At 59.7% G+C, this 54,774-nt stretch carries 59 protein-coding genes (1 of these 59 only partly in view); 46 read left to right on the top strand and 13 right to left on the bottom strand.

The window, feature by feature from the left end:
- The 4 genes in view from proC to ACNPAA_RS02165 are tightly spaced (at most 23 nt apart) and all read left to right on the top strand, a layout consistent with a single transcriptional unit that may run on beyond the window.
- On the top strand, positions 1–471 hold the 3' portion of the coding sequence (gene proC / locus ACNPAA_RS02180; protein ID WP_039039961.1) for a pyrroline-5-carboxylate reductase. The gene continues 354 nt to the left of window position 1, outside the view; the window shows 471 of its 825 coding nt (coding positions 355–825); the start codon falls outside the window, past its left edge; the stop codon is at positions 469–471.
- Positions 472–494: 23 nt separating this feature from the next.
- Entirely contained in the window at positions 495–1,046 is a 552-nt protein-coding gene (locus ACNPAA_RS02175) for a YggT family protein (RefSeq protein ID WP_042014922.1), read from the top strand.
- The gene (yggU, locus tag ACNPAA_RS02170) at positions 1,046–1,345 is read left to right on the top strand and encodes a DUF167 family protein YggU (protein WP_201871604.1); all 300 of its coding nucleotides are present in this window, start codon (positions 1,046–1,048) and stop codon (positions 1,343–1,345) included. The genes ACNPAA_RS02175 and yggU overlap by 1 nt, the downstream gene beginning before the upstream one ends.
- A gap of 18 nt (positions 1,346–1,363) precedes the next feature.
- Entirely contained in the window at positions 1,364–1,783 is a 420-nt protein-coding gene (locus ACNPAA_RS02165; RefSeq protein ID WP_049636470.1) for a DUF4426 domain-containing protein, read from the top strand.
- Positions 1,784–1,858: 75 nt separating this feature from the next.
- Here the strand turns inward: ACNPAA_RS02165 and ACNPAA_RS02160 are convergent, their stop codons facing one another.
- From ACNPAA_RS02160 to ACNPAA_RS02150, 3 genes are all read right to left on the bottom strand, one after another.
- A complete protein-coding gene (locus tag ACNPAA_RS02160; protein ID WP_201871606.1) occupies positions 1,859–2,689 on the bottom strand; it encodes a CPBP family intramembrane glutamic endopeptidase in 831 nt (276 codons plus the stop codon).
- A gap of 171 nt (positions 2,690–2,860) precedes the next feature.
- Positions 2,861–3,151, bottom strand: coding sequence for a hypothetical protein (locus ACNPAA_RS02155; RefSeq protein WP_039039963.1), 291 nt, complete (start codon positions 3,149–3,151; stop codon positions 2,861–2,863).
- A 49-nt stretch (positions 3,152–3,200) separates the two neighbouring features.
- Positions 3,201–3,575 carry a YacL family protein gene (locus tag ACNPAA_RS02150; protein ID WP_039039964.1) on the bottom strand — a complete coding sequence of 125 codons (375 nt, stop codon included), beginning with the start codon at positions 3,573–3,575 and terminating at the stop codon, positions 3,201–3,203.
- A 206-nt stretch (positions 3,576–3,781) separates the two neighbouring features.
- Between ACNPAA_RS02150 and ACNPAA_RS02145 the strand changes: the two genes are divergently transcribed.
- From ACNPAA_RS02145 to ACNPAA_RS02115, 7 genes are all read left to right on the top strand, one after another.
- A complete protein-coding gene (locus tag ACNPAA_RS02145; RefSeq protein WP_201871608.1) occupies positions 3,782–4,897 on the top strand; it encodes a sugar diacid recognition domain-containing protein in 1,116 nt (371 codons plus the stop codon).
- Positions 4,898–5,016: 119 nt separating this feature from the next.
- Positions 5,017–6,279: a GntP family permease gene (locus ACNPAA_RS02140; protein ID WP_042014914.1), complete on the top strand. Its 1,263-nt coding sequence runs from the start codon at positions 5,017–5,019 to the stop codon at positions 6,277–6,279.
- Positions 6,280–6,288: 9 nt separating this feature from the next.
- Positions 6,289–7,422, top strand: coding sequence for a glycerate kinase (locus ACNPAA_RS02135; RefSeq protein WP_201871610.1), 1,134 nt, complete (start codon positions 6,289–6,291; stop codon positions 7,420–7,422).
- A gap of 260 nt (positions 7,423–7,682) precedes the next feature.
- The gene (locus ACNPAA_RS02130; RefSeq protein ID WP_042864457.1) at positions 7,683–8,246 is read left to right on the top strand and encodes an NnrU family protein; all 564 of its coding nucleotides are present in this window, start codon (positions 7,683–7,685) and stop codon (positions 8,244–8,246) included.
- A gap of 59 nt (positions 8,247–8,305) precedes the next feature.
- Complete coding sequence (locus ACNPAA_RS02125; RefSeq protein WP_010673063.1) at positions 8,306–8,842, top strand: glutathione peroxidase; 537 nt, start codon at positions 8,306–8,308, stop codon at positions 8,840–8,842.
- Positions 8,843–8,924: 82 nt separating this feature from the next.
- Positions 8,925–9,860 carry a LysR family transcriptional regulator gene (locus tag ACNPAA_RS02120; RefSeq protein ID WP_010673064.1) on the top strand — a complete coding sequence of 312 codons (936 nt, stop codon included), beginning with the start codon at positions 8,925–8,927 and terminating at the stop codon, positions 9,858–9,860.
- A gap of 182 nt (positions 9,861–10,042) precedes the next feature.
- Complete coding sequence (locus ACNPAA_RS02115) at positions 10,043–11,239, top strand: NupC/NupG family nucleoside CNT transporter (protein ID WP_041214468.1); 1,197 nt, start codon at positions 10,043–10,045, stop codon at positions 11,237–11,239.
- Between the two features lie 607 nt (positions 11,240–11,846).
- Here the strand turns inward: ACNPAA_RS02115 and ACNPAA_RS02110 are convergent.
- Both ACNPAA_RS02110 and arfB read right to left on the bottom strand, forming a co-directional pair.
- Complete coding sequence (locus ACNPAA_RS02110; RefSeq protein WP_103857996.1) at positions 11,847–12,341, bottom strand: methylated-DNA--[protein]-cysteine S-methyltransferase; 495 nt, start codon at positions 12,339–12,341, stop codon at positions 11,847–11,849.
- 26 nt (positions 12,342–12,367) lie between these two features.
- Positions 12,368–12,784: an alternative ribosome rescue aminoacyl-tRNA hydrolase ArfB gene (arfB, locus tag ACNPAA_RS02105; RefSeq protein ID WP_010673067.1), complete on the bottom strand. Its 417-nt coding sequence runs from the start codon at positions 12,782–12,784 to the stop codon at positions 12,368–12,370.
- A gap of 201 nt (positions 12,785–12,985) precedes the next feature.
- On the opposite strand from arfB, the gene glnK reads away from it, so the two are divergent.
- From glnK to ACNPAA_RS02080, 5 genes are all read left to right on the top strand, one after another.
- On the top strand, positions 12,986–13,324 hold the full coding sequence (gene glnK / locus ACNPAA_RS02100; protein ID WP_005332325.1) for a P-II family nitrogen regulator: 339 nt from the start codon (positions 12,986–12,988) through the stop codon (positions 13,322–13,324).
- A gap of 228 nt (positions 13,325–13,552) precedes the next feature.
- On the top strand, positions 13,553–14,560 hold the full coding sequence (locus ACNPAA_RS02095; protein WP_010673068.1) for a Fe(3+) ABC transporter substrate-binding protein: 1,008 nt from the start codon (positions 13,553–13,555) through the stop codon (positions 14,558–14,560).
- Positions 14,561–14,599: 39 nt separating this feature from the next.
- Entirely contained in the window at positions 14,600–16,225 is a 1,626-nt protein-coding gene (locus ACNPAA_RS02090; RefSeq protein WP_417891544.1) for an ABC transporter permease, read from the top strand.
- 40 nt (positions 16,226–16,265) lie between these two features.
- Entirely contained in the window at positions 16,266–17,300 is a 1,035-nt protein-coding gene (locus ACNPAA_RS02085; RefSeq protein WP_104451894.1) for an ABC transporter ATP-binding protein, read from the top strand.
- 89 nt (positions 17,301–17,389) lie between these two features.
- Positions 17,390–18,295: a Dyp-type peroxidase gene (locus tag ACNPAA_RS02080; protein WP_042864452.1), complete on the top strand. Its 906-nt coding sequence runs from the start codon at positions 17,390–17,392 to the stop codon at positions 18,293–18,295.
- Positions 18,296–18,374: 79 nt separating this feature from the next.
- Here ACNPAA_RS02080 and argR read toward each other — a convergent pair whose 3' ends face one another.
- Positions 18,375–18,845: a transcriptional regulator ArgR gene (argR, locus tag ACNPAA_RS02075; RefSeq protein ID WP_005308670.1), complete on the bottom strand. Its 471-nt coding sequence runs from the start codon at positions 18,843–18,845 to the stop codon at positions 18,375–18,377.
- A gap of 200 nt (positions 18,846–19,045) precedes the next feature.
- On the opposite strand from argR, the gene ACNPAA_RS02070 reads away from it, so the two are divergent.
- The 6 genes from ACNPAA_RS02070 to ACNPAA_RS02045 all read left to right on the top strand — a co-directional run bounded on the left by ACNPAA_RS02070 (position 19,046) and on the right by ACNPAA_RS02045 (position 24,026).
- Positions 19,046–19,786 carry an ATP-binding cassette domain-containing protein gene (locus ACNPAA_RS02070; RefSeq protein ID WP_010673072.1) on the top strand — a complete coding sequence of 247 codons (741 nt, stop codon included), beginning with the start codon at positions 19,046–19,048 and terminating at the stop codon, positions 19,784–19,786.
- 24 nt (positions 19,787–19,810) lie between these two features.
- On the top strand, positions 19,811–20,548 hold the full coding sequence (locus ACNPAA_RS02065) for an arginine ABC transporter substrate-binding protein (protein WP_010673073.1): 738 nt from the start codon (positions 19,811–19,813) through the stop codon (positions 20,546–20,548).
- Between the two features lie 3 nt (positions 20,549–20,551).
- Positions 20,552–21,202, top strand: a complete 651-nt coding sequence (gene artQ, locus ACNPAA_RS02060) for an arginine ABC transporter permease ArtQ (RefSeq protein ID WP_042014905.1) — start codon at positions 20,552–20,554, stop codon at positions 21,200–21,202.
- 2 nt (positions 21,203–21,204) lie between these two features.
- A complete protein-coding gene (gene artM / locus ACNPAA_RS02055; protein ID WP_010673075.1) occupies positions 21,205–21,867 on the top strand; it encodes an arginine ABC transporter permease ArtM in 663 nt (220 codons plus the stop codon).
- Between the two features lie 242 nt (positions 21,868–22,109).
- Positions 22,110–23,045: a malate dehydrogenase gene (mdh, locus tag ACNPAA_RS02050; RefSeq protein WP_010673076.1), complete on the top strand. Its 936-nt coding sequence runs from the start codon at positions 22,110–22,112 to the stop codon at positions 23,043–23,045.
- A gap of 390 nt (positions 23,046–23,435) precedes the next feature.
- Entirely contained in the window at positions 23,436–24,026 is a 591-nt protein-coding gene (locus ACNPAA_RS02045) for a tetratricopeptide repeat protein (protein WP_029313773.1), read from the top strand.
- A gap of 82 nt (positions 24,027–24,108) precedes the next feature.
- On the opposite strand, the gene hmpA is transcribed toward ACNPAA_RS02045, so the two are convergent.
- Positions 24,109–25,302, bottom strand: a complete 1,194-nt coding sequence (gene hmpA / locus ACNPAA_RS02040; protein ID WP_128296391.1) for an NO-inducible flavohemoprotein — start codon at positions 25,300–25,302, stop codon at positions 24,109–24,111.
- Between the two features lie 111 nt (positions 25,303–25,413).
- Between hmpA and ACNPAA_RS02035 the strand changes: the two genes are divergently transcribed.
- Entirely contained in the window at positions 25,414–25,881 is a 468-nt protein-coding gene (locus tag ACNPAA_RS02035; protein WP_039039978.1) for an Rrf2 family transcriptional regulator, read from the top strand.
- 30 nt (positions 25,882–25,911) lie between these two features.
- Here ACNPAA_RS02035 and ACNPAA_RS02030 read toward each other — a convergent pair whose 3' ends face one another.
- Positions 25,912–27,192: an HlyC/CorC family transporter gene (locus ACNPAA_RS02030; protein ID WP_010673081.1), complete on the bottom strand. Its 1,281-nt coding sequence runs from the start codon at positions 27,190–27,192 to the stop codon at positions 25,912–25,914.
- Positions 27,193–27,231: 39 nt separating this feature from the next.
- The gene (locus ACNPAA_RS02025) at positions 27,232–28,023 is read right to left on the bottom strand and encodes a cytochrome C assembly family protein (protein ID WP_201873124.1); all 792 of its coding nucleotides are present in this window, start codon (positions 28,021–28,023) and stop codon (positions 27,232–27,234) included.
- A 285-nt stretch (positions 28,024–28,308) separates the two neighbouring features.
- Here ACNPAA_RS02025 and ffh point away from each other — a divergent pair, with 285 nt between their 5' ends.
- The 5 genes from ffh to rplS all read left to right on the top strand — a co-directional run bounded on the left by ffh (position 28,309) and on the right by rplS (position 31,826).
- The gene (ffh, locus tag ACNPAA_RS02020) at positions 28,309–29,688 is read left to right on the top strand and encodes a signal recognition particle protein (RefSeq protein WP_010673083.1); all 1,380 of its coding nucleotides are present in this window, start codon (positions 28,309–28,311) and stop codon (positions 29,686–29,688) included.
- A 179-nt stretch (positions 29,689–29,867) separates the two neighbouring features.
- On the top strand, positions 29,868–30,116 hold the full coding sequence (gene rpsP, locus ACNPAA_RS02015; protein WP_010673084.1) for a 30S ribosomal protein S16: 249 nt from the start codon (positions 29,868–29,870) through the stop codon (positions 30,114–30,116).
- A gap of 24 nt (positions 30,117–30,140) precedes the next feature.
- Positions 30,141–30,662, top strand: coding sequence for a ribosome maturation factor RimM (gene rimM / locus ACNPAA_RS02010; RefSeq protein ID WP_039039979.1), 522 nt, complete (start codon positions 30,141–30,143; stop codon positions 30,660–30,662).
- A 34-nt stretch (positions 30,663–30,696) separates the two neighbouring features.
- Positions 30,697–31,446: a tRNA (guanosine(37)-N1)-methyltransferase TrmD gene (gene trmD / locus ACNPAA_RS02005; RefSeq protein WP_010673086.1), complete on the top strand. Its 750-nt coding sequence runs from the start codon at positions 30,697–30,699 to the stop codon at positions 31,444–31,446.
- Positions 31,447–31,478: 32 nt separating this feature from the next.
- A complete protein-coding gene (rplS, locus tag ACNPAA_RS02000; RefSeq protein WP_005313505.1) occupies positions 31,479–31,826 on the top strand; it encodes a 50S ribosomal protein L19 in 348 nt (115 codons plus the stop codon).
- A 103-nt stretch (positions 31,827–31,929) separates the two neighbouring features.
- Here rplS and ACNPAA_RS01995 read toward each other — a convergent pair whose 3' ends face one another.
- Positions 31,930–32,259, bottom strand: coding sequence for an isoamylase early set domain-containing protein (locus tag ACNPAA_RS01995; RefSeq protein WP_109421862.1), 330 nt, complete (start codon positions 32,257–32,259; stop codon positions 31,930–31,932).
- 83 nt (positions 32,260–32,342) lie between these two features.
- A complete protein-coding gene (mutH, locus tag ACNPAA_RS01990; protein WP_042014896.1) occupies positions 32,343–33,017 on the bottom strand; it encodes a DNA mismatch repair endonuclease MutH in 675 nt (224 codons plus the stop codon).
- A 731-nt stretch (positions 33,018–33,748) separates the two neighbouring features.
- Here mutH and rppH point away from each other — a divergent pair.
- The 8 genes from rppH to ACNPAA_RS01950 all read left to right on the top strand — a co-directional run bounded on the left by rppH (position 33,749) and on the right by ACNPAA_RS01950 (position 41,394).
- Entirely contained in the window at positions 33,749–34,276 is a 528-nt protein-coding gene (gene rppH, locus ACNPAA_RS01985) for an RNA pyrophosphohydrolase (protein ID WP_010673089.1), read from the top strand.
- Between the two features lie 13 nt (positions 34,277–34,289).
- Positions 34,290–36,569 (top strand): phosphoenolpyruvate--protein phosphotransferase, encoded by a 2,280-nt coding sequence (gene ptsP / locus ACNPAA_RS01980; RefSeq protein WP_323937326.1) that lies wholly within the window; start codon positions 34,290–34,292, stop codon positions 36,567–36,569.
- 66 nt (positions 36,570–36,635) lie between these two features.
- Entirely contained in the window at positions 36,636–37,460 is an 825-nt protein-coding gene (lgt, locus tag ACNPAA_RS01975; RefSeq protein ID WP_043153049.1) for a prolipoprotein diacylglyceryl transferase, read from the top strand.
- Positions 37,460–38,254, top strand: a complete 795-nt coding sequence (gene thyA / locus ACNPAA_RS01970) for a thymidylate synthase (protein WP_039039983.1) — start codon at positions 37,460–37,462, stop codon at positions 38,252–38,254. The genes lgt and thyA overlap by 1 nt, the downstream gene beginning before the upstream one ends.
- Before the next feature lie 278 nt (positions 38,255–38,532).
- Entirely contained in the window at positions 38,533–39,723 is a 1,191-nt protein-coding gene (nhaA, locus tag ACNPAA_RS01965) for a Na+/H+ antiporter NhaA (protein WP_049636461.1), read from the top strand.
- A gap of 20 nt (positions 39,724–39,743) precedes the next feature.
- Positions 39,744–40,124, top strand: a complete 381-nt coding sequence (locus ACNPAA_RS01960; RefSeq protein ID WP_175429470.1) for a hypothetical protein — start codon at positions 39,744–39,746, stop codon at positions 40,122–40,124.
- Positions 40,111–41,043, top strand: a complete 933-nt coding sequence (nhaR, locus tag ACNPAA_RS01955) for a transcriptional activator NhaR (protein ID WP_010673095.1) — start codon at positions 40,111–40,113, stop codon at positions 41,041–41,043. The genes ACNPAA_RS01960 and nhaR overlap by 14 nt, the downstream gene beginning before the upstream one ends.
- 48 nt (positions 41,044–41,091) lie before the next feature.
- Positions 41,092–41,394 (top strand): ArsR/SmtB family transcription factor, encoded by a 303-nt coding sequence (locus ACNPAA_RS01950; RefSeq protein ID WP_029313781.1) that lies wholly within the window; start codon positions 41,092–41,094, stop codon positions 41,392–41,394.
- A gap of 48 nt (positions 41,395–41,442) precedes the next feature.
- On the opposite strand, the gene rpsT is transcribed toward ACNPAA_RS01950, so the two are convergent.
- Entirely contained in the window at positions 41,443–41,706 is a 264-nt protein-coding gene (gene rpsT / locus ACNPAA_RS01945) for a 30S ribosomal protein S20 (RefSeq protein WP_005308808.1), read from the bottom strand.
- A 191-nt stretch (positions 41,707–41,897) separates the two neighbouring features.
- Between rpsT and murJ the strand changes: the two genes are divergently transcribed.
- The 6 genes from murJ (at position 41,898) to ispH (ending at position 49,402) form a co-directional block, all read left to right on the top strand.
- Positions 41,898–43,463 carry a murein biosynthesis integral membrane protein MurJ gene (gene murJ / locus ACNPAA_RS01940; protein WP_143238104.1) on the top strand — a complete coding sequence of 522 codons (1,566 nt, stop codon included), beginning with the start codon at positions 41,898–41,900 and terminating at the stop codon, positions 43,461–43,463.
- A 204-nt stretch (positions 43,464–43,667) separates the two neighbouring features.
- Positions 43,668–44,642, top strand: coding sequence for a bifunctional riboflavin kinase/FAD synthetase (ribF, locus tag ACNPAA_RS01935; protein WP_368176087.1), 975 nt, complete (start codon positions 43,668–43,670; stop codon positions 44,640–44,642).
- The gene (gene ileS, locus ACNPAA_RS01930; RefSeq protein ID WP_043153062.1) at positions 44,642–47,503 is read left to right on the top strand and encodes an isoleucine--tRNA ligase; all 2,862 of its coding nucleotides are present in this window, start codon (positions 44,642–44,644) and stop codon (positions 47,501–47,503) included. The genes ribF and ileS overlap by 1 nt, the downstream gene beginning before the upstream one ends.
- Entirely contained in the window at positions 47,503–48,018 is a 516-nt protein-coding gene (gene lspA, locus ACNPAA_RS01925) for a signal peptidase II (protein WP_042079282.1), read from the top strand. The genes ileS and lspA overlap by 1 nt, the downstream gene beginning before the upstream one ends.
- Positions 48,015–48,467, top strand: a complete 453-nt coding sequence (gene fkpB, locus ACNPAA_RS01920; RefSeq protein WP_042079281.1) for an FKBP-type peptidyl-prolyl cis-trans isomerase — start codon at positions 48,015–48,017, stop codon at positions 48,465–48,467. Before lspA ends, fkpB begins: the two co-directional genes overlap by 4 nt.
- Positions 48,467–49,402 (top strand): 4-hydroxy-3-methylbut-2-enyl diphosphate reductase, encoded by a 936-nt coding sequence (gene ispH / locus ACNPAA_RS01915; protein ID WP_417891543.1) that lies wholly within the window; start codon positions 48,467–48,469, stop codon positions 49,400–49,402. The genes fkpB and ispH overlap by 1 nt, the downstream gene beginning before the upstream one ends.
- Before the next feature lie 361 nt (positions 49,403–49,763).
- Here ispH and ACNPAA_RS01910 read toward each other — a convergent pair whose 3' ends face one another.
- Positions 49,764–50,141, bottom strand: coding sequence for a type IV pilin protein (locus ACNPAA_RS01910; protein ID WP_171864922.1), 378 nt, complete (start codon positions 50,139–50,141; stop codon positions 49,764–49,766).
- Between the two features lie 93 nt (positions 50,142–50,234).
- Between ACNPAA_RS01910 and ACNPAA_RS01905 the strand changes: the two genes are divergently transcribed.
- The 4 genes from ACNPAA_RS01905 to ACNPAA_RS01890 are packed head-to-tail and all read left to right on the top strand — an operon-like array spanning position 50,235 to position 54,685.
- A complete protein-coding gene (locus ACNPAA_RS01905; RefSeq protein ID WP_235673795.1) occupies positions 50,235–50,768 on the top strand; it encodes a GspH/FimT family pseudopilin in 534 nt (177 codons plus the stop codon).
- A complete protein-coding gene (locus ACNPAA_RS01900; protein ID WP_109421807.1) occupies positions 50,762–51,406 on the top strand; it encodes a PilW family protein in 645 nt (214 codons plus the stop codon). The genes ACNPAA_RS01905 and ACNPAA_RS01900 overlap by 7 nt, the downstream gene beginning before the upstream one ends.
- 2 nt (positions 51,407–51,408) lie before the next feature.
- Positions 51,409–52,518 (top strand): PilX N-terminal domain-containing pilus assembly protein, encoded by a 1,110-nt coding sequence (locus ACNPAA_RS01895; RefSeq protein WP_319899494.1) that lies wholly within the window; start codon positions 51,409–51,411, stop codon positions 52,516–52,518.
- A 10-nt stretch (positions 52,519–52,528) separates the two neighbouring features.
- Entirely contained in the window at positions 52,529–54,685 is a 2,157-nt protein-coding gene (locus ACNPAA_RS01890) for a type IV pilus modification PilV family protein (protein ID WP_417891542.1), read from the top strand.
- The last annotated feature ends 89 nt before the right edge of the window (positions 54,686–54,774 follow it).

Here is a 54,774-nt window from a genome sequence, read left to right as displayed (position 1 = left end):
CGCACCATGCCCAACACCCCCTCCTTGCTGGGGCTGGGGATGACCGGGCTCTATGCACCGCCCGCCATCGGGCAGGCCGATAGGGCGGTGGCCGAACAGATGATGCAATCCGTGGGCAAGACCCTCTGGGTGGATGAGGAGGCCGGCATCAACGGCGTCATTGCGGCGGCGGGCAGTGCCCCGGCCTACTTCTTCCTGTTCATGCAGGCGATTGCCGAGGAGGCCGAGGCCATGGGCTTTACGCCGGAGCAGGCTCGCCTGCTGGTGCAGCAAACCGCCCTGGGGGCGGCCGCCATGGTGGAGCAGAATCCCGATCTGTCGCTGCAGACCCTGCGCGAGCAGGTGACCAGCAAGGGCGGGACCACGGCCGAGGCCGTCAAGACATTCCAGGAGCAGGGGCTGATGCCGCTGACCGCAAGAGCCATGCAGGCGGCCGTTACCCGGGCCGGCGAAATGGAAACCCTTTTCTGAATCCCTTTTAGCAAGGAGCCCGGATGAACACGGCTTACTTTTTGATTAACACTGTCTTTGATCTCTACCTCATGGTGGTGCTGCTGCGGGTCTGGCTGCAGTGGGCGCGGGCCGACTTCTACAATCCCATGAGCCAGATGGTGGTCAAGCTGACCAACCCGCTGGTGGTGCCCCTGCGCCGCGTCATCCCGGGTTTTGGCGGGCTGGACATGGCCTCTGTGCTGCTGGCGCTGCTGATCGCCGTTGGCAAGTTGGTCCTGCTCAAGAGCATGAATGTGCTGCAGGCGGACTGGCTCACTCTCTGTCTGTTTGCGACGCTCACCGTGTTGAAGAAAGCGGGTTCCATGATCTTCTGGATCCTGCTGATCCGCGCCATCCTGAGCTGGGTCAGCCAGGGTCGCAACCCCATTGAATACGTGATGCACCAGCTCACTGAACCCTTCTTGGCCCCCATTCGCCGCATCCTGCCTGCACTGGGCGGGCTGGATCTCTCCGTGCTGGTCGCCTTCATCGCGCTGCAGGCCATCAACTACCTGATGGGGGATCTGTTCGGCCAGTTGTGGTGGATGATCTGATGCCCGCTGTCCTGCTGGAAGGGGACGAGCTGGTGTTGCATCTGATGATCCAGCCCAAGGCGAGCCGGGATCAGATCATCGGATTGCACGGTGACGAGTTGAAAGTGGCCATCACGGCACCGCCGGTGGATGGTCAGGCCAACAGTCACCTGATCAAGTACCTGGCCAAGCAGTGCAAGGTGGCCAAGGGGCAGATTCGCATCCTGCGGGGGGAGCTGGGTCGGCACAAGACGGTCGCCATCGACGCGCCAAAACAGATCCCCGCCGAGATTGCCGCTCTGCTCGATAATCAGGGTTGATACGAGAGGGATGACATCATGAAAACAGCCTGGATGAGTTGCCTGCTGGCACTCCTGATGACGCTGCCGCTGCGGGCTGAGCAGATGCAGGAGCTGGGCCCCTGGAAAGTGCACTACAGCGCGTTCAACTCCAGCTTCCTCACCCCCGAGGTAGCCAGGACCTATGGCCTGGAGCGCAGCCGCTATAACGGCATCGTCAATATCGCGGTGCAGAACAAGCAGGGGGTGGCACAGGCGGTGGGGATCAGCGGCGAAGCCCGCAATCTGACCGGCACCCTTCGCCCCCTGAATTTTCAGGAGGTGAAAGAGGGGAATGCCATCTATTACCTGGCAGTGCTGCCCTATCGCAATGAGGACACCTACCAGTTCACCCTGAAGATCATGGGGGAGGGGCAGCAGCAGACGCTGACCTTCCAGCAGACCTTCTACGTCGACTAGATTGCAGGGTGAATGCAGATGCCCTGCCCCCACGGGGGCGGGGCATTTTTTTGCCCGGTGAACCTGTGCTCGACGTCAGTGGCTGGCCAGGGGATAGGTAAACAGGGCCAGGTGGGCGAAGTTGAACAGGAAGTGGAGCAGGATGGCGACACTGAGGCGCCCGCTCAGCTGGAACGCCAGGCCATAGCAGGCCCCCGCCAGCGCGGCGAACAACACCAGCAACGGGCCACCGGCAAGATGGGCTGCGCCGAACAGCAGGCTGGCGACCAGGAGACCTGCCCAGGGCGTGCTTCGGCTTGCCACCCCTTGCTGGATGCATCCCCGGAACAGCGCTTCTTCCGCCACACAGGTGAACAACAGGTTGTTGAACGCGAACAGCCACCACCAGTGGGGCAGTCCCACTTCGGGTTTGAGGGCGCCCAGTTGCCAGGCGGTGATGAGCAGGGCCGCGAGCGGCAGGATGAGCAGGGCCAGCGGCCGCCAGCGCATCGTTCCACCCGGGCCGAGCAGGCCGGGGATGGCCAGCAGCAGGGCGAAGAAAATGAGCGGCTTGTCCAGATTGAGGTAGAGGGTGAAGGGCACGCTGGCCGGGCCCGCCTGTACCTTGTCGAGCACCCTGAGATTGTCAAAGCCGGGCACCAGATGCAGCGTCAGGGCGACGGACCACAGCAGTACCAGCGCCAGTGCGACGCCGCGCCAGGGTGGGGGCAGGGTGGGGGTACGCCAGGCCAGCAGCAGACCGGCGAGGCTGACAAGAGCGGCGAGGGGCGCGAGTCGCTCAAGCCAGAGGGCGGTAAGCAGGGCAAGTCCCAACAGGAGCATGCCGGGTCTGGTCCGGCGGGCGAGGCAGCAGAGTACGGCCAGCCCCAGGACGAGCCAGATGAGGATATCGGGGAGTGGTAACATCGAGTCTCCTTGTATGAATGAAGGGCGCACCTTAACGATCCCCATGGTCTGGTTCAAGGAAAAGGGGGTGGCCGAGACTGGCCGGCAGAAGACGCGCAATGAAAAGCCGGAGCTGGGCTCCGGCTTGGACGGCGGCAAGATGCCACCGAGAGAGGCGATGGCCTTCCCGTATCAGCGACCGGACTCGGCGATCACCCGGGCGATGATGTCGGCGCGTTTGCTGGCTTCCAGCTCGCCCAGGGCGATGAGACCGGCCTTGAAGATGACGTTCTTCGGCAGACTGACGTCATCCAGGGTGGTGATGGCCTCGACGTGCATGCCGTTCAGGCGGCTGGCATCGCGCGGGCTCAGGTTGACCTGGGTGTTCAGCACCTGCTTGCCCTTCTTCTTGGGCTGGGCGGGTTTCTTCGGTTGATCCAGCTCGTCTTCCGGCAGTTCGTCATCAAAATCGTAAATGGACATAGTCAATCCTGTTGGGTTGCAAGGGGCATGCTCGCCCGAATGGGGGTAATCAGCCCATATCCTCGTTGCGGATAAAGGCGCGCCAGGAGCCGAGTACCTGGGCAAAATCTTCCAGCCCGCACATGGCCAGCTGTTCATCATCGTAGTAGGCGAGATCGTCGAGATCCTCGTCCTGCTCGATATTGAGGACATTGGCCTTCACCTCGGCTTCCTCGTGGGTCAGCAGCAGGGAGTAGTCGCCCCCCAGCAGCCGGTATTCGGTGCGGGCCCGGCTGGAGAGCTGGTCGATGATGGCGAACAGCTCGTCGAGCTTCTCCTCGTCCTTGCCCACCTCGTCGATCAACCACTGGCCGATGGCTTCATGGCCCATGGAGAACCGGGCGCGATAGCCACCGAACGGGTCGCGGCGAAATTCATAATCCATAGCGGAGTCCATATCGGAGGGTGAAACCACCACGGCGCAAAGCGGCATGATGCCGGATCCTTGATCCATGGTGGGGCACTGATAGCGTAAAGTGGCCTATTCTAGCGATCCCCCCCGCGCTTGTCTTGATGATGTGGAATCTTTAACGGGTGATCCCGGTGATGGCGCACGCCGGGGACCCTGTCAACGAATGGTATGGAGAGGCAATGCAGCTCAACGACGCGCTCGCGCATCAGATAGTCAGCCGGGCGATGAAGATCCTGTCGTTCTCGGTCAACGTCATGGATGAGCGGGGACTCATCATTGCGTCCGGCAATCCGGAGCGGCTGCACCAGCGCCACGAGGGGGCCGTGCTGGCCCTGACCGAGAACCGGGTGGTGGAGATAAGCGAGGCCACCGCCCGGGAGCTCAAGGGAGTGAGGCCCGGCATCAACCTGCCCATCGCCTATCAGGGGGAGCTGCTCGGCGTCATCGGCATCTCGGGCGATCCGGACGAAGTGCGTGCTTACGCCGAGCTGGTGCGCATGACCGCCGAGCTCATCCTGGAACAGGCGGCACTCACCGAGCAGTTGCAGTGGGACAAGCGCCACAAGGAGGAGCTGGTGTTGCAGCTCATTCGCGGCGAAGGGCGGGCCGATCAACTGCAACAGGTGGCCCGCTTCCTCGAGCTGGATCTCGCCCAGCCCCGGGTGGTGGCCGTGCTGGCGCTGGAGGAGGCCGAGCCCGCCCAGGTGAGGGAGCTGGTTCACCTGCTGGAAAACCCGGAGCGGGACAACCTGGTGGCCATCAACGGCCTGGACGAGATAGTGGTGCTCAAACCCGCCCAGCTCAGCGACGGCGTCTGGCAGTCGGCGCAGGAGCGCAGCCGGATCCGGCAGCTGCTCTCCCGTATTCCCCATTTCAAGGTTCGCATCGGGGTGGGTGATTACTTCGCCGGCATCCCCGGGCTGGCGCTCTCCTACCAGACGGCGCGAGACACCTTGCGCCGTGGCATGCGCCAGTCGCCCCGCAAGCAGGTCTATTTCTTCGAGGATTACCGGCTCTCAGTGCTGCTCGGCACCCTGGCGGACTCTTGGCAGGCGGATCAGCTGCGGGCTCCGCTGCAAAAGCTGGCGCAGGAGGACACAAAGGGAACGCTGCAAAAGACGCTGCGCCAATATTTCTTGCAGGATTGTGATCTGCATCCCTGTGCCGAAGCCCTGTTCATTCACCCCAACACCCTGCGTTATCGACTGACCCGGATAGAGCAGATAACCGGTTTGAATTTCAATAAGTTAGATGACAAATTTCTGCTCTATCTCGGGCTCAGTCTCGATAGCTGATTTGTCTTTTCCAACAAAAATACAAGGCCGGTAAATGCTTTTTTTGGTTTTATGGCCAAAGCATTCCAGGCGGGGATCCCCATAATGGCGCCACTCATTACAACAATAAGGTGCCCGTCATGATCCCAGTCTCCGCGCTCGGCGCGCTCGCCGCGCTTTCCATCGCCATCTTCCTCATCCTGAAGAAGGTGCCGCCCGCTTACGGCATGATTGTCGGTGCCCTGGCCGGTGGCCTGATCGGTGGCGCCGACCTGACCCAGACCGTCGCCCTGATGATCGGCGGCGCCCAGGGGATCACCACGGCAGTGATGCGGATCCTGGCGGCGGGTGTGCTGGCCGGGGTGCTCATCGAATCGGGCGCCGCCACCACCATCGCCGAGACCATCGTCAAGAAACTCGGCGAAACCCGCGCCCTGCTGGCCCTGGCGCTGGCCACCCTGATCCTGACCGCGGTCGGCGTCTTCGTGGACGTGGCCGTCATCACGGTCGCCCCCATTGCGCTGGCCATCGCCCGCCGTGCCGATCTCTCCAAGGCGGCCATCCTGCTGGCGATGATAGGCGGTGGCAAGGCGGGCAACGTCATGTCTCCCAACCCCAACGCCATCGCGGCAGCCGATGCCTTCCACCTGCCTCTCACCTCGGTGATGGCGGCGGGCATCATTCCCGGCCTGTTCGGTCTGGTGATGGCCTACTGGCTCGCCAAGCGCCTCAACAACCGGGGCAGCAAGGTGGCCGCCGACGAGGTGGTGAGCGTTGACGGTGCCAAGTTGCCCGGCTTTGCCGCCGCCATCAGTGCGCCCCTGGTCGCCATCCTGCTGCTGGCCCTGCGTCCCATCGCCGGCATCGTGGTGGACCCGCTCATTGCGCTGCCTCTCGGCGGCCTGGTCGGTGCCCTGATGATGGGCAAGTTCACCAAGGTGAACCAGTTTGCCGTCTCGGGCCTGGCCCGCATGGCGCCGGTGGCCATCATGCTGCTGGGGACGGGTACCCTGGCGGGCATCATCGCCAACTCCGGCCTGAAAGATGTGCTCATCAGTGGCCTGACCGCTTCCGGTCTGCCCTCCTATCTGCTGGCCCCCATCTCCGGTGCCCTGATGTCGCTGGCGACCGCCTCGACCACGGCCGGGACTGTGGTGGCCTCCAACGTGTTCAGCGCCACTCTGATTGAACTGGGGATCAGCAGCCTGGCAGGGGCCGCCATGATCCACGCCGGCGCCACCGTGTTTGACCACATGCCCCACGGCTCCTTCTTCCATGCCACCGGCGGCAGCGTCCACATGGGCGTCGGCGAGCGACTCAAGCTCATCCCCTACGAAACCGCGGTCGGTCTGACCATCGCCGTTGTCTCCACCCTGATGTTTGGCGTGTTTGGCCTCGCCTAAGGAACTGATATGAAAATTGTGATCGCCCCCGATTCATTCAAGGAGAGCCTGAGCGCCATGGCGGTGGCCGATGCCATCGAGGCCGGTTTCAAGCAGGTGCTGCCGGATGCCACCTACGTCAAGCTGCCCATGGCCGATGGCGGCGAGGGGACGGTGCAGTCTCTGGTGGATGCCACCGGTGGTCGCATCCTGCCGGTCGAGGTGACCGCCCCCCTCGGTAACAGGGTGCAGGGCTTCGTGGGCCTGCTGGGGGATGGCAAGCGGGCCGTCATCGAGATGGCGGCGGCCTCCGGCCTTCATCTGGTGGCGCCCGAGTTGCGCAATCCGCGGCTCACCTCCAGTGTCGGCACCGGGGAGCTGATCCTGGCCGCACTGGAGATGGGGGTGGACCACCTCATCCTCGGCATCGGCGGCAGCGCCACCAATGACGGCGGTGCCGGCATGATCCAGGCACTCGGCGGCAAGCTCCTGAAAGCAGATGGTACCTCCATTGCGCCGGGCGGTGCCGGTCTGGCCGAGCTGGCCACCATCGACCTGAGCGGGCTGGATCCCCGTCTGACCGGACTCACCATCGAGGTGGCCTGCGACGTGGACAATCCGCTGTGCGGCCCCAAAGGGGCGTCCGCCGTGTTCGGTCCGCAGAAGGGGGCAACTCCCGAGATGGTGGCCGAACTGGATGCCAATCTGGCCCGTTACGCGGACTGCATCGAGCAGGCGCTTGGCAAGCAGGTGAAGGAGATCCCGGGAACGGGGGCCGCAGGCGGCATGGGGGCAGCCCTGGTGGGGCTGCTCGGCGCCGAGCTCAAACCCGGCATCCGGATCGTCATCGAGGCGCTGAACCTGGCTGAGGCGGTGGCCGATGCGGATCTGGTCATCACCGGCGAGGGCCGCATCGACAGCCAGACCATCCATGGCAAGACGCCCATCGGGGTGGCTCGCTGTGCCAAGCAGTTCGGCAAGCCGGTGATCGGCATCGCCGGATGCCTCACCGATGACTGCGGCGTGGTGCACGAGCATGGGCTGGATGCGGTGTTCGCCGTGGTCAATCGGGCCATGTCCCTGCCGGAGGCGCTGGCCACCGCCACCACCAACCTGCAGCTCACGGCCCGCAACGTGGCGGCTCTCTACCTGCTGCGCAAATGACCCTCTCTCCTGGCCGATGCGGTGCATCGGCCTGACCCTGCCCCGTGCAGCAGAGTGAGCGGCCCGGCGTGGCACCTCTGACGCACTTGCCGATCCTTGGGTCGGCTTTTTTATTATCCTGCTGTCTTTCATATGGTTTTTGTATTCTGAGAAGGGGCTTTGCGGCATAGTGATCTCCCGACAGTGAGGGAGCCACGAGAAACAAGGCCCGCCTGAGGGAGGGCTTCCCATTCCGGGGGGCAATATGCGAGGAGCGAGCCATGATCCTGCTGACCCTGGGGGTGGTGTTGTTCACCCTGACTCATCTTTACCCCTGTTTCGCGGCACAGCACCGCGCCCGTCTGCGGGAGCGGCTGGGGGAGAACCGCTACAAGGGGCTCTTCTCGCTGCTGGTGTTCGTCGCCATCGGCTGCATCCTCGCAGGCTGGCGCAGTGCCAGCCCCATGCCCCTCTATTTTCTGCCTGTCTGGGGGCCCACCCTGGTGATGGGGATCATGCCGATCGCCCTTGTCCTGCTGTGTGCGGGGCAGGGGGCGAACCATTTCCGCCGTTGGCTGGTGCACCCCCAGCTGCTCGGGGTGCTGCTCTGGTCGGGGGCCCATCTGGCGGTGAACAGCGAGGCGCGTTCCCTGGTGCTGTTTGGCGGGCTCGGTCTCTGGGCTCTCATCAGCATCGTCTGGATTTCGATGCGGGAGTGGGGCCGTCACCCCCGTGCCGCCGCCACCTGGCAGGGGACGGGGATCAGTCTGGGGGCGGGGCTGGCCCTCACGGCTCTGCTTATCTTCTGGGGACACGGCTGGCTGACCGGGATCCCCCTGCACTGATCCCTGAACCAGATTCCGGGGTCTTGCGTATGATGTACAAAATAATGGGAGTCACGTCGATGAAATGGTTCACCCTGCTGCTGATGCTCGGTTCGGGGGCGGTCTCTGCCGCCTGCCCCGATTACTTCAACGTGGAGATGCGGGAGCTCAACAGCACCCAGCGCCACAACCTCTGCCAGTTGACCGAGGGCAAGGTGGTGCTGGTGGTCAACACCGCCTCCTACTGCGGTTACAGCGGTCAGTTCCGGGATCTGGAAGCCCTCTATCAGGGCTACAAGGAGAAGGGGCTGATGGTGCTGGGCTTCCCTTCCAACGATTTCTGGCAGGAGGCGGGCAACGAGAACAAGACCGCCGAGGTGTGCCGCCGGGACTACGGGGTGACCTTCCCCATGTTCAACCGGGTGGCGGTGCGGGGTTCGGATGCGGTGCCGCTGTTCAAGGGGCTGGCCGCGGCTGCCGACGGTGATGCGCCCAACTGGAACTTCCACAAGTACCTGGTCGGGCGGGACGGCAAGCTGATTGCGAGCTATGGCGCCAACCAGAATCCGTCGGATGATCCTCTCAAACAGCAGATCATCGATGCCCTGGGGCACTGACCCTACCCCATGGCGGGCCACTCTGGAATAATGCGGCCCCGCCATCCACTCCGGTGACACCGTGCTGCAACGTCTTCCCCAAATGGTGATCTTCGATGCCCTGGTTCGTGAACAGGGCATCTCGGCGGCTGCGCGCCGCCTCGGGGTCTCCAAATCCCACATCAGCAAGCAGCTCGCCCTGCTGGAAACCGCGCTCGGCGCCCAGCTGGTACAGCGCACTACCCGCCGTTTCGGGCTCACCGAACTGGGTCAGGAGTATGCCCGCCACTGCCGCGCTCTGGTGGCGGTGGCACTGGAGGCGGAATCCATGGTGGCGGAGCGCCGTGGCAAGGTGAGCGGCGTGCTCCATCTGGGGGTGGGTCAATCCTTCGGGCGGTTGCACGTGATCCCGCGCCTCAAGGCGTTTCAGGCACGTTATCCGGATCTGGAGCTGGAGGTGTCCCTGTTCGATCACCGCACCAATCTGGTGGATGAGGGGCTGGATCTCTGGATCACCACCTACGAGGACAAACCCGAGTCTCTGGTAGGGCAGCGACTGGCAGACATCGGCTTCGTGCTGGTGGCCTCGCCGGATTATCTGCTGAGTCACGGCACGCCACTGCACCCCAGGGATCTGGCCCATCACAATTGCATCACCTACCAGAGCCGGGAGCGGCGCTACCACGAGTGGTCATTTCGCCAGGGCAAGGAGCGCCAGACGGTGCAGGTGGCGGGCAACTACCGGGTGGATCTGGCGGAAGCGGTGCGGGACGCCGCCCTGGCCGGGCTCGGCATCGCCTACGTGGCCAACTACCTGCTGGACAAGGAGCTGCAATCTGGTCAGCTCATCCCTCTGCTGCCCCAGTGGCAACCGAACCAGAAGATGGCGGTGCACGCCGTCTATGCCAGGCGAGAGCATCTGGATCCCAAGATCCGCCTCTTCATCGACTTCCTCAAGGAGAGCTTCGGACCCGGGCCCTACTGGGCGCAGCGACTCGCACCCTGGCTCGGGGGGAAATTGTCCGGCACCGAGGAATAATCGTTTCCATACAAGGACACTGGCGTGAGTGCGGTTTCAAAGTTGTGTCAAATCAGTCAGTTGGCGCAACCGATATCGTGCAAACGTTTTTGCTAACAGGGTTGTAACCCGGCAGGGTTGCGGCGGTGAGGGGAGGGGAGCAGAATCCGCGCCCATCTTCAGCCTCACTGGATGGAATCCCCATGATTGCCCTGCTTGGTATCCTGAGCATCCTGGCCCTGGCCGCACTCTGCTCTGATAATCGTCGTCGTATCCCGTTGCGAACAGTGGGCTTTGCCCTCTGCCTGCAAGTGCTCTTCGCCGCCCTGGTGCTCTGGCTGCCCGCCGGTCAGCAGGTATTGAACGGTGTCAGCGAGAGCGTCAGCAGCGTCATCGGCTACGGCCAGGAGGGGATTGCCTTCCTGTTCGGGGATCTGGCCAAGTTCAAGCTGGGCTTCATCTTCGCCTTCAACGTGCTGCCGGTGATCATCTTCTTCTCCGCGCTGATCGCCATCCTCTATCACATCGGCCTGATGCCCAAAGTGATCGCCCTGCTCGGCGGCGGCCTGCAGAAATTGCTGGGCACCGGCCGCGCCGAGAGCCTCTCTGCCACCGCCAACATCTTCGTCGGCATGGTGGAAGCGCCGCTGGTGGTCAAACCCTATCTCTCCAGGATGTCCGATTCCCAGTTCTTTGCGGTGATGAGCTGCGGGCTGGCCTCGGTAGCTGGCGGCACCCTGGTGGGCTACGCCAGCATCGGGGTCGAGCTGAAATACCTGATTGCGGCGGCCTTCATGTCCGCCCCTGCCGGGCTTGCCATGGCCAAGATCCTGGTGCCGCCCGCCGCGCAAGAGGAAGATCACCACGAAGACGTGGAGATCCCCCGCGCCACCAACGTCATTGAAGCGGCCGCCGATGGCGCCATGGCGGGTCTCAACATCGCCGTCGCCGTGGGGGCGACCCTGCTGGCCTTCGTCGGCGTGATCGCCCTGCTCAACGGCCTGCTGGGCTGGGCCGGCGACCTGGTGGGGCTGGAGCTGAGCTTCCAGATCATCCTGGGCTGGCTGTTTGCCCCCGTCTCCTGGCTCATCGGCGTACCCTGGGATCAGGCCCAGGCGGCCGGTGCCCTGATCGGCACCAAGATCGTCATCAACGAGTTCGTCGCCTTCATCGCCCTGGTGCAGGATCAGACCCTGAACGAGTCGAGCAAGGCCATCGTCACCTTCGCCCTGTGCGGTTTCGCCAATATCTCTTCCATGGCGATCCTCATCGGCGGCCTGGGGGCCATGGTGCCGGAGCGCAAGTCCTTCATCGCCCGCTACGGCATGCGCGCCATCCTGGCGGGGGTGTTGGCAAACCTGATGAGCGCCTCCCTGGCAGGCTTGTTCCTCGCCCTCTGATAGACCCTGGAAGTCAGCACCTTCCGGTCATTGCCCGCTTCGGCGGGCTTTTTTGCACCCGCTTGCAGGCAAAAAAAAGCGCCTCTGGGGAGGCGCGGGGAAAAGACAGATTGGAAGCGTCACATGGGTGCCACCTGAATGAGGGATGAGCCGTCCCATCCAAGTGTGAAGCCATGATGCCTGATGCTCTCTGAAGCGCTTCTGAGGCGATTCTTCATACTGTGTTCATTTTCAAAATGCTGCCGTAATGTGGTTTTTAAATAATTGATGCTGAAATAAAATAAATAATCAGTGATTTATTTTGTTATGCGGCTCAAAGGAAAGGTGAATCGGGGCGGTGGGCATGCTCCTGCCATGGGGCGGATCCGTCGGAATATTATCCCGATGTCTGCTCAACGAATCACGCAACCATGCTGCCAGATGGCAAGCAACCAGCATGTGATGGGGGGGTTGCCCGTCATGGGCAGTGCAACGCCGCCTGCGGTCTGCTGTTGGGACCAGCAACTCGTATGTGATGAAGATGCCGCTCGTCAGAGGATCCGCGCGAGTGGCCTGCGGTCTGTGGTGCCTGCACCCGCAACCCGCATTTGACAGGAGGCGCACCCTTTCATGGGGTCAGCGCGAAGTGGTCTGCGGTCTCCTGCTCCAGTGCCAGCAACCAGCGCTTGATGGGGATGCCTCCCCCGTAGCCGGTCAGTTCACCGCTGCGCCCTATGACCCTGTGGCAGGGCACTATGATGCTGAGGGGATTGCGGCCGTTGGCGGCGCCCACCGCCCGCACGGCCCTGGGGTTGCCGATGGCCTCTGCAATCTGGAGGTAGCTGACGGTCTCGCCGTAGGGGATGTCGCACAACGCCTGCCACACGGCCTGCTGGAATGGTGTGCCCGTGGCGGCCAGGGGGAGATCGAAGCGCCGCAGGCGGCCGGCAAAGTAGGCGGAAAACTGCTCGACGAAGGGGGCCAGGGCGGCATCATCCCGCTGCCACTCCGGTTGCGGCAGGACGGGGCGCTCCCCTTGCATGAATTCCACGTGGCGCAGCCCGGCCCCATCGATGGCGATGAGCAGGGGCCCCTTGGCGCATTCACAAAAGCTGTACTGCATTCTCTTGTCCTCGGGCATGTGGCAGGTCACTCCAGTACGGGCTTGCCGCGGGTGGATTTGATCTCTCCCTTGCGTTTCTTGGCATCGACCCGCTTGCGTTGGGAGCTGCGGGTCGGCTTGGTGGCGTGGCGGGCCTTGGGGCGCCACGCGGCTTTTTTCAGCAGCTCGGTCAGGCGGCTCATGGCCTCCTTGCGATTCATGTCCTGGCTGCGATGGGTCTCGACCCTGATCTGGATGAAGCCGTCGTGAACCCGGCTGTCGCTGAGCCGCTCCAGTCCCTCCTTGTAGAGCGGCGGCAGGCTGGGGGAGTCGCGATAATCGAAGCGCAGCCAGACGGCGGAGTCGGTCTTGTTGACGTGCTGGCCGCCATTGCCCTGGGCCCGCATGGTCTGGAATTGCAGTTCATGCCAGGGGATGATCACGCTGTTGGAGATGACTAACATGGGGTGATGCTCTCATTTGGTGCATCAAGGGAGTCTGGTGCAGCTTGGTGCCTCATTATGGGGCGAGATGCGCTTCCTTGGTGATCCTGAGCCTTTCTGGCTCAGAGTGTCATATCTATCTATATGAAAATAAACGATAAAAATACTTGGCACAAGAATTGATGACCCATTCGTGACATACCATGGATTGGGAGCAACCAGATGAAGCTGATTACTGCGATTATCAAACCTTTCAAGTTGGACGACGTGCGCGAGGCCATCGCCAACCTGGGGGTGGAAGGCCTGACCGTCTCCGAAGTGAAGGGTTTTGGTCGCCAGAAGGGGCACACCGAATTATACCGGGGGGCCGAGTACCAGGTCGACTTTCTGCCGAAGGTAAAGCTGGAGATCGCCACCGCAGACGAGAACGTCGAAGGGGTGATCGAGGCCATCTGCAAGGCTGCCTATACCGGCAAAATCGGTGACGGCAAGATTTTCGTCTATGACCTGCTGCAAGCGGTGCGTATTCGTACTGGTGAGAGCGACGACGAGGCGCTCTGAGTACGCTCCTTTGCCCGGCCGGGTCGGGCAAAGGTCCGGGCAGGTTCTGCCGACAGTGTGAAGGGGTGGTCGTCGAAAGACCGGATGGGATTCCATCCGGTCTTTTTGTTTGGCCGCTGATTAAATAGATCGTTCCAACCCAGCAAACAGCCTTGATCCTCTCCTCCCGATTCATGCAGAATGCAAACGAAAATGGTTATCACTCTTTACGCAGACAAGGAACGGATGATGAAAATGAAGATGTTGGCACTGGCTTTCTCCACGCTTGTCGCCCAGTCGGCGTTCGCCGCCCAGGAGGTAAACGTCTATTCGAACCGTCAGGATGAGCTGATCAAGCCCATCATCCAGCAGTTCGAGAAGGAGACCGGGATCAAGGTCAATGTGGTGTTTGCCAAAGAGGGGCTGAACGAGCGTCTGGAACGGGAAGGCAAGCTCTCTCCGGCCGATCTGATGCTGACCGTGGACATCAGCCGTCTGACCGAGCTGGTGGACAAGGACCTGGTGCAGCCGGTGGACAGCAAGACGCTGCAGGAGAACATCCCCGCCATCTATCGCGATCCGGACAACCGCTGGTTCGCCTTGACCACCCGGGTGCGTGCCATCTACTCCAGCAAGGAGCGTCTTGGCAAGCTCGACACCATCCGCTACGAAGATCTGGTCAAGCCTGAATTCAAAGGAAAAATTTGTACCCGTAGCGGCAAGCACGAGTACAATGTGGCGCTGGTTTCGTCCATGATTGCCCATCACGGCATGGCGGACACCAAGACCTGGCTGGAAGGGGTCAAGGCCAACCTGGCGCGCAAGCCCCAGGGCAACGACCGTGATCAGGTCAAGGCGATCAAGGACGGCATCTGTGATGTCTCCCTGGGCAACAGCTACTACCTGGGTGCCATGTTGAAGGACCCGGCGCAGAAGTCCTGGGCCGACGCGGTGGAAATCAACTTCCCGAACCAGGGTGATCGCGGTGCCCACGTCAACGTGAGCGGCGTGGCCATGACCAAGTATGCCAAGAACAAGGACGCAGCACAGAAGCTGATGGAGTTCCTCTCCGGGGATACCGCCCAGCACATGTATGCGGATGTGAATGCCGAGTACCCGGTCAAGGCGGGGGTCGAGCCTTCTGCCATGGTCAAGTCTTGGGGCACGTTCAAGTCTGACCCCATGCCGGTCAGCGATTATGCCAAGCACCGCAAGGACGCCTTGCAACTGCTGGATGAAGTGAAATTCGACTTGTAATCAGATGGGGCCAACGGCCCCATCAACTTCTGTGGACTCATGAAACATTTTGGATGGATTGCCGGCAGCTGGGCCACCGCCCTGCTGCTGGGTTTGCCGGTACTCGCCCTGGTCTTCTCCGCCTTCTCGGCTGATGGGGAACTGTTTGCCCACCTCGCCGATACCGTACTGCCCGACTATCTGCGAAACACGTCCGGTCTGGTGCTGGGGGTGGTCTGCCTCAGCCTGCTGTTCGGAGTGCCCACCGCCTGGCTGGTGGCCATGTGCGAGGTGCCGGGGCGCCGCGCCCTGCAATGGGCGCTGATGCTGCCCATGGCGATGCCCTCCTATATCGTGGCCTACGTCTATACCGACCTGCTCGACTACTCGGGCCCGCTGCAGGCGGGGCTGCGTGCCCTGTTTGGCTGGCAGGGACCGACCGACTACTGGTTCCCGGCCATTCGCTCCCTCGGGGGCGCGGCCTGGGTGCTGGCGCTGGTGCTTTTTCCCTATGTCTATCTGCTGGCACGGGCCTCCTTCCTGGAGCAGTCGGTCAGCCTCATTCACTCCAGCCGTCTGCTCGGCTGCACCCCCTGGCAGAGCTTTCGCCGCCTGAGCCTCCCCCTGGCCCGCCCGGCCATCATGGTGGGGGCATCTCTGGTCGCGATGGAAACTCTGGCGGACTTTGCCACCGTCCACTTCTTTGCCATCAACACTCTGACCACCGCCATCTACGACACCTGGCTCGGCTACGGCAGCCTGGCGACCGCCGCCAAGCTCTCCTGTCTGATGCTGCTGGCGGTGGTGCTGCTCATCGCGCTGGAGCGCCGCTCCCGCCAGCGCCAGCAGGTGTTCCAGAAGTCCATGGGCTTCGAGCAGCCCCTGCGTTACCCCCTCGTGGGCCTGAGGGGCGTGCTGGCCGGGCTCTGGTGCTGGGGTCTGGTGCTGGCGGGGTTCGCCCTGCCGTTCGTCATCCTGCTCGATTACGGGGTGCGTTACTTCGCGCTGTCGTGGACGCCCGAATTCGTGCGCTTTGCGGGCAACAGCCTTGCCATCTCGGCCCTGACCGCCCTGCTGGCCATGGCCATTGCCCTGCTGCTCGGCTTCTTCCGTCGCCTCGATGGGGGGACTCTCAGCCTGCTGCCCCTGCGCTTCGCCGCCATGGGCTATGCCATGCCGGGGACCGTGCTGGCCATCGGCGTGCTGGTGCCGCTCACGGCCCTGGATTTTGGCATCAACGATCTGGCCGAGTGGCTCGGGATGCCGGGCCCCGGTCTGCTCCTGACCGGCACCCTCACCGCCATCGTGTTCGGCTATCTGGTGCGCTTCGTGGCCATCGCCATCGGGTCGGTGGAGAGCAGCATGAGCAAGATCTCCCCCAGCCTCGACATGGCTGCCCGCTCTCTGGGGCAGGGGGCGGGCGGCATGCTGCGTCGCATTCACCTGCCGCTGGTACGCCGCGGCCTCTTTGCCGGCGCCATGCTGGTGTTCATCGAATCCATGAAGGAGCTGCCCGCCGCCCTGATGCTGCGGCCGTTCAACTTCGAAACCCTGGCGACCCACGTCTATCAGTTCGTCTCGGACGAGATGCTGGAGCGGGGGGCGCTCGGTGCCATCGTCATCGTGCTGGTGGGGCTGATTCCCCTGCTGTGGATCAACCGTACTCTGGATGGTCCAGGCCATTGAGCGGCCCCGTCCGGCATCACTACGCGAGAGGAAAAGAACCTTGTCCTGCCTGAATATCGAGAAGGTCAGCTGTCACTACAATGGCCGCCCCGTGCTGGAGCAGCTCTCCCTGCAGGTGGCCGACAACGAGATCGTCTGTCTGCTGGGGGCCAGCGGCTGTGGCAAGACCACGCTGCTCAAAGCGGTGGCCGGTCTGCTGCCCCTGGCCCAGGGGGAGATCCGGCTGGGAGAGACCCTGCTCGATGCCCCCGGCGTGAGTGTGCCGCCGGAGGCCCGCCATATCGGCATGATCTTCCAGGATTACGCTCTCTTTCCTCACCTGACGGTGGCCGAGAACGTCGGCTTCGGCCTGACCGGGCAAGATCGCGGCAGCCGCCAGCAGCAGGTGGAAGAGGCGCTGGCGCTGGTCAACCTGCAGGGGTTGGGGGAGCGCTATCCCCACCAGCTCTCCGGCGGCCAGCAGCAGCGGGTGGCCATCGCCCGCGCCCTGGTGTGCAAGCCGCGCCTGATGCTGCTGGACGAGCCCTTCTCCAACATCGACACCCAGGTGCGGATGAAGCTGATCCTCGAGATCCGCGCCCTGCTCAAACAGCAGGGCATTGGTGCCATCTTCGTCAGCCACAGCAAGGAAGAGGCCTTCGCCTTCGCCGACCGGCTGGCTCTGTTTCGCGCCGGTCGCATCGAACAGGTGGGGGAGCCGGAGCAGCTCTATCGCCGCCCCGGGAACCGCTTCGTGGCGGAGTTTCTCGGCGGGGTCAACTATCTGGCGGCCGAGGTGGTGGACAGCCACTGCGTGCAGACCCTCCTTGGAACCATCTGCGGTCAGGAGCCCCATGGCCGCGCGGTGGGGGAGCGGTTGCAGCTCATGCTCAGACCCCAGCAGTTGGCGCTGACGGCGGCGGATGACGGTGAGATCCGGGTGCGTGAGCAACAGTTCCTGGGCCATCACTGCCGGGTACTGGTGGAGTGTGGCGGCCAGCAACTGGAAGCCAGCATCGGTGAGCCCCTGGAAGGGGAGCGCGCGCGGGTGACCGTGGCGCCTCATGCCCTGGTGTTGTTTGACCCCTTGCCATGAGTGCGTGGTATTGTCGTGAAATCAATGAACTGGAAGCGCGCTGGTTTATAATCGCGCCACGCCCATAGCCAACGCACTTGGAGAGAGACATGAAAGCCCAAGCCGGGATCTGCGCAGAGCCGAATCTGCACGCCCTCTATCTGATGTTCAATCGCACCGGTGACGCCGCTGCCCTGACCTCCCGCCTGGCCAGCCTGCCAGCACTCTGGGAGGCGGTGAGCGCCGACTTCCCCGATGCGGCCTTCAGCGGTCTGGTCGCCGTCGGGGCCGACGCCTGGGATGATCTCTATCCTGCCGCCCGGCCGCCCCAGTTCCGCGGTTTCATGGCGCAATCCGCCAACGGTCAGGAGGCCCCCAATACCCCGTTCGATCTCTTCGTACAATTGCGTGCTGATCGGGTGGACGTGCTGCATCATGCCGGTCATCGCGTCATGGCCCTGCTGGCCGGGCTTGTTGAATTGGCCGAGGAAGTCCGCGGTTTTCGCAACCAGGATTGCCGGGATCTGACCGGTTTCGTCGACGGCACCGAGAACCCGCAGGATGAGCACCGCGCCGAGGTGGCGTTGCTGGACGGCGGCGAGTTCGCCGGTGGCTCCTACATCCACGTGCAGCGCTGGGTCCACGCCATGAGCGACTGGGAGAAGCTGGCCCTGAAGGAGCAGGAAGACATCATAGGCCGCACCAAGGTCGACAACATCGAATACGAGTCCGCCGACAAGCCGCTCACCTCCCACATCAAGCGGGTCAACCTCAAGACCCCGAAGGGGGAGTCCATGGAGATCCTGCGCCAGAGCATGCCCTGGGGCACCATGAGCGAGCAGGGGCTCTACTTCATCTCCTGCTGCCGCACGCCGCTGCACTTCAACGCCATGCTGGCCAGTATGTACAAAGGGGAAGGCAGCCACTTCGATCACCTGCTGCGCTTCACCCGGGCGGTGACCGGCGCGGCCTTCTTCGCCCCTTCCGTCGATTTTCTGGTGGCCGAGGGCAAATAAACCCGGCTTGCCGACCGCTCAAAACAAAAAATCCCGGCCAAGGCCGGGATTTTTGTGCGGATCGCCCAAGGCGACCGGATCAGGGCGTCTGCTCGAACAGCTCGAGGGCGGAGAGGTAGAGCTCCTCGATGTCGGTATCGCTGGTCGGGGTGATGAAGATGGTGTCATCACCGGCGATGGTGCCGAGGATCCCTTCGGCCTTGCCGAGGGAGTCAAGCAGGCGGGCGATCAGCTGAGCTGCGCCGGGGCTGGTGTGGATCACCACCAGAGCGCCGTTGTGGTCGACATCCAGCACCAGGTTCTTGAGGGGGCTGGAGGTGGTGGGCACGCCCAGTTCCACCGGCAGACAGTAGACCATCTCCATCTTGGCATTGCGGGTGCGAACGGCGCCGAAGCGGCTCAGCATGCGCGAGACCTTGGACTGGTTGATGTTCTCGAAGCCCATCTCTTGCAGGGCAGTCACTATCTCTGCCTGGGAGCCGAAACGCTCCTCTTTCAGCAAGGCTTTAAAGGCCTTGGCCAGTTTTTCTTGCTTGTCGTTATGTTTCATCTTGGACTCACGAATGAGGGGAGTGACCGCCTGTCACGCTCAGGCGGCAGATACGAACAGCGCTGCTATTTTGCATTCATATGCCTGTTTTGGCAAGGAAGCGGCGCTTGTTCTGCATATTGATTCAAATATAGCTTGCATCAACTTATGCTGGCGCTAGAATCAGGACGAAATTTTGAAAACTTATTCAATTGGGCTGTATGGGTATCGAATTAATCGGCATCGAAAAATCCTGGCACAAGGTGCCGGTACTGCAGCAGGTGAGCTTTCGGACTGCTCCCGGCGAGACCTTGGTATTGCTGGGCCCGAGCGGGGCAGGCAAGAGCTCTCTGCTGCGCATGATGAACTTGCTGGACACGCCGGATGCCGGTGTGTTGCGCATCGCAGACAGTGAATTTTCTTTCCCGTCCAGCCTCTCTACTGCCGAATTCAACCGTCAGGCACAGGCGCTGCGCCGCAAGGTGGGCATGGTGTTCCAGCAGTACAATCTGTGGCCGCACCTCACCGTGATGGAGAATCTGATTGAAGCGCCCGTCAAGGTGCTCGGCATGAGCCGCGACGCGGCCATCGAGAAAGGGGCCTATCTGCTGGCCCAGCTGCAACTGGCCGACAAACGGGACGCCTGGCCCGCACGGCTTTCCGGTGGCCAGCAGCAGCGGGTCGCTATTGCCCGGACCCTGATGATGGATCCTCAGGTGCTGCTGTTTGACGAACCGACGGCTGCCCTGGATCCCGAAATTACCAAAGAGGTGGCGGAGATCATCCGCACCCTGAGCCAGACCGGCATCACCCAGGTGGTGGTGACCCACGAGGTGGAGTTCGCCCGCAAGGTGGCCAGTCAGGTGATCTATCTGGAGAAGGGGCGGATCATCGAATCCGGCACCGCCGCCATCTTCCAGTCCCCGCAAACCAGCCGGTTTGCCGAATTCTTGATGCATTGATATTGAGTCGATAAGGAAGCTGTCATGAAAAAGAGTCTGTTGCTGATCGCCGCCATGGGTCTGCTGAGCACTTCTGTGCTGGCCAAAGAGATCAAGTTCGCCACCGAGGCAACCTATGCGCCGTTCGAATACCTGGATGACAAGAACGAGTTCCAGGGGTTTGACATCGATCTGGCCCGCGCGGTCTGCGAGCAGGCCAAGCTGGAGTGCAGCTTCCACAACCAGGCCTTCGACAGCCTGATCCCCAGCCTCAAGTTCCGTCGCTATGACGCCGTCATCGCCGCCATGGACGTGACCCCGGAGCGGGCTGCCCAGGTCGACTTCTCCGACATCTATTACGAGAACTCCGCGGTGTTCGTCGCCAAGAAAGAGACCTTCAAGGGGCCGGACGATCTGGTGGACAAGACAGTCGGCGTGCAGAACGGCACTTCTCACCAGTCCTATCTGGTGGACAACTGGGTGAGCAAGGGTCTGCTGACCGTGCCCTACGCCAGCTACCAGAGCGCCTTCCTCGACATGATGAATGGCCGCACTGACGGCGTGTTTGCCGATACGGCGGTGGCCGCCGACTGGCTCAAGCAGCACAAGGAATACGCCGTGGTCGGTACCCCGGTGACCGACGCCAAGTACTTCGGTACCGGTTTTGGCATCGCGGTGGCCAAGGGCAACCAGGAACTGCTGACCCAGCTGAACAAGGGGCTGGCCGAGATCAAGGCCAACGGCACCTATCAGAAGATCTATGACAAGTACTTCGCGCAGTAAGCCATGTTGAGCTTGTTGTTGGATGCAGCCTGGATGACCCTCGGGCTGGCCCTGGCATCCCTGGTCGGTGGCATGGTGCTGGCACTGGCATTCAGTGCGGCTGAGTTGAGCAAGCAGCGTGCGTTGGTGTGGCCCGTGGCCACCCTGACCACCTTGATCCGTGGTCTGCCCGAGTTGCTGGTGGTGCTCTTCATCTACTTCGGCTCGACCCAGGTGCTGTTCCTCATCACCGGGGAGTATGTGGAGTTCAGCCCGTTCGCCTGCGGTGTGCTGGCGCTCTCCCTGCTGTTTGCGAGCTACGCCACCCAGACCCTGCGTGCCGCCCTCAATGCGGTGCCCCCTGGGCAGCGGCTGGCGGCGCAGGCGCTCGGCCTGGGCAAGGGGCACACCTTCTTTCGCATCGTGCTGCCCCAGGCCTGGCGTCACGCCCTGCCCGGGCTCGGCAACCAGTGGCTGGTGCTGCTGAAAGACACCGCTCTGGTCTCCCTCATCGGGGTGAACGAGATGATGCGTCAGGCACAGATGGCTTCGGCCAGCACCTATCAACCCTTCACCTGGTACGCCGCTGCCGCCCTCATCTATCTGGCTATTAGTCTGGTGAGTGAATTCGGTTTGAAGCAGGCGTCCCGCTATACCCGCCGTTACGGAGGCTGACCATGCAGGATTACCTGATGACCCTGCTGGGAGGGCTGGCGATCACCCTGCAGCTCACCGCGTTCAGCTTGTTGCTGGGCGTGCTGATGGCGGCCGGCATGACCTGGGTGCTGGAGCGTCGCATTCCGGTGGCGACCCAGCTGGTGCAGCTCTGGGTATTGGTCTTTACCGGTACGCCGCTGCTCATCCAGATCTTCCTCATCTACTACGGGCCTGGCCAGTTTGAATGGCTCAAGGCGGGGCCGCTCTGGCCGCTGCTCAAGCAACCCTGGTTCTGCGCCGTGCTGGCGCTCGGTTTCAATACCGCAGCCTACTCCACCCGGCTGTTCAAAGGGGCGCTCGACGCCATCCCCGCCGGTGAAGTGGAGGCCTGCCGTGCGCTCGGCTTCTCGGCCGGACAGACCCTGTGGATGAAGACCCGCCATGCCGCCCGTCGGCTGGTCCCCGCCTATTCCAACGAGGTGATCCTGGTGCTCAAGGGGAGTTCGCTCGCCAGTACCATCACCATTATGGACATCATGGGGCTGGCCCAGCGTCTCAACGCCCAGACCTATGACACCCTGGCGGTGTTCACCGTGGCCGGAGCGCTCTATCTGACCATGAATGGATTGTTAACAATTGGTTTCCGCTGGTGTGAGCGTCGGGCACTGGCTTTCCAGTCCTGAAGCAGTCACATTTACCTCTTAATGGTGAGGGGAGCACAGGAAATCTGTGTCTTTCCTCCCATTTATCGCATATTCCTCTCCGCTTTCATCGCCGCTTGTTCCCTGGCTCACAGAACCCGTGATTACAACTGTTATCAGATTGTTTTTTAGGAGGGGATCCTTTAAGGTGAGGCGCACAATAAGAATCAGCATTAACCCAACTAGAAACAACCTTAAACCTACGCTTAGACATGGAGTTGATCATGAAAGTTGCCGTTCTGGGTGCCGCCGGTGGCATCGGCCAAGCCCTCGCTCTGCTGTTGAAAAACCGCCTGCCTGCCGGTTCCGAACTGAGCCTGTATGACATTGCCCCGGTCACTCCGGGCGTGGCGGCGGACCTGAGCCATATCCCGACTGACGTGAAAGTAAAAGGTTTCTGCGGTGAAGATCCGAGCCCGGCTCTGGTCGGCGCCGATGTCGTGCTGATCTCTGCCGGCGTGGCGCGCAAGCCCGGCATGGACCGTTCCGACCTGTTCAACATCAACGCAGGTATCGTCAAGAATCTGGTGGAAAAGTGTGCTGCTTCCTGCCCGAAAGCACTGATCGGCATCATCACCAACCCGGTCAACACCACGGTCGCCATCGCCGCCGAAGTGCTGAAGAAAGCCGGTGTCTATGACAAGCGTCGCCTGTTCGGCGTGACCACCCTGGATGTGATCCGTGGCGAGACCTTCGTGGCCGAAGCCAAGGGCCTGAACGTTGACAAGGTACGTGTCAACGTCATCGGCGGCCACAGTGGCGTGACCATTCTGCCGCTGCTCTCCCAGGTTGAAGGCGCCAGCTTCACCGCTGAGGAAGTGGCTGCCATGACCAAGCGCATTCAGAATGCCGGTACCGAAGTGGTGGAAGCCAAGGCCGGTGGCGGTTCCGCCACTCTCTCCATGGGTCAGGCAGCCTGCCGTTTCGGTCTGTCGCTCATCAAGGGTCTGCAAGGGGAAGCCAACGTCATCGAGTGTGCCTATGTGGAAGGCAACGGTGAGCACGCCACCTTCTTCGCGCAGCCGGTGCTGCTCGGCAAGAACGGTGTCGAAACCGTGCTGGACTACGGCAAGCTGAGCGCCTTCGAGCAGGAAGCGATGGACAGCATGCTGGCCACCCTGAAGGCCGACATCCAGCTGGGCGTCGACTTCGTCAAGTAAGTCGCTACGTCGACCGCAAGGGGAGCCCAGGCTCCCCTTTGTCATTTTCGGGGCTGGGTGTGGCGGGCTAAGGAGATGGCCCTGGCTGCCGATAACAGAAGGCAGCAGGAGATCCCTATGATAAAACCAAGAACCCTCATCGCCATTATCGGTGTGTGCAGCTTACCCTTGCAGGGGGCGGAGCCCACCTCGGCCGCCGCGCCCACCCAGGCGGTGGCGGCTGCAGCCGCGCCGCCATCTGCGGCGTCTGCACCCTTGTCACCGGCCTCATCATCGGCCCAGCCAGCCCTGACGCCAGCCTCTTCTGTCGCCACGTCATCCCTCCCTGTGTCAGCAGCTCCAGCCCAGGTGCCATCCGCACCTGTACCGTCCGCACCGGCAGCTGCGCCGCTGCCCAGGGCGACGACGCAGGCATCCGCTGCTGCGGGAGAGTTGCAGGCCGTGCCGCTCTATCGCCAGGACGAACTGCTCAACTGGATAGAGCAGGGGCGCCATCTGGCCCGGGTGAAGCAGGACAGGTGCCAGCTCACCCAGGATATCGAGGCGCGGGCCTCGGTGATGAAGATCCCTGCCTATCAGTTCCTCTGGGGGGACATGCTGGCGTGGGGGGTTTGCACCAAGCCGGACGCCCAGATCGGAGTGCAGTACATGTGGGAGGCCGCCAACCAGGGGCTGGCGCCGGCGCTGGAACAGCTTGGCCGCTATTACTGGAAGGGGATCCTGGTTCAGAAGGATCTGGTGAGGGCCGAGACCCTGATGCGGGAAGCCGCGAGCCTCGGCTTCTTGCGGGCACAGATGGAGTGGGTGGAGATGTTGCTGCAGGGCATGGGGAGTCCCCTGGATTACGAGGAGGCGTATCACTGGCTGCACGGCGCCGTCATCGGTGACAAGGCCATGCACCAGAAGGCGGCGAGCCTGCTCAGCCGGCTCGGCAACCGGATGCCCGCCAATGCCATCGCCCGTGCCAAGGCGATGCACTGAGTCCTGATAGTCCGCTTTGATATGACAAGGCCCACGAAGCTGTGCTTGTGGGCCTTGTGCATTTTCCCGGTCAGGGGAGGGATCAGAGGCCCTGATGGGGGCCGAAGACCTCGTAGTGCATCCGCTCGGCAGGCACGCCCACATGCTCCAGCTGAGCTTTGACTGCCTTCATGAACGGGACAGGGCCGCAGAAATAGTAGTGGGCGTCGGCCGGAATGAGGTCGGTGACCTGCTCCAGTGCCAGAGTGCCGCTGAAGTCGTAATCCTCTCCTTTGACATCCTGCTCCCCCGGCTCCCGATACCAGATCCGGCTCTCCAGTTTCCCGTGTTGCCTGCTCTTTGCCCGGATCTCGTCCCTGAACGCGTGGTGGGCGCCATGTTCGCAGGCGTGAAGCCAGCGAATATCCATATCCGGGCCATCGGCCAGCAAGTGGTTGAGCATGCTCAGCATGGGGGTGAGGCCGACCCCGGCGGAGATCAGCACCACAGGCGTGTCTGGCTCCTCTTGCAGGAAGAAGTCGCCGGCCGGCGGCATGATGTCGACCGTGTCACCGATGTGAAGATGATCATGCAACAGGTTGGAGGCCTGACCCCTGGGTTCGCGCTTGACGCTGATGCGGTAGTCGCGGCCATTGGGGGTGTCCGAGAGGGAGTACTGGCGGATCTCCTGATGCTCGAGGGCGGGATGAACCAGCTTGATACTGAGATATTGCCCCGGTTTGAAACGCAACACGGGGTTGCCATCGAGGGGGGCCAGGACGAAAGAGGTGATGAGTTCACTCTCCTGACGCTTCTCCTTGATGATGAAAGGGCGGGTTCCCTGCCAACCACCGTCCTGGCTTGCCTTCTCCCGATAGAGCTCGCTCTCCCGACCGATAAAGATGTCGGCCAGCACACCGTAAGCCTTGCCCCAGGCGGTAAGTACCTCCTCCGTGACAGCGTTGCCACCCATTTCTTTGAGCGTGGCCAAGAGATGACTACCCACAATGTGATATTGTTCCGGCTGGATCAGGAAACCCGTATGTTTGTGGGCGATGCGTTCAACGGCTCCGGCCAAGGCCCCCAGATTGTCGATGTTCCTGGCATAGGCCGCCACCGCACTGAACAGTGCCAAGGGCTGTCCCCCGCTACGCTGGTGAGCCAGGTTGAAAACATCCTTCAACTCGGGATTGTGGCTGAACATGCGCTGATAAAAGTGCCGTGTGAGGTCAGGGCCCGCCGATTCGAGCAAAGGAATGGTGCTCTTGATGACGGCGATGGTGGCTTGGTCTAACATAGGAGGTCCTTTCTAATTGAACATCTGGAATGTCACTTATTAAGTTGCATCCTAAATGTTTAATTGATCTGGATCAATCATCAATTCTTCGCGCTAGGCGCTACAGGCACTATGAGACTAACGAGCTATACCGATTTTGGATTGAGAGCCCTGCTCTATCTGGCCACCCTGCCGGAGGGGGAACTGTCGAGCGTGGCCAAGGTATCCGCCTTGTACGACGTATCCCGCAACCACATGGTGAAGGTGGTGAACCAGTTGGTAAAACTGGGCTATCTGCAGTCACAACGCGGCAAGAATGGTGGCATCCGCATGGCGCGCTCCCCCGACGAGATCAATATCGGGCAAGTGATCCGGGCGTTGGAAGGCAATCTGGACGGGATCGACTGCAGCTCCCCGGTCTGCCATATCGTCTCCGTCTGTCTGCTCAAGAGTGCCTTGAAGGAGGCGATGAACGCCTTCCTCGCGGTGATGGATGGTTATACGCTGCAGGATTTGCTGGCAAACCGTGACGAGTTGCAGCAGGTGTTCGGTGAGCTCATCCCCACTCTGGTGCTGGAGCCGGATGACGAGAGCGAGTGAAACAAAAAGGCTGCCATTGGCAGCCTTTTTTCAATCCTCGTACCCTGAATCGTCCCGGTACAGGTGCGGCATGATCCTCGCCATCTTCACCATGTTGTTCTCCACTTCGAGAATCTCGATAGGGTAGCCCGCCAGCCTGACACTGATGTTGGGTTGGGGGATCTCCTCAAGGTACTCCAGGATTGCGCCATTGAGGGTCCGTGGGCCGTCCATGGGCAGGTGCCAGTCCATCTCCTTGTTCAGCTCGCGGATGCTGGCGGAGCCTTCGACCAGGAAGGAGCCGTCCGGCTGGGGATGGATCTCGTCACTCGGGGTCGGTGTCATGGAGGTGGTGAAGTCACCGACAATCTCTTCCAGGATGTCGTCCAGGGTGATCAGCCCCTGAATATCGCCATATTCGTCGACGATAAGGCCAATTCGCTCCTTGTTGCGCTGGAACTTGGCCAACTGCACGTTGAGGGGGGTCCCCTGGGGGATGAAATAGATGGGGTCGACTTCCCGCAGCAGGCTGGACTTGCTGAACTGATCCCGGGCGACCAGTCTCAGGGCATCCCGTGAGTGCAGGAAGCCGACGACGTCATCGATGTTGTCGCGATAGAGCAGGATCTTGGTGTGGGCGCAGTGGGCCAGCTGGCGCAGTATGATCTTCCAGTCGTCATTGATGTCGATGGCGGAGATCTCGCTGCGCGGGACCATGATGTTCTCCACCGTCATCTTGTCGAGATCCAGGATGCTTATCAGCATCTCCTGGTGGTGCTTGGGAATGAGATTGCCCGCCTCGTTGACGATGGTGCGCAGCTCTTCGGAATTGAGGGAATCATCCTTGTTGTGCTCGAGACGCAAGAGTTTCAGCAGCAGGTTCGTGATGCTGTTGATGAGCCAGACAAGGGGGGCGAACGGCACCATCAGCCCCTTGAGGATCCAGGAGGCAGGGTAGGCTATCCGCTCGGGGAACATGGCCGCCAGTGTCTTGGGGGTGACTTCCCCGAATACCAGCACCACCAGGGTCAGCCCGAAGGTGGCAATGGCGACGCCGAGATCCCCGAACAGCCGGATGCAGACGATGGTCGCGATGGCGGAGGCCAGGATGTTGACCAGATTGTTGCCGATGAGAATGAGGCCAAGCAGGCGGTCCGGCCTGGCCAGCAGCTTCTCGACCCGGCGGGCAGCCTTGTGCTTGGTCTGGGCCAGATGCCGCAGCTTGTAGCGGTTGAGCGACATTAGACCGGTTTCGGAACTGGAGAAGAAGGCTGACAAAAGGATCAAGATAACGAGAACAATCAGCAATGTACTCGTTGAGATACTGTCCAAGAAGGGCTCCTGTAAGGATGGTTGGGGAATGTTCGTGTGTCAGCTAAGCAGCACTTCCTTGACGAAACGGCTGCCAAAATAGGCCAGTGTCAGGATGAAGCTGCCGATGAGGCTCAGCATGATGACCTTGCGGCCGCGCCAGCCACGGGTATGGTGACCCCAGAGCAGCAGAGCGTAGACGCACCAGGCCAGGATAGAGAGGATGGCCTTGTGGGACTTGCCCTGGGCAAACATGTCTTCCAGGAAGAACAGGCCGGATGCGATGGAGAGGGTCAGCAGCAGCAGACCTGCGGAAATGAGCTGAAACAGGCGCTTCTCCACCGTCATCAGGGGTGGCATGGCTGGCAGGTGGCTGATCTTTCTGGATTTCAGTTGTCTGTCCAGGCAGGCAAGCTGGAGGGCAAACAAGCAGGCGATCATCAGTACCGAATAGGCCATCAGCGCGAGGCCTATGTGCAGCAGCAACTGGGGGTGCGCTTCCAGATGGGTGATGTAGCGCCCGGGAATGAGCGCGCCGGCCGCCAGCAGCAGGGCTGAAAAACTGTAGACGACGGGCAGCAGGATCCAGCCGTTGAAGCGTCGGGTGACGCAGGTCATGAAGCAACTGATGATAAGGCTGACCAGGGACGCCACGTTCAACATGCTGAGATTCTGGCCGGAATGGGTGGCCAGCACTTCGCTGCCCACCGCCATGCCATGGGCGGTCAGGGCCAGGCCGACACAGGCGAACAGCGACACTTGCCCGACGGGCTTGGCGCTGAGCAGCAGGTGCAGTGAGGCGATGATGGCCAGCAGGTAAAACGCCAGGGCCAGAACAGAGATCACGATCATAACCAGGTCGTTGTCAAACAAGCTTTATGGATAAGAGGGGCAGTATACCTTGCACAAGATATGCTCGCCAGTTGTGCCAGAGGCTAACTGCCCACATATAAGTAGGCGTTGATGGTCACCGTGCGGCGAATAATCGTCCTCCGGCGTTGACTGGGGTATACTGCCCTCCATTTGTTGACCTGCCCGTTCGATGGCAGGCCGCCGCGGCAAGCGGCGAGTAATCGTCCCTAGAGTGCTGACCGGGGTATAATGCCCCCAGTGTCACGCCAAGAACCGGAAAGCGTCATGTTTGAGAATTTGACTGAACGACTCTCGCGCACCCTGCGCAATGTCAGCGGCCGCGGCCGCCTGACCGAAGAGAACATCAAGGATACCCTGCGCGAAGTCCGCATGGCGTTGCTCGAGGCGGACGTCGCCCTGCCGGTGGTGCGCGATTTCGTGGCGCGCGTCAAGGAACGTGCCGTGGGCCAGGAAGTGGCCAAGTCCCTGAGCCCGGGCCAGGCCTTCATCAAGATCGTCCATGGCGAACTGGTCACCGTGATGGGGGAGGCCAACGAACAGCTCAACCTGGCTGCCCAGCCGCCGGCCATCATCCTGATGGCAGGTCTTCAGGGGGCCGGTAAGACCACTACGGTCGGCAAATTGGCCAAACTGCTCAAGGAGCGCAGCAAGAAGAAGGTGCTGGTGGTCAGTGCGGACGTCTACCGTCCGGCGGCGATCAAGCAGCTTGAGACCCTTGCGGGCGACATCGGTGTCGACTTCTTCCCGAGTGATGCCAGCCAGAAACCGATCGCCATTGCCACTGCCGCCATCGATCAGGCGCGCAAGAAGTTCTATGACGTGGTGATCGTCGATACTGCCGGTCGTCTGCACGTCGATGGCGAAATGATGGCGGAGATCCAGGATCTGCACGCCACCATCAAGCCGGTCGAAACCCTGTTCGTGGTGGATGCCATGACAGGCCAGGATGCCGCCAATACCGCTAAGGCCTTCAACGAGGCGCTGCCGCTCACCGGTGTGATCCTTACCAAGGCAGACGGTGATGCCCGCGGTGGTGCCGCACTGTCGGTGCGTCACATCACCGGCAAACCGGTCAAGTTCATCGGTATGGGCGAGAAGACCGACGCGCTGGAGCCGTTCCACCCGGATCGTCTCGCCTCCCGCATCCTCGGCATGGGGGATGTGCTCTCTCTCATCGAAGAGGTGGAGCGCAACGTCGATAAAGAGAAGGCGGCCAAGCTGGCCAGCAAGGTCAAGAGTGGCAAGGGCTTCGATCTGGAAGACTTCCGTGAGCAGCTGGCCCAGATGCGCAACATGGGTGGCATGATGGGGATGCTCGACAAGCTGCCCGGCATGTCCGGCCTGCCGGACAACATCAAGGATCAGATGGATGACAAGCTCACTGTGCGGATGGAGGCCATTATCAGCTCCATGACGCCGAAAGAGCGTGCCCATCCCGATCTCATCAAGGGCTCCCGCAAGCGCCGCATCGCTGCGGGCTCCGGCATGCAGGTCCAGGACGTGAACAAGCTGCTCAAGCAGTTCACCGAGATGCAGCGCATGATGAAGAAGATGTCCGGCAAGGGCGGCATGCGCAAGATGATGGGCCAGATGAAGAACATGCTGCCCCCCGGATTCGGTGGTGGCGGTCGCGGTCCGTTCTGATTTTCCTGTTGGTCAGGCAGAAAGGCTCACCTTGGTGAGCCTTTTTCATGCCAATCCCTGCGCAAAAAATAGCTGGCTTGGTTGCAATTATTACGAATCCAAGTAGAATTACGCGGCTTATTTTAAGCTAGGGTCTGCGTATTTGCAGGCCTTGTTCATTAGATGTTTATGAGGACGATATGGTAACCATTCGTTTACAACGTGGTGGCGCGAAAAAGCGTCCGTTCTACCAGGTAGTAGTTGCTGACAGCCGTAACGCCCGTGACGGTCGTTTCATCGAGCGCGTCGGTTTCTTCAACCCGGTTGCTGCTGGTAACGCTGAAAAGCTGAACCTGGACCTGGCTCGTATCGAGCATTGGGTTGCTACTGGTGCCGCTGTTTCTGACCGCGTTGCCAAGCTGATCAAAGACGCTGCCAAAGCTGCTTAATCAGCCAAACGGTAGGGAGTTAAGGTGGAAAAACCTGTAGTTCTGGGCACCCTGGGTACCGTTTACGGAATCAAGGGCTGGCTTAAAGTGAACTCCTTCACCGATGTTGCCGAAGCGATTTTCGATTACAACCCCTGGCTGATCAATCAGAACGGGGCGTGGCGTGAAATCCGGGTGTCATCCTGGAAGCGTCACAACAAGGGTCTGATCTGCAAACTCGATGGTATCGATGTGCGTGAGGATGCCCTGGCATTGACCAACGTCGAGATTGGCGTCCCCGCCGATCTGTTGCCTGCGTTGCCTGAAGGTGAGTTCTACTGGCGTGACCTCATTGGTTGCACCGTGGTAACCACCAAGGGATACGACCTGGGCAAGGTGACCGAATTGATGGAAACCGGCTCCAACGATGTGTTGGTGGTTGAGGCCAATGTAAAAGATGCCTTTGGTGCAAAGGAGCGGTTGATACCGTTCTTGGAAGAGCAGGTGATCAAGAATATTGATCTGACTGCTCGAACAATCGAAGTTGATTGGGATCCTGGTTTCTAGTTTCCCGCGCTAACACGGGTGCCGGAGGTTTCTTATGTGGATTGGGGTCATTAGCCTCTTCCCGGAAATGTTCCGAGCCATTACCGAGCACGGGGTAACGGGTCGGGCCGTCAAGAGTGGCCTGCTGCAGATTGAGTGCTGGAACCCTCGGGACTTCACCCACGACAAACACCGTACGGTCGATGATCGTCCTTATGGTGGTGGGCCCGGCATGTTGATGATGGTTCAGCCGCTGCGTGATGCCATTCATGCAGCCAAGCAAGCGGCGGGAGACGGGGCGAAAGTCATCTATCTCTCTCCTCAGGGACGCAAGCTGACTCAAGCGGGCGTGACCGAGTTGGCGACGAATCAGAAACTGATTCTGGTCGCCGGTCGATACGAAGGTATCGATGAGCGCGTGATACAAACCGAAGTCGACGAAGAGTGGTCTATCGGGGATTACGTGTTAAGTGGTGGCGAGTTGCCTGCCATGACCCTGATCGATGCGGTTTCGCGTCTGGTCCCGGGGGTCTTGGGCGATCAGGCCAGTGCCGAGCAGGACTCCTTCACGGATGGCCTGCTGGATCATCCCCACTATACTCGGCCGGAGGTGTTGGATGGGCTGACGGTGCCCGAGGCGCTGACAAGCGGCAATCACGAAGTGATTCGGCGCTGGCGACTCAAGCAATCGCTCGGACGAACCTGGCAGAGAAGGCCGGAACTTATTAACAACCTAGCTCTGACTGACGAGCAAGAATCACTTCTTGCCGAGTATGTCCGCGAAGTGCGTGACAGCGTTAAGTAGAGTTTTCAGTTTATCCTAGGTAAGGAAAGACAATGAGCAAGATTATTCAGCAGCTTGAACAAGAGCAACTGCGTACCGACATCCCGGCTTTTGCCCAGGGCGACACTGTACGTGTTCAAGTTCGTGTTAAAGAAGGTGGTAAAGAGCGTCTGCAGGCTTTCGAAGGCATCGTGATTGCCAAGCGTAACCGCGGTCTGCACTCTGCTTTCACCGTTCGCAAGATCTCCAACGGCGAAGGTGTTGAGCGTGTATTCCAGACTCACTCTCCGCTGATCCACAGTGTAGAACTGAAGCGTCGTGGTGATGTTCGCCGCGCCAAACTGTACTACCTGCGCAACCTGTCCGGCAAAGCTGCTCGTATCAAAGAGAAGCTCAACTAATTCGATTCGAATTGGTGTCGGTATGTCGGCGAAAAGCTCGACAGGTAGTGAAAAGGCTCGCCAATGGCGAGCCTTTTTTGTATCCGCTTTCGGGTGTTCCAGCTCAACCTGGCTGGCTGACCCGCACCACCGAGTTGTCACGCCCGAAGGGGCCAGGCACATAGTCGTCCGCCTCCCAGTCGTTGTCATAAAGGGTTTCACCATCGGGTTGCACTAGCTGATAGCAATACTCGAAATGGCTGGGGCCATTGGTCGGCAGGTTGAGTGTCGCCTTGAACTCCCCGTTTTTCATCCTCTTCAGTTCAATGGGCTGCCACTGGCTGAATTCACCCAGCAGCAAGACCTGCTCGGCATCACCGGCGGCCTCCTTTTCGACGGCAAAGGTCACCTTGACCTCGGGACGCGATTTGAGGAATTGCTTGTTGATCGGCATATGGACTCCTTGTCACTGGCTGCGAAGAAAGTAGCGCTGGTTGTTTTTATATCACTTTATGACAAAGATGTTGATAAACAGGATCAAAGGGGGAGGGCAAAATGGCGCTGCAGGAGTTGATGGGTGAACTCGATCTTGAGGTAGAAGCCCCGTGGTAGCGTCATGATGGGTTGGCCATTGCGGCCGATGGCGCGGGTCAGCGCCTTGCTGTTGGCCGCCTTGGGGCGCAGCTGCAATACCTGGCCGTGGCGGGCGCTGATCTGCTCCACTTCCCCCAGCACTATCATGTCCATCAGCTCTTCCCAGTCCTGGCGCAGCAGTCCTTCTTCCTCTTCATTCGGGCTCCATAGCAGCGGCATGCCGACGCGACGGTCGCCGACAGGGATGTCGCGGCTGCCTTCCACCGGGATCCAGAGCACCCGCGACAGCTTGTTGCGCACGTTCGACTCCTCCCAGCGCTGGCCGCTGACCCCGATGAGGGGGGCCACGCAGACAAAGGTGGTTTCCAGCGGGCGCCCTTGAGGATCGACGGGGATCGTCTTGAGCTCGATACCGAGATCCGGAAAATCCTGCTCGGGACGGCTACCTGCACTGGCCCCCAGCTGCCACTCGATCAACTGCCCTGTCCAGCCCTTGTCACGCCTAAGATCCCGCGGTACGGGGATGCCCGCCGTTGCGGCAAGCTGGGCCAGAGTGAAGCCAGCCATGGCGTAGGCTCGACTGAGCAGCTCTTGTTCTGACTGGGGATTGGCGGGCATGAGGGCTCCTCTGGAGATAATAGACATCGCAATACGGATCCTTGCATGGTATCGCTGATTTTGTAACCGATCCTCGCCCGACTATACACAGGGAGACATGGGTGACAGAATTCAACATATCTAAATGATTTTAAAGGGTTTTACTTTATTTATCCAGTATGTTGGCCCGCCGGATCTCCGCATAAACGAGTTGTCCAAGGGTTTGTGCGAGCTGTTGCACACAGTTATCCACAGAAATCTTGGATAACTGGCGTAAAGTGGTGAAAGGAAGCGTGGCACCAGAAATAAATGTGAGAGTACGCCGATTTTCAGCGCCATTTCGGTGCAGATAATGCGCCATATCTGTGGATAAATCCGTCTTGGTGGATCTTTGAGCAGTCGAACTTGTTCACAATTGACAGGCTGGATCCTCTTAGGCAAAAGACATGGATTTTGATCCAGCAATAAAACTATAACCTTATGTATTTAAATGTATATTTTGTTTTTAAGTGAATCGGGTATGATATGCTTCCGTGCAATGCCACAGTATAAAACTACTGTATATACCTGCTTGATCACAGGTTTATGCACAGTCTGGGTGGGCAACTTGCCTAGCATGAACCTTCAATTTGTTTATAACTTTGCTTGAAATGCCAAGTTATTCATGAATGGAAGATGACAGTCCCTGTTTGCCGCCACGGGGTGAATGTGGAACAATCTCGTTATAGATTCAGCCTTTATAAGGTGATCACGTGATAGATGGTGACGGATTTCGTCCCAATGTCGGCATCGTGATCTGTAACCGTGACGGACAAGTATTGTGGGCTAAGCGCTATGGGCAGCACTCCTGGCAGTTTCCGCAGGGGGGGGTTGATGATGGTGAATCGCCGGAACAGGCCATGTATCGTGAGCTGTATGAGGAGATAGGCCTCAAGCAGGACGATGTGACCATACTGGCGACCAGTCGCAACTGGCTGAAGTATCGCTTACCCAAACGACTCGTCCGCTGGGACAGTTCACCGGTCTGTATTGGCCAGAAGCAGAAATGGTTTTTGTTGCAGCTCGATCCTGGCAAAGAGTCCAGGATCCAGTTTGGCTGTCATGGTCACCCGGAATTTGATGATTGGCGTTGGGTCAGCTTCTGGTACCCGGTTCGTCAGGTCGTCTCCTTCAAGCGGGAGGTTTACCGCCGGGTGATGAAAGAGTTTGCCCCGCTGGCCATGCCAGTCCCCGTGGTGCAGGCTAACCGAAAAGATGGGCGGCGCAACCGCTCGCGTTAAGGAGCATAACTAGTTGCTGACGGAACTCAGACGCATCGTGGAAAGCATGGCCGAGGCCAACACCCTCGAACAAGCCCTGCATGCATTGGTGAGCCAGACCCGGCTCGCCATGACGGTGGACTGTTGCTCCGTCTATGTCGCCGAGCCAGAGATGCGCCGCTACCGGCTGGCGGCCACCGATGGCCTGGCCGAATCGGCCGTGGGCAAGGCGACCCTGCCCTTCGAACAGGGCATCGTCGGTCTGGTGGGTCAGCGTGAAGAGCTGATCAACCTGGCCGATGCCCCGGCCCACCCCAGTTTCAAGTTCCTGCCCGACGTGGCCGAGGAGGCGTTTCGCTCCTTCCTCGGTGCCCCCATCATGCATCAGCGCCAGGTGGTGGGCATTCTGGTGGTGCAGCAGAAAGAGAGTCGGTTGTTCGATGAAGGGGAAGAGTCCTTCATGGTCACCCTGGCGGCCCAGCTGGCGGCTCGCATCGCCCAGGCCCAGGCCAAGGGGTGGTTGCAGAAGACCGACTGGAGCAAGCCCCTGCGCGGCATCGCCGGGGCCAGCGGCATCGCCATCGCCAAGGCCTGGGTGTGGCGCCCGCGCAAGGCGCTCAACACCATCACGCCGCGCAAGGACGAGGACCACGGCAAGCAGCTGGCCCGCCTCGAGCTGGCGGTGGAGGAGGTGCGCCACGATCTGGAGAGCCTGGCGCTGCGCTTTCGCGAGAGTTACAGCCAGGACTCGGTCGCGATCTTCGACATCTATCTGCACCTGCTGGACGACCCTGGCTACATCAAGCCGATCCGCAACAAGGTCAGCAAGGAGCACTGGACCGCGATCTCCGCGGTCAAGCTCATCAGCGATCGCCTGATCGAACAGTTCAAGGGGATGAAGGATCCCTACCTGAGAGAGCGCTCCACCGATGTGAAGGATATCGCCCAGAGGCTCATCAGCCGCCTGGTGCAGGACGAGCCCGAGCAGCTCACCATAGGGGAGCCCGTGGTACTGGTGGCCGACGAGGTGACCGCCACCATACTCGCCGAGATCCCGCGGGAATTCCTGAGCGGCGTGGTGTCGCTCAAGGGCGGGACCAACTCCCATGCCGCGATCCTGGCCCGTGCCATGGGGGTGGCGGCCATCATGGGGGTGGATCTGCCCCTCGGTGACATCGGCGGGCGCACCCTGGTCATCGATGGCTACAGCGGCGATCTCTTCATCGAACCCAACCAGGTGATCCTGACCGAGTACCGGCAACTGCTGAGTGAGGAGCGGGCACTCGACACCCTGGTGCGTAGCGTCGACAACCAGCCCTCCGAGACTGCCGACGGCACCAAGGTCTCTCTGCTGCTCAACGCAGGGCTGAGTGCGGATACCGAGATCTCCCTCAATCATCTGGCGGACGGGGTCGGGCTCTATCGCACCGAGATCCCCTTCATGCTGCAGGACAGCTTCCCTTCGGAGTGGGAGCAGACTGCCCGCTATCGCGGGATCCTGGAAACCTATCGGGATCGCCCGGTGTGCATGCGGACTCTGGACGTGGGGGGGGACAAACAACTGCCCTATTTCCCCATCGTGGAGGAAAATCCCTTCCTTGGTTGGCGGGGGATCCGGCTCACCCTGGATCACCCCGAACTCTTCCTGGTTCAGCTCAAGGCCATGTTGCGGGCCAGCGAAGGGCTGGACAATCTGGCCATCATGCTGCCGATGATCAGCAGTGTCAGTGAAATCAAGGCCTCCCGTCGTCTGCTGGATCAGGCGTGGCGCGAGGTGTCGGAAGAAGCGGCCAGCCGCGATGCGGTGATCCGCTACCCCAGTCTCGGGGTGATGATCGAAGTCCCCTCCGCGCTGTACATCCTGCCGGAGATGGCGCCGCTCATCGACTTCTGGTCGGTGGGCAGTAACGACCTGACCCAGTACCTGCTGGCGGTGGATCGCAACAATGCCCGTGTCGCCAGCATCTACGATGCCTTCCATCCCGCGGTGATCCGCGCTTTGCAACTGTTGGTCGATGCCTCTCAGCGCTATCACAAGCCGGTCTCTGTTTGTGGCGAGCTGGCTGGCGATCCGGTCGGAGTGCTGCTGCTGCTGGCCATGGGCTATCGCCGTTTCAGCATGAATACCCACAACATCTCCCGTATCAAATACGTGCTGCGGCAATCCGACCTTGGCGAGTTGAAGGCGCTGATGGCGGATGGTCTCAAGCATGACAATCCTCACGTGCTGCGGGGCCTGTTCGCCCGATATCTGGAAGAGCACGGTCTGGGCGGATTGCTGCGGGCTGGGCACAAGGTCAGGCTGCCCGATTGATATTCCACCTTGTTACTGCGTAAGAATGATCGGAGAATGCGGCTTTTCTTATGATTGGGGCCGCCTATGCAGCACGACGGATATTGGGTTTTCTCGCAGATTGATCCCGTAGCATTCAGTTTGGGACCATTATCGGTACGCTGGTATGGTCTCATGTACCTGTTCGGTTTTGCCTTCGCCATGTGGCTGGCAGGTCGCCGCGCCGATGCACCCAATAGCGGCTGGACCCGCAACGAGGTCTCGGATCTGCTGTTCTACGGCTTCCTCGGGGTGATCCTGGGAGGGCGCATCGGTTACGTGCTGTTCTATAACTTCGATCTCTTCCTCGCCGACCCGACCTATCTGTTCAAGATATGGACCGGTGGCATGTCGTTCCACGGTGGCCTCATCGGGGTGATCACCGCCATGATCTGGTTTGCCCACAAAACCCAGCGCCACTTCTTCACCGTGGCGGATTTCGTGGCGCCGCTGATTCCGTTCGGCCTCGGTGTTGGCCGCATCGGCAACTTCATGAACGGCGAGTTGTGGGGTCGGGTGACCGATGTCCCCTGGGCCATCATCTTCCCGGAGGCGGGCCCCGAGCCGCGTCACCCGTCCCAGCTCTATCAGTTCGCGCTGGAAGGGGTGGTGCTCTTCATCATCCTGAACCTGTTCTGGCGCAAGCACCCGCCCCGTGGCGCCATCTCCGGCATGTTCCTGCTCTTCTACGGTCTGTTCCGCTTCCTGGTGGAGTTTGTTCGTCAACCAGACAGCCAGCTGGGTCTCTACTTCAACGAGATCAGCATGGGTCAGATCCTATCTACCCCGATGATAGTGGCGGGGGGCCTCATGGTCTGGGCCGCCTACAAGCAGCCCCGTCTGTTCGGCAATGCACCCAAGGAGGCGAAGTAATGCGTGCCTATCTCGACCTGATGCAGAAAATTCTGGATGAAGGGACCGTCAAATCCGATCGCACCGGCACCGGGACAGTCTCCTTGTTCGGTCATCAGATGCGCTTCAATCTGGCGGAAGGATTCCCGCTGGTGACCACCAAGAAGTGCCACCTGCGCTCCATCATTCATGAGCTGCTCTGGTTCCTCAATGGCGATACCAACACCGCCTATCTGAAAGAGCACGGTGTCAGCATCTGGGATGAGTGGGCCGACGAGCACGGTGATCTGGGGCCTGTCTATGGTGCCCAGTGGCGCTCCTGGCCAGCGGCCGATGGATCCGTCATCGACCAGATCCAGAAAGCGGTGGATGACATCAAGCACAACCCGGATTCCCGCCGCATCATCGTCTCCGCATGGAACGTGGGCGAGCTGGACAAAATGGCGCTGGCACCCTGCCACGCCTTCTTCCAGTTCTATGTGGCGGATGGCAAGCTCTCCTGCCAGCTCTACCAGCGCAGTTGTGATGTTTTCCTTGGCCTGCCGTTCAACATTGCAAGCTATGCGCTGCTGACCCACATGATGGCGCAGCAGTGCGATCTGGAAGTGGGGGACTTTGTCTGGACCGGTGGCGATGTGCACCTCTATTCCAACCACATGGAGCAGACCGCACTGCAACTCACCCGCGAGCCGCGCCCCCTGCCACAACTGGTGATCAAGCGCAAACCTGACTCCATCTTCGATTACAGATTCGAGGATTTCGAGATCCAGGGCTATGATCCCCATCCTGGGATCAAGGCGCCTGTCGCTATTTGAGTAAGTAATGAGCCTGGGGCGAGTCCCGTCACTCAGGTGACGATGAATTGACACTCAGCTGTTAGAGGCGCCTGCGGGCGCCTTTTGCATTTTATGTGAATTTATATGCGGTGTTCCGGGTGGAGAGAAGGCTCTTGAAAGAGGGTAGTAACCGGCTTATAGCAGGCATTATCTGTTTTGCTTTCGGTTTTTTCGTTGTTATCGGCCGTTAGAAACGATTTTTCATTGAGCTACTCGGGCCCTATACTGAAAAAATGGAATCTTATGGGTAGTTAGATATGAGCGATGTATTCAAGCGTTTTCTCAAACTGGAGTCTGCTTCCGGGATCATTCTGATCCTGGCCGCCCTGCTTGCCATCGGCTTGGCCAATTCGGCGCTGGCGCAACACTATCAGAGCTTCCTCAATACCGAGGTGCAGGTTCGCATCGCGGCGCTCGACATCAACAAGCCGCTGCTGCTCTGGATCAACGATGGCTTCATGGCGATCTTCTTCCTTCTGGTGGGTCTCGAGGTGAAGCGAGAGATGCTGGAGGGGGCGCTTTCCTCCCGGGTGCAGGCAACCTTCCCGGCCATTGCCGCCGTGGGTGGGATGTTGGCACCGGCCCTCATCTATAGCTTCTTCAACTACGGAGACGAGGCTACCCGTGCTGGCTGGGCGATTCCGGCCGCAACCGACATCGCCTTCGCTCTCGGGGTCATGGCGCTGCTGGGCAAGCGGGTACCGACCAGCCTCAAGGTCTTCTTGCTGGCGCTGGCCATCATGGACGATCTGGGGGTCATCATCATCATTGCCCTCTTCTACACCCAGCAACTGTCGCTGACTGCGCTGGCGATAGGTGTGGTGGCCACCCTGACCTTGCTCTGGATGAATCGCCGTGGTGAGGACAGGATTGGACTCTATATGCTAGTCGGCCTGGTGCTCTGGGTTGCCGTGCTCAAGTCCGGTGTCCATGCGACTCTGGCGGGGGTCATCGTGGGCTTCATGATCCCCCTCAACGGCAAGCGTTACGCATCGCCACTCAAGCATCTGGAGCATGTGCTGCACCCCTGGAGCGCCTTCCTGATCCTGCCGCTGTTCGCTTTCGCCAACGCCGGGGTATCGCTGGAGGGGGTCTACTTCTCGGCTCTGCTCAATCCGCTCCCCATGGGGATCATCCTGGGGCTCTTCGTCGGCAAGCCGCTCGGGATTTTCACCATCAGCTGGCTGGCAGTGAAATCAGGCATTGCCCAATTGCCGCAAGGAGTGAACTTCAGACAGATCTTTGCCGTCAGCATCCTGTGTGGCATCGGCTTCACCATGTCGATGTTTATCGCATCGCTGGCATTCGAGCATGGCGGACTGGACTACGGCAGCTACTCGCGCCTCGGGATCCTGGCAGGTTCCACACTCGCGGCCGTGATCGGTTACATCGCTCTGCGGATATCGCTGCCCAATCGGGAGGCGAATCAAAGTACGGAGGGGTTATGAGAAAACTAGGATGGTTAGTCATGCTGGCAAGCCCTGCACTCTGGGCAGATAGTCTGGCCGATTGTCAGCGGGATGCCACCTCGGCAAGTTGTTCTGCCTATCTCAACGGGGTGGTCGACAGCGCACTCATGCTGGGGGACTCACAGGTAAAAGCCCGGTTCGGAGAGACCTTCGCCGAACGGGCACTGAGCAGTCGTGCCGGCGAGCGAGTCAAGCTGTCCAACAAGCGCTATTGCACCGAGCGAATGCCGGATGCCGGTCGTCTCAAGGCCCATCTGCAGGCACAGTTCGACGCGAACAAGGTTGACTCGATCAGCGACATGTATGACATTCTGGCGGTTGAACTCAGCTGCTACCGGAGCCCGCCTGGCGCGGGAACCCCATCGGATGTCACACCTTAACTACAACCATCTCTACTATTTTTGGATGACTCAGAAGAAGGGCTCCGTCACGCAGGCGGCGGAAGCCCTCTTTTTGACCCCACAGACCGTGACCGGTCAGATCAAGCTGCTTGAGCAGCGTCTTGGCGGCAAGTTGCTGATCAGAAAGGGGCGCTCCCTTGAGGCCACCGAGCTTGGCCAACTGGTATTTCGCTATGCAGACAAGATGTTCAGCCTCTCCTACGAGATGCTGGATATCGTCAACTACCGCAAGGAGAGCCAGATCCTGTTCGACGTCGGCATCGCCGATGCACTCTCCAAGCGTCTTGCCAGCCGGGTGCTGCTCTCCGTGATCCCCAATGACGGTTCCATTCACCTGCGCTGCTTCGAGTCGACCCATGAACTGCTCCTGGAGCAGTTGAGCGAGCACAAGCTCGACATGATCCTCTCTGATTGCCCGGTGGACTCCAGCCAGCATGCCGGGTTGCTGTCCAAGCGTCTGGGGGGATGCGGCGTCAGTTTCTTCTGCAAGGCGCCTCTGCCCTCCCAGCCTTTCCCTGCTTGCCTGGAAGAGCGCAAGCTGCTCATCCCGGGCCGCCGTACCGCCATGGGTCGTCAACTGACCCAGTGGTTCGAGCAGCAGGGGATTTCCCCCAGTATTCTGGGAGAATTCGATGATGCGGCGCTGATGAAGGCGTTCGGCTTCTTCAACCAGGGCATCTTCATGGCTCCGACCATCTATCGGGAAGAGATCCTGGAGGGGGAGGAGGTGATGCTGCTAGGTGAAACCCAGGATCTGATGGAGGAGTATTACGTCATCTTTGCCGAGCGGATGATCCAACATCCTGCGGTCAAGCGAGTATGCGAGAGTGATTTCTCCTTCCTCTTTGCCGGGCAGGAGGATTTCACGGCCATTCAGCCGGCAAGCCTCTCGTTTTAAATCGACGGTGACGGCGCTATGATGCCTGTCTTGGAAGAGGAGGGTGAGATGCAATTGGAAGAGATGGAAGCGAATGCCGGGCGTGCCGTCACCCTGCTCAAGGCATTGGCCAATGAGCGACGGCTGTTTATCTTGTGCCAGTTGCTGGATAGGGAGCTGTCGGTCGGCGAGCTGAACGAGGTATTGGGATTGAGCCAGTCAGCCATGTCGCAGCATCTGGCGGTGTTGCGCCGGGATGAGCTGGTGGCGACGAGGAAGGAAGCCCAGACGGTCTATTATTCCCTGCGCAGCCATGAAGTGCGTGAGATGATCGGACTGTTGCACAGACTGTACTGTAGCGACCCCAAATAAAAAACCGGCACTAGGCCGGTTTTTTCAGCTTTCATCAGCGGATGCTGATTAAGCCATGGCTTTGATCTGGGCAGACAGGCGGCTCTTGTGACGAGCAGCTTTGTTCTTGTGGATCAGGCCTTTGGTCGCCATACGATCCATGATCGGCTGAGCAACAGCGAAAGCGGCAGTGGCAGCAGCCTTGTCACCAGAGGCGATGGCAGCGATCACTTTCTTCAGGTAGGTACGGGTCATGGAACGACGGCTGGCGTTGTGCTGACGACGTTTCTCTGACTGAAGAGCACGCTTCTTAGCAGATTTGATGTTAGCCAAGGTAAAACTCCTAAAACTGTCTTAGCGAGTGTATTGAAAAGGCCCGGAAATATGCCTTCCCAACCACATATTGTCAAATGATTTGTGCAAATAAACACCGCCCCCCGGTGGTGTGTCAGATGGGAGACGGTTAAACTGTCGGCCGATTCTAACAGCATTCTTTTCTTTCCGACAGTTCCAGAGGCCTCGTCTTGAGTAAGAAATTGATCAAATCCGGCATGATAGTGTCCGGAATGACGCTGGCATCCCGTGTGATGGGCTTGGTGCGCGATGTGGTCATCGCCAATTTGCTCGGTGCCGGGGTGGCCGCAGACGTCTTCTTCTTCGCCAATCGCATTCCCAACTTCTTGCGCCGTCTCTTTGCCGAAGGGGCATTCAACCAGGCCTTCGTGCCCGTGATGACGGAGTACAAGAAAAACGGTGACGAGCAGGCGGTTCGCGAGTTGCTGGCGGCGGTGGCGGGCACCCTGGGTGGCATCGTCACCGTGGTCACCTTGCTCGGGGTGCTGGGTTCCGGTGTCCTGACGGCCCTCTTTGGCTGGGGCTGGTTCTGGGACTGGCTGCATGGCGGACCGGCGGCGGAGAAGTTCGAGCTGGCCAGTCTGATGCTCAAGATCACCTTCCCCTATCTCTGGTTCATCACCTTCACCGCCATGGCGGGGGCCATTCTCAATACCTTTGGCCGTTTTGCCGTGTCCTCCTTCACGCCTGTGTTCCTCAACATCACCATGATTGCGGCGGCCTGGTGGATAGCGCCCTTGATGGAGCGCCCCGAAATCTCCCTGGCGATCGGTGTCTTCCTCGGCGGTCTGGTCCAGTTTTTGTTCCAGTACCCTTTTCTGCGCCAGCTCAACATGCTGGTCTGGCCCAAGTGGGGTTGGCATCACCCCGGGGTGGTGAAGATCCGTACCCTGATGATCCCGGCCCTGTTTGGTGTCTCGGTCAGCCAGATCAATCTGCTGATCAACACCATGCTGGCCTCCTTCTTGGCCACCGGCGCCATCAGCTATCTGTATTACTCTGATCGCCTGCTGGAGTTTCCCCTCGGCCTGTTCGCGGTGGCCATCAGCACCGTCATCCTGCCAGCCCTGGCCCGCAAGCATGTGGATGCGGATCCGGCGGATTTCTCCCGTACCATGGACTGGGGTATGCGAATGGTGATGCTGCTCGGCATGCCCGCCATGGTGGGCATCGCCGTGCTGCGCGAGCCCATACTGCGGGTGCTTTTCATGCGCGGCGAGTTCGGCCTGCACGAGGTGAGCATGTCCAGCGCCAGCTTGCTGGCCTCCACCACAGGGTTGCTCTCCCTGATGCTGATCAAGGTGCTGGCGCCGGGCTACTACGCCCGCCAGGACACCAAGACCCCGGTGCGTATCGGCATCATGGCCATGGTGGCCAACATGGTCTGCAACCTCATCTTCATTTACCCGCTCGGTTACGTGGGGCTGGCGCTCGCTACCGCCTGTTCTGGCACCCTGAACGCCGCCTTGCTGTTCAAGGGGCTCTATCAACAGAATGTCTACCGCCCCTCCCGCAACACCGGGGTGTTCTGCCTCAAACTGCTGGTTGCCACTGTGCTGATGGGGGGGCTGCTCGCCTACCTGTCACCGGATCTCGCCCAGTGGGGCGCCTGGAGCATGGGCAAAGCCAGTCTTGAGCTGACCTTGCTGCTCTGCCTCGGCGGGGCTGTGTACGGGATTGTGCTGGTGGCGCTGGGCATACGGCCACGACACCTGAGAGCCGATCAGCAGCCGTAATAACGGCTTGGAAGCAAGGCGCTGCGGGCTGGTCGGGATAGCAGAGCAGGAGAGGGGGGCCGGGCGACCGACGGGGGAGAATGGCCCTGGCCGAGCCCGGGGAACCGGGCGGGATGGCTGAAATCGGGGTAATGCAGGGCTGACCCTGCCTGCTGCCTGATATATAATCCGCCGATTTCCATGGCAGCAACGCACAAGGCACTGATGGAGCTTATTCGCGGCATTCACAATATCAAGCCCCGTCACCGGGGCTGTGTATTGACCATAGGCAACTTCGATGGGGTTCATCAGGGGCACCACGCGGTGTTGGCCCGTTTGCAGGATAAGGCCGCCCAACTTGGCCTGCCAGCCTGCGTCATGTTGTTCGAACCCCAGCCGCTGGAGCTGTTTGCGGGCAGTGCCGCGCCCGCCCGCCTCAGCCGCTGGCGGGAGAAGTACGAAGCCCTCAAGGGAATGCAGATCGATCGCATGCTCTGCGTGCGTTTCACCCATCGCTTTGCCGAGCAGGCGGCCAGCACCTTCATCGAGCAACTGCTGGTGGAGAAACTCGGCGTGCACTATCTGGTGGTCGGCGACGATTTTCGCTTCGGCAAGGGGCGGGAAGGGGACTTCCACCTGCTGGAGGAGGCCGGTCGGCGCTTCGGGTTCGAGGTGATCAGCACCCAGAGTTTCCAGCTTTCCCGCCAGCGGGTCAGCAGTACGCTGGTGCGCGAGGCCCTGAAAGCGGGCCGCATGGCGGAGGTGGAGTTGATGCTCGGTCGCCCCTATGCCATCAGCGGCCGGGTGGCCCATGGCGACAAGCTGGGGCGCACCATAGGTTTTCCCACCGCGAATCTGGCCCTCAAACGCCAGGTTGTCCCGGTCGGTGGCGTGTTTGCGGTGGAAGTGATATGTTCCGGCAAGACTTTCCCCGGTGTCGCCAATGTGGGTGTACGCCCGACCTTGAGCGGTACACAAGCCAGATTGGAAGTACATCTATTTGATTTTTATGGTGATCTATATGGTCAGCAGGTCAAGGTGCTGCTTCGCCACAAGCTGCGCGAAGAGCAGAAATTTGACTCTTTCACCGCCTTGAAAGAGCAGATCGAACGAGATGCCCTGGCGGCCCGAGCCTGGTTCGGGCTGCCACAATTTCATTTACCCAGCACTCTTTTAGAAAAGAAGGGAACCCAGGACTGATGAGCGACTATAAACACACCCTGAATCTGCCGGAAACCGAGTTTCCGATGCGTGGCGATCTGGCCAAACGCGAACCCAACATGCTGAAACGTTGGTACGATCAGGATCTTTACGGCGCCATTCGCCGCGCCAAAGCGGGCAAGCCTTCTTTCATTCTGCACGATGGCCCCCCCTATGCGAACGGCAGCATTCACATCGGTCACTCGGTCAACAAGATCCTCAAAGACATCATCATCAAGTCCAAAGGCCTTTCTGGCTTCGATTCCCCCTATGTACCGGGCTGGGATTGCCACGGTCTGCCCATCGAGTTGAAAGTGGAAGGCATGGTCGGCAAGCCGGGCGAGAAGGTTTCCGCCGCCGAGTTCCGCGCCGAGTGCCGCAAATACGCCAAAACCCAGATCGAAGCGCAGAAGACCGACTTCATCCGTCTGGGCGTGCTGGGTGACTGGGAACATCCCTACCTGACCATGGATTTCGGCACTGAAGCCAACATCATCCGCTCCATGGCGAAGATCGTGGCCAACGGCCACCTGCACAAGGGCTCCAAGCCGGTGCACTGGTGTACCGACTGCGGCTCCGCGCTGGCTGAGGCCGAAGTGGAGTACTACGACAAGAACTCCCCCTCCATCGACGTGCGCTTCAAGGCCGTCGACGAGGCTGCCGTCGCCGCCAAGTTTGACTGCGCCGAAGGCCACACCGGCAAGGGCGTGATCTCTGCCGTGATCTGGACCACCACCCCCTGGACCCTGCCGGCCAACCGCGCCATCGCCATGCATGCCGATCTCGACTACGCACTGGTGCAGGTTGAGGGCGACAATCCCGAGCGCCTGATCCTGGCCGCCGAGCTGGTCAAGGACGTGATGGACAGGGCCGGCATCGAGAAGTTCCACAACCTGGGCTACGCCAAGGGCGCGGCGCTCGAGCTGCTGCGCTTCAACCACCCCTTCTACCACTTCGACGTGCCCGTGGTGCTGGGTGACCATGTCACCCTGGACGCCGGTACCGGTGCGGTGCACACCGCCCCTGGCCACGGTCAGGAAGACTTCGTGGTCGGTCAAAAGTACGGCCTGGAAGTGGCCAACCCGGTTGGCAGCAACGGCGTCTATCTGCCGGATACCGAGCTGTTTGCCGGCCAGCACGTGTTTAAGGCCAACGCCTCCGTGGTCGAGGTGCTGACCGAGCGCGGCGCCCTGCTTCACCACAAGGTGTTCAACCACTCCTACCCGCACTGCTGGCGCCACAAGACCCCGATCATTTTCCGTGCCACCCCGCAGTGGTTCATCAGCATGGAGCAGAAGGGTCTGCGCAAGCGTGCCCTCGAAGAGATCGAGCGCATCGAGAAAGAGGGCATTGCCCAGCACGGCCAGAGCGGCTGGGTGCCGGCCTGGGGCAAGAACCGCATTCAGGCCATGGTCGAGAATCGTCCCGACTGGTGCATCTCCCGTCAGCGTACCTGGGGCGTGCCCATCTCCCTGTTCGTTCACAAGGATACCCAGGAGCTGCACCCGGATTCCGTCCGCCTGATGGAAGAGGTGGCCAAGCGGGTCGAGCAGTCCGGCATCCAGGCCTGGTGGGATCTGGACAAGGCCGAGCTGCTGGGCGCGGACGCCGACAACTACGAGAAGGTGCCCGACACCCTGGACGTCTGGTTCGACTCCGGCTCTACCCATGCCTCCGTGGTCGATGCCCGTCCCGAGTTCAACGGCAAGCCGGCCGACATGTATCTGGAAGGTTCTGACCAGCACCGTGGCTGGTTCATGTCCTCCTTGATGATCGGCGTCGCCATGAAAGACAAGGCTCCCTACAACCAGGTGCTGACTCACGGCTTCACCGTGGATGGTCAGGGCCGCAAGATGTCCAAGTCCATCGGCAACGTGGTCAGCCCGCAGGACGTGATGAACAAGCTGGGGGCCGACATCCTGCGTCTGTGGGTCGCCAGCACCGACTACACCGGCGAGATGACCGTCTCCGACGAGATCCTCAAGCGCTCGGCCGACGCCTATCGTCGTATTCGCAACACCGCCCGCTTCCTGCTGGCCAACCTCAACGGCTTCAATCCAGCGACCGACATGGTGGCACCTGCCGACATGGTGGTGGTGGATCGTTGGGCCGTGGGCCGTGCCAAGGCGGTACAGGCCGAGATTGTGGCAGCGTTCGACGAGTACAACTTCCACGGCGTGACCCAGAAGCTGATGCAGTTCTGCTCCATCGAGATGGGTTCCTTCTATCTGGACGTCATCAAGGACCGTCAGTACACCGCCAAGGCTGACAGCCTGGCCCGTCGCTCCTGCCAGACTGCCCTCTATCATATCGCCGAGGCCATGGTGCGCTGGATGGCGCCCATCATGAGCTTCACCGCCGACGAGATCTGGGCTCTGCTGCCAGGTGAGCGTGGCGAATTCGTTTTCACCGAGGAGTGGTACGACGGCCTGTTCGGGCTGGAAGCGGGCGAAGTGCTGAACGACGAGTTCTGGGCCGAGATCCTCGCCGTGCGCGGTGAAGTGAACAAGGCGCTGGAAGTGGCTCGTGGGGAGAAGCGCATCGGTGGCTCCCTGCAGGCCGAACTGACCCTGTTCGCCAAGCCGGAACTGGCTGCCCGCCTGAACGCCCTGGCCGATGAGCTGCGCTTCGTGCTGCTCACCTCCAAGGCCAGGGTGGTCAGCGTCGATGCCGCACCGGCAGAGGCCGTGGCGACCGAGCGCGACGACCTGTGGCTCTGCGTGGCGCAGTCTGCCGCCGCCAAGTGCGACCGCTGCTGGCACCATGTGGAAGACGTGGGCACCATCGCGGGTCACGAAGAGATCTGTGGCCGCTGTGTCACCAACGTCGAGGGTGACGGCGAAACGCGTCAATTTGCCTGATGAACATGACTCAGAACGAGATGAACAACAAAACCGGCCTGCGTTGGCTGTGGCTGGCGGTGCTGGCCTTCGTACTGGACCAGGCGAGCAAGCTCGCCGTGGTCAAGCTGCTGCCGTTTGGCTATCCGGGGGTGGAGATCACCCCCTTCTTCAACCTGGTCCACGTCTACAACAAGGGGGCGGCCTTCAGCTTCCTGGCCGATCAGGGGGGCTGGCAGCGCTGGTTCTTCGCCCTGCTGGCGTTTGCCATCTGCGGTCTGCTGATCCATTGGTTGCGCAAGCAGTCGGTGACCCAGCGCTGGAGCGGTATCGCCTACAGCCTGATCATCGGCGGGGCGCTCGGCAACGTGTTTGACCGGCTGGTGCTGGGCCATGTGGTCGACTTCCTCGACTTTTACTGGCAGCGTGCCCACTGGCCGGCGTTCAACCTGGCGGACAGCTTCATCTTCATCGGTGCCGCCATGATCGTGCTGGATGGCTTCCGTGGCGAGAAAAAACAGGACGCGACCTCATGAGCCAGTCGATTGCTGCGGACAGCAGCGTGCTGTTCCACTTCTCTATCAAACTGGAAGACGGCTCGGTGGCCGACAGCACGGCGCTGCACGGCAAGCCGGCCCGTCTGCGGATGGGAGACGGCAGTCTGACGCCGAGCTTCGAGCAATGCCTGCTGGGGTTGCGAGCAGGGGAGAGCAAGAGCTTCACCCTGGTGCCGGAAGAGGCCTTTGGCCTCTCCAACCCCGATAACATCTACCATCTCGACCGCGCCAAGTTCGGTGCCGATGTAGAGCCCAAGGTAGGTACCATCATACTGTTCGACCAGCCCAACGGCAGCGAGCTGCCCGGGATCATCCGGGCGGTGGAAGGGATGTCGGTCACGGTCGATTTCAACCACCCCCTGGCCGGTCACACCGTCACCTTCGAGGTGGAGATCCTGGGGGTTGATGACGAGGAGAAGGTTCACTGATGGATATTCTGCTGGCTAACCCCCGTGGCTTCTGCGCCGGTGTCGACCGGGCCATCAGCATCGTCGAGAGCGCGCTGGAGAAGTTCGGTGCCCCCATCTATGTCCGCCACGAGGTGGTGCACAACCGCTACGTGGTGAACAAGCTGAAGGAGGCGGGCGCCGTCTTCGTCGAGGAGCTGGACGAGGTGCCGGACGACAGCATCGTCATCTTCTCCGCCCACGGCGTGGCCAAGACGGTGCGCGAGATGGCCAAGTCCCGCGCCCTCAAGGTGTTCGATGCCACCTGTCCGCTGGTGACCAAGGTGCACATGGAGGTCCATCGCGCCAGTCGCAAGGGCTCCGAGGCCGTGCTCATCGGCCATGCCGGCCACCCCGAGGTGATCGGCACCATGGGACAGTACGAGAACAGTGAGGGTGGCATGTATCTGGTGGAGACGCCGGAAGATGTGGCCAAACTCAAGGTGAAGAACCCGGACGACCTCTGTTTCGTCACCCAGACCACCCTCAGCGTGGATGAGACGTCAGACGTCATCGATGCCTTGCGTGCGCACTTCCCCAAGATCCAGGGGCCGCGCAAGGATGACATCTGCTACGCCACCCAGAACCGCCAGGATGCGGTGCGGGAGATGGCCGGGCTGGTGGATGCCATGCTGGTGGTGGGGTCGCGCAACTCCTCCAACTCCAATCGCCTGCGGGAGCTGGCCGAGAAGGTGGGGGCTCGTGCCTACCTCATCGATGATGCCTCCATGATTGAGACACAGTGGCTGGACGGTGTGGAACGTATCGGGGTGACGGCAGGGGCTTCTGCACCCGACGTGCTGGTACAGAACGTCATTGGTCGCCTGCGCGAGCTGGGGGGCAAGATAGTGACCGAACATCCGGGTCGCGAGGAAAACGTGGTGTTTGAGGTCCCCCCCGAACTTCGTATCCTCTAATAGAAATGCCGGCCCAGCGCCGGCATTTTTGTGACTAGCGTTTCGTTTTCCATAATAAAAGCAGCGGGTGTTCTCGTTTGAAGCCTGCTTTGCCATTAACAATGTCGATAGTTCTGGTTGAAATTTCGACATTTCCTGATGCCGACCCCAACATGGATGGAACTTACGGAGGGCTTGGCACTGTGCATAACAGGATGTTTGCGCACCTTGGTTTCACGCTCATCAAGCCGATGGTCACCATAGCACTCTTGTCTATCCAGCTGACGCTGGGGCCACATCATTTAACTCATTGATCCAAAACACGAAACTGACTACGCAGTCGAATCAGCTTGTGGCTTCGGTGTAACTGGTCCGCAGTGAGTTACTTCCAACAGTCAGATGGCGTCTTGGTATCGGCCTTGTTGAGGGTCAGAGTAGTACAGCCTGAATCATTGCTTTGGCTGCCTTTGGCTGTGGCTATCAGGGTATAAACCGTAGCGGTAGCGCCAGAGATGGTGAAGGTGTAGTAATCGCTTGTTGGGTTACCCACTTGAGCTGGTGTTCCGCTATAACTCGTATTGGATATGCGAAATTCCTCCTGCTTGAGCTGCATGCTCAGCAGGCCCTTGATTGCCTCGGCGCGACGAGACTTATGCAACCCATCGGTAAAGCTCGGGTAGGCTACAGCCGCCAGGATGGCGACGACAGCCACCACAACCAGCAGCTCCAGCAATGTAATACCTGATTGTTTGGTTCTCATGGGCGGCACGCTCTGGAAACGGTTTGATACTATAGAATAGTACTGACGGTGGGCTCTACTGGCATGGGCAAAAAGAAAGGAGTCTTGGGCTAAATGATGCGCACAGCAGGACGTGTTTCCGGTTTCACCCTGATTGAGCTGTTACTGGCAATGACGGTGGCTGCATTGCTGCTTGCCGTTGCCTTGCCCAGCTATCAGTCATTGCGGCAGGAGCAGATGGTGAGGGCTGCCACACAGGCTATCTATACCGATGTCATGTTGCTCAAATCCGAGGCGGTCAAACGCAATCAGACGCTCAATCTGCTGCTATTCAATAGTGGTACCAGTAACTGGTGCTACCGGGTGCATATCGACGGTAGCTGCAATAGCTGTGCCGATGCTTGTTCCAGCATCGAGGGGCGGAAAGGGGTGAATGCCAGCGAATTCCCCGGTATCACTCTGGTGGCGAGTTACAGTGAGTCGGCGACCAATATCAGGCCGCTCAATATTTCTCCTCGCAGAGGAACGCTGACGGCTGGTAACATTGCCATCTCATCCGGTAGCTACGCCATGCGGGTCGTTACCAACAATGTTGGACGGGTTCGTACCTGTGCCGTCAGCAATGTGAGCGGGGTGCCGACATGTTGAGGCGACATGCAGGCTTCAGTCTGGTGGAGTTGATGGTTTCCATGGTGGCGGGCTTGCTACTGGTGGCTGCGGTGACGACGCTTTTCGCGACGATTCTCAGGGCAAATGGCACGGCCATGAAGGTGAGTCGACTCAATCAGGAGGTTCAGGCGATCACCGACATGATGGCCCGCGATATCGAGCGGGCAGGTTATGATGCCAGTGCCGCTACCTCGACTCGATTGGCATCTGGTGCACTCCCATCCCCCTTCTATTTCGATGCGAGCACCGACCTGATGGATGAAACCGCAACAGGTTCCAACATCTATCGCTGCATCAGGATTAGTTATGATGACAATGAAAACGGTGTGCTGAACAACAGCCCGTCCAGCAGCTTGGAAACTCGGCTTTATAGTTACAGCAGCACAGATAAGGGAGTCAAACTCGCTACGGGGGCCAGTCCCACTTGTAATAGCGGTAGCCTCATTTCGACCGATAACACCATAGAAATAACCCAGCTTACTTATCGTCTGCTTTCCAGCAGTCAGGTGAGCGGTGCCAGGGCAATTCAACTCAACATTTCGGGCCGCTACAAGGACAATACTGAGCTGACCTTGAACTTGCAGCGTGATATCAAGTTGCGTAACGATGGATACTGACTATGAGACCCCAATCTGGTTTTACCACCCTGAGCGTAACTCTGATCCTGATGCTGATTTTGTTGGCGCTCTCCCTGCTGGTGGGCAAGGTGTTGGTGAGCGATCGTCGGATTAGCCTTAATGAAGTTCAATATCGGCAGGCTGTGGCGCTTGCCGAGCAGGGACTGTCCGATGGATTTGGGCGCGTTGCCAGCGTTGACTGGCGGGGCAGCGTTACCATTTCTGGGGCGCTGGGGAGCTATACCGTGCTGGCGCAAAATGCCAGTGCGGCGGTGGTCGGGGGGACTACCGTAGTGCCGGTGGTTATCAGATCCGTGGCCACCTTAAAGGATGGGCAGGCCCAGGCGGTGGCAGAGGCGAAATATGTGTCAAAACCGGTGGTGACGGATATCCCGGGAGCGCCCTTGACGTTGGCGGGTGGGGGAGGGATCGGTGGTACAGGCATTGTCCTTGCCAACCCCAATGGCGGTGGACCGGGAGTCCCCGTCTCTGTCTGGACGGATGAAACTCTTGATGGTCATGGTAATTGGGAAACTTGTCATGCGGAAAATTACTCCGGTGGCAATTCATGTTCTGACAATATCAGCAGTGCGAAAGATGGAAAAAAATCTGACATCAAGGAATCTGACCCTGATTTTCCTAAGGACTTGGTCAAATACCTATTTGATATCGATGGCACCGTCACATCTGGTAATGAATGGTGGAATAAGTTAGGCGTGGCAAAAGTTGCCTGCAACGATTTGGCAACCACAGCGGCAAAAATCATCATGGTGACAGGGAACTGTAGTCTGCCTGATCAACTTGGCTCCCAGTCATCACCGGTGGTGCTTATTGTCAAGGACGGCGACATCACTATGAATGCAAAAAGTAATTTCAGTGGCTTGTTGTTTGCCTATTCAACCCCCACTTCACCCACGGCAACGCCCACAAGCTATAACATAAAGCTTAATGGGGGAGCAACCCTTAATGGTATTTTTGTCGCAAACTACGAGATGGACAAATTAAATGGAAACTATCTCGTCAAATATGACGAGTCGATATTGAATGCAATTAAGCATGGGGTGGCGTTCAAAGAGCTTAAAATAGTGCCAGGTTCCTGGCGCGACTGGTGAGGAGATGAAAATGAAAAGGCAGTTGGGATTTGGATTGCTTGAGATATTGATCGCCATGGTCGTGCTGGGGGTGGCGGTAGCAGGCTTGGTGACATTTTCAAAATCGGCGCTAGTCGCGTCACAAGATGGGCGACGTTACGAAATCGCGATGAGGCTGGCGGAGTCCAAACTCGATGAGTTTCGCAATTTTAACTCTCCCACGTCAGCCACCGCACCACTCACCGCTTACAATGGCATAACCACTAATTCAACGGGCACCACACTGACGCAATCTGGTGATGGCTATACAGTCACTTGGGATGCCAAGGACCAATACTGGAATACTGCGACCTCGGCTTGGCAGAACTCGGCTCCGAGTGGTTATACTGCACCAACGTCTGGCCAGAAAGTCGTCACCGTGACAGTTCGTTGGAAGGATAGTGAAAACAAAGATAAAAATCTGCAGCTTTCGAGCAATATCTCACCCAGTTCATCGCTGCTTAAGAGCCAGTTGAACGGCGGACTGGATTCGTCCCGTACAGGCCCCAAAATAAACATTACCCCAGGCTTGTTACCCGATGTGGTGAGGATTGCGCTGGGTGATGGTATCAATAAAGAATCCAGCAAGCCGGTGCCTAAGCTCTCCAAAAAATCTGACTCCAACAGTTACACGGTTCAATTTGATACCACCACTTACCAGACAACGGGAAACACCAGCCACAAGCTGGCCTTGCAGGATAATGCGGTAGTCTACTGCACCTGTAACAATGCAGGTGCGAGCGGTTCCGCCTACCTGCCGACTAAGCCCATATATATACAGTCAAGCAAGGTACAATACTGGCAGGCTACAAGCCAGTTGAATAAGTCTATAGGTACAGCTACAAGTGGTCAGGAAGAACTATGCGATGACTGCTGCCAGAATCACTATGATGTGAATAATCAAGGTTTTTCAGGCTATTACGCGCCGCTGAATTTGTCACGCTCAAGATATAAACTGAGTGGTAATGATCTGGTTACAGCCAGCAGCGGCGATTATCTTGATGCCTGCAGGTTTATCCGCATCGATGGCATCTATAAACCAGCCCCCGACATGCGCTTGGTCAGTCTGACCACGTTCGCTGACAATTTTCTGAGCAGTAATATCGACCCTAACACCAACAGTAGTATCAACTTGGCCCACTATCAGGCCTATACCACCTATGTAGTGAAAGAGCATGCCAAGTGGCAAAAGATGGCTTTCTCGGGGAAGAACGACAGTAATTGGTCGGCAACCAACTCTTCCCCCGCGATTAAAGACTTCAATACTTGGCTGAGGGACAATCAAACCGGCATTACAACGACGCTGTCTATCGGTGTAAACAAGACAAAGCAATTGATCAGTCGGGGTATCTATGTCGATATCATGTCCCCCAGTTATCTAGAAAATGAGGTATTTAGAAACGGGGCAACAGAACCGGATTTAGCCAAAATACCATTTCAGGATGTCAATATGACTCTGCTGAGTATTTGGAGTCGCAGCGACAGCGACAGTGCGAAGGGCTCCGTTACCAGTGGACCAATAAGCGGCTCTTATAGCCGTGGTCTGTTGACGACCTTGAGAACGACCTATTCCGGCACGCCCGCGGTTGACAGCCCAATTCCCATTACGGCTCGTGCGTATCAGGGGAATTCTGGTGTTGTCGGGGTTGCTGTGCTGCCATCAGATATTACTGATGCTATCACCTCTACGATGCTGGTCAGCATTAGCGGGGCAGGATCAACACAGCCACCGACGCAACCGCCGACGCAGCCACCTGCTGCGGAGCAGACCGAATATCGTTTCGTTCTCGAGTGTGTTGGCTCACGAAATAAAGGTCATCTGGATGAACCAGTTCTCTGTAGCCAGTTTGCCCCATATAACATCGTTACCAGCGATTCGGCGATAGCCTGCAGCCAGGTCTCCATCAATGGCACATCGGCAACGGTAGTCATTGCATGTAAAGGGGTGCCTCCCACCGACCCCAACAGCACATTCAGCCTCACCTTTACCAAGAGTGGTTATCGTATTGAGTCTTCTCCTGTAACGGGTCTCAAACTGCCGGTTGCCGGTGCTCCTCCGATAAATGGAGCATGTGTGAAAATGGTCGAGCAAACTCTGGTGGATGCTAATCCATCCTCATGTACAGGATCTTTAGCTACAACCAATTGAAATAGATAGAAAAAAGGCTTCGTTTGTGATCTGATTTAATCGCAAAAAAAAACCGACACGCCCGAAGCCATGACTATTATCAATGCAAC

Origin of the sequence: Aeromonas sp. PS2Canimalfood6, from assembly GCF_048276795.1 — a bacterium.
GTDB lineage: Bacteria > Pseudomonadota > Gammaproteobacteria > Enterobacterales > Aeromonadaceae > Aeromonas > Aeromonas caviae.
Note: the sequence above shows the minus strand (reverse complement) of the source record. Positions and strands in the feature narration are given on the sequence as shown.

Coding starts and splice junctions, on each gene's coding strand:
- ACNPAA_RS02035 (WP_039039978.1), top strand. CDS start 25,414: ATGAGACTAACGAGCTATACCGATTTTGGATTGAGAGCCCTGCTCTAT.
- ileS (WP_043153062.1), top strand. CDS start 44,642: ATGAGCGACTATAAACACACCCTGAATCTGCCGGAAACCGAGTTTCCG.
- hmpA (WP_128296391.1), bottom strand. CDS start 25,302: ATGTTAGACCAAGCCACCATCGCCGTCATCAAGAGCACCATTCCTTTG.
- ACNPAA_RS01890 (WP_417891542.1), top strand. CDS start 52,529: ATGAAAAGGCAGTTGGGATTTGGATTGCTTGAGATATTGATCGCCATG.
- ACNPAA_RS02065 (WP_010673073.1), top strand. CDS start 19,811: ATGAAAAAGAGTCTGTTGCTGATCGCCGCCATGGGTCTGCTGAGCACT.
- ACNPAA_RS01950 (WP_029313781.1), top strand. CDS start 41,092: ATGCAATTGGAAGAGATGGAAGCGAATGCCGGGCGTGCCGTCACCCTG.
- ffh (WP_010673083.1), top strand. CDS start 28,309: ATGTTTGAGAATTTGACTGAACGACTCTCGCGCACCCTGCGCAATGTC.
- ACNPAA_RS02080 (WP_042864452.1), top strand. CDS start 17,390: ATGAAAGCCCAAGCCGGGATCTGCGCAGAGCCGAATCTGCACGCCCTC.
- thyA (WP_039039983.1), top strand. CDS start 37,460: ATGCGTGCCTATCTCGACCTGATGCAGAAAATTCTGGATGAAGGGACC.
- ACNPAA_RS02165 (WP_049636470.1), top strand. CDS start 1,364: ATGAAAACAGCCTGGATGAGTTGCCTGCTGGCACTCCTGATGACGCTG.
- ACNPAA_RS01895 (WP_319899494.1), top strand. CDS start 51,409: ATGAGACCCCAATCTGGTTTTACCACCCTGAGCGTAACTCTGATCCTG.
- artM (WP_010673075.1), top strand. CDS start 21,205: ATGCAGGATTACCTGATGACCCTGCTGGGAGGGCTGGCGATCACCCTG.
- arfB (WP_010673067.1), bottom strand. CDS start 12,784: ATGTTAGTCATCTCCAACAGCGTGATCATCCCCTGGCATGAACTGCAA.
- ACNPAA_RS02140 (WP_042014914.1), top strand. CDS start 5,017: ATGATCCCAGTCTCCGCGCTCGGCGCGCTCGCCGCGCTTTCCATCGCC.
- lspA (WP_042079282.1), top strand. CDS start 47,503: ATGAACATGACTCAGAACGAGATGAACAACAAAACCGGCCTGCGTTGG.
- ACNPAA_RS02110 (WP_103857996.1), bottom strand. CDS start 12,341: ATGCAGTACAGCTTTTGTGAATGCGCCAAGGGGCCCCTGCTCATCGCC.
- ACNPAA_RS02095 (WP_010673068.1), top strand. CDS start 13,553: ATGAAAATGAAGATGTTGGCACTGGCTTTCTCCACGCTTGTCGCCCAG.
- nhaA (WP_049636461.1), top strand. CDS start 38,533: ATGAGCGATGTATTCAAGCGTTTTCTCAAACTGGAGTCTGCTTCCGGG.
- argR (WP_005308670.1), bottom strand. CDS start 18,845: ATGAAACATAACGACAAGCAAGAAAAACTGGCCAAGGCCTTTAAAGCC.
- mutH (WP_042014896.1), bottom strand. CDS start 33,017: ATGCCCGCCAATCCCCAGTCAGAACAAGAGCTGCTCAGTCGAGCCTAC.
- ACNPAA_RS02070 (WP_010673072.1), top strand. CDS start 19,046: ATGGGTATCGAATTAATCGGCATCGAAAAATCCTGGCACAAGGTGCCG.
- ACNPAA_RS01905 (WP_235673795.1), top strand. CDS start 50,235: ATGATGCGCACAGCAGGACGTGTTTCCGGTTTCACCCTGATTGAGCTG.
- fkpB (WP_042079281.1), top strand. CDS start 48,015: ATGAGCCAGTCGATTGCTGCGGACAGCAGCGTGCTGTTCCACTTCTCT.
- ribF (WP_368176087.1), top strand. CDS start 43,668: ATGGAGCTTATTCGCGGCATTCACAATATCAAGCCCCGTCACCGGGGC.
- ACNPAA_RS01910 (WP_171864922.1), bottom strand. CDS start 50,141: ATGAGAACCAAACAATCAGGTATTACATTGCTGGAGCTGCTGGTTGTG.
- rpsP (WP_010673084.1), top strand. CDS start 29,868: ATGGTAACCATTCGTTTACAACGTGGTGGCGCGAAAAAGCGTCCGTTC.
- ACNPAA_RS01995 (WP_109421862.1), bottom strand. CDS start 32,259: ATGCCGATCAACAAGCAATTCCTCAAATCGCGTCCCGAGGTCAAGGTG.
- ACNPAA_RS02115 (WP_041214468.1), top strand. CDS start 10,043: ATGATTGCCCTGCTTGGTATCCTGAGCATCCTGGCCCTGGCCGCACTC.
- ACNPAA_RS01900 (WP_109421807.1), top strand. CDS start 50,762: ATGTTGAGGCGACATGCAGGCTTCAGTCTGGTGGAGTTGATGGTTTCC.
- ACNPAA_RS02145 (WP_201871608.1), top strand. CDS start 3,782: ATGCAGCTCAACGACGCGCTCGCGCATCAGATAGTCAGCCGGGCGATG.
- glnK (WP_005332325.1), top strand. CDS start 12,986: ATGAAGCTGATTACTGCGATTATCAAACCTTTCAAGTTGGACGACGTG.
- mdh (WP_010673076.1), top strand. CDS start 22,110: ATGAAAGTTGCCGTTCTGGGTGCCGCCGGTGGCATCGGCCAAGCCCTC.
- ACNPAA_RS02120 (WP_010673064.1), top strand. CDS start 8,925: ATGGTGATCTTCGATGCCCTGGTTCGTGAACAGGGCATCTCGGCGGCT.
- ACNPAA_RS02130 (WP_042864457.1), top strand. CDS start 7,683: ATGATCCTGCTGACCCTGGGGGTGGTGTTGTTCACCCTGACTCATCTT.
- ACNPAA_RS02175 (WP_042014922.1), top strand. CDS start 495: ATGAACACGGCTTACTTTTTGATTAACACTGTCTTTGATCTCTACCTC.
- ACNPAA_RS02155 (WP_039039963.1), bottom strand. CDS start 3,151: ATGTCCATTTACGATTTTGATGACGAACTGCCGGAAGACGAGCTGGAT.
- ACNPAA_RS02135 (WP_201871610.1), top strand. CDS start 6,289: ATGAAAATTGTGATCGCCCCCGATTCATTCAAGGAGAGCCTGAGCGCC.
- artQ (WP_042014905.1), top strand. CDS start 20,552: ATGTTGAGCTTGTTGTTGGATGCAGCCTGGATGACCCTCGGGCTGGCC.
- trmD (WP_010673086.1), top strand. CDS start 30,697: ATGTGGATTGGGGTCATTAGCCTCTTCCCGGAAATGTTCCGAGCCATT.
- ACNPAA_RS02160 (WP_201871606.1), bottom strand. CDS start 2,689: ATGTTACCACTCCCCGATATCCTCATCTGGCTCGTCCTGGGGCTGGCC.
- ispH (WP_417891543.1), top strand. CDS start 48,467: ATGGATATTCTGCTGGCTAACCCCCGTGGCTTCTGCGCCGGTGTCGAC.
- ACNPAA_RS02090 (WP_417891544.1), top strand. CDS start 14,600: ATGAAACATTTTGGATGGATTGCCGGCAGCTGGGCCACCGCCCTGCTG.
- rplS (WP_005313505.1), top strand. CDS start 31,479: ATGAGCAAGATTATTCAGCAGCTTGAACAAGAGCAACTGCGTACCGAC.
- ACNPAA_RS01960 (WP_175429470.1), top strand. CDS start 39,744: ATGCTGGCAAGCCCTGCACTCTGGGCAGATAGTCTGGCCGATTGTCAG.
- ACNPAA_RS02125 (WP_010673063.1), top strand. CDS start 8,306: ATGAAATGGTTCACCCTGCTGCTGATGCTCGGTTCGGGGGCGGTCTCT.
- ACNPAA_RS02025 (WP_201873124.1), bottom strand. CDS start 28,023: ATGATCGTGATCTCTGTTCTGGCCCTGGCGTTTTACCTGCTGGCCATC.
- lgt (WP_043153049.1), top strand. CDS start 36,636: ATGCAGCACGACGGATATTGGGTTTTCTCGCAGATTGATCCCGTAGCA.
- nhaR (WP_010673095.1), top strand. CDS start 40,111: ATGTCACACCTTAACTACAACCATCTCTACTATTTTTGGATGACTCAG.
- ACNPAA_RS02150 (WP_039039964.1), bottom strand. CDS start 3,575: ATGGATTATGAATTTCGCCGCGACCCGTTCGGTGGCTATCGCGCCCGG.
- yggU (WP_201871604.1), top strand. CDS start 1,046: ATGCCCGCTGTCCTGCTGGAAGGGGACGAGCTGGTGTTGCATCTGATG.